This window comes from Caballeronia eucalypticola (genome assembly GCF_047608185.1).
Lineage (GTDB): Bacteria > Pseudomonadota > Gammaproteobacteria > Burkholderiales > Burkholderiaceae > Caballeronia.
Map to the genome: position 1 here is coordinate 57,006 of NZ_JBLKRU010000017.1, position 56,526 is coordinate 113,531.

At 60.7% G+C, this 56,526-nt stretch carries 54 protein-coding genes, 1 pseudogene and 1 riboswitch (1 of these 56 cut by a window edge); of the genes and pseudogenes, 31 read left to right on the top strand and 24 right to left on the bottom strand.

All coding sequences use genetic code 11. The features are described from left to right. The 3 genes from ACMX25_RS20340 to ACMX25_RS20350 all read right to left on the bottom strand — a co-directional run. A protein-coding gene (locus ACMX25_RS20340) for a DUF2000 family protein (protein WP_414951871.1) crosses the window boundary here: on the bottom strand, positions 1–139 show its 5' end (the start). The gene continues 272 nt to the left of window position 1, outside the view; the window shows 139 of its 411 coding nt (coding positions 1–139); its start codon is at positions 137–139; its stop codon lies off the left edge, out of view. 39 nt (positions 140–178) lie between these two features. Continuing rightward, positions 179–433, bottom strand: a complete 255-nt coding sequence (locus ACMX25_RS20345; RefSeq protein ID WP_414951872.1) for a hypothetical protein — start codon at positions 431–433, stop codon at positions 179–181. Between the two features lie 84 nt (positions 434–517). Continuing rightward, positions 518–970, bottom strand: coding sequence for a winged helix-turn-helix transcriptional regulator (locus ACMX25_RS20350; RefSeq protein ID WP_414951873.1), 453 nt, complete (start codon positions 968–970; stop codon positions 518–520). 124 nt (positions 971–1,094) lie between these two features. Here ACMX25_RS20350 and ACMX25_RS20355 point away from each other — a divergent pair. From ACMX25_RS20355 to ACMX25_RS20365, 3 genes and pseudogenes are all read left to right on the top strand, one after another. After that, positions 1,095–1,729 (top strand): annotated as a pseudogene (locus tag ACMX25_RS20355) (NADPH-dependent F420 reductase). A gap of 52 nt (positions 1,730–1,781) precedes the next feature. After that, positions 1,782–2,723, top strand: coding sequence for an SDR family oxidoreductase (locus ACMX25_RS20360; RefSeq protein ID WP_414951874.1), 942 nt, complete (start codon positions 1,782–1,784; stop codon positions 2,721–2,723). 165 nt (positions 2,724–2,888) lie between these two features. After that, on the top strand, positions 2,889–3,509 hold the full coding sequence (locus ACMX25_RS20365; protein WP_414951875.1) for an NADPH-dependent F420 reductase: 621 nt from the start codon (positions 2,889–2,891) through the stop codon (positions 3,507–3,509). 57 nt (positions 3,510–3,566) lie between these two features. Here the strand turns inward: ACMX25_RS20365 and ACMX25_RS20370 are convergent, their stop codons facing one another. Continuing rightward, positions 3,567–3,974 carry a winged helix-turn-helix transcriptional regulator gene (locus ACMX25_RS20370; protein WP_414951876.1) on the bottom strand — a complete coding sequence of 136 codons (408 nt, stop codon included), beginning with the start codon at positions 3,972–3,974 and terminating at the stop codon, positions 3,567–3,569. 110 nt (positions 3,975–4,084) lie between these two features. Here ACMX25_RS20370 and ACMX25_RS20375 point away from each other — a divergent pair, with 110 nt between their 5' ends. The 3 genes from ACMX25_RS20375 to ACMX25_RS20385 all read left to right on the top strand — a co-directional run bounded on the left by ACMX25_RS20375 (position 4,085) and on the right by ACMX25_RS20385 (position 5,934). Continuing rightward, on the top strand, positions 4,085–4,819 hold the full coding sequence (locus ACMX25_RS20375; RefSeq protein WP_414951877.1) for an SDR family NAD(P)-dependent oxidoreductase: 735 nt from the start codon (positions 4,085–4,087) through the stop codon (positions 4,817–4,819). Between the two features lie 70 nt (positions 4,820–4,889). Beyond that, positions 4,890–5,489: an NADPH-dependent F420 reductase gene (locus ACMX25_RS20380; protein WP_414951878.1), complete on the top strand. Its 600-nt coding sequence runs from the start codon at positions 4,890–4,892 to the stop codon at positions 5,487–5,489. Positions 5,490–5,538: 49 nt separating this feature from the next. Then, complete coding sequence (locus tag ACMX25_RS20385) at positions 5,539–5,934, top strand: nuclear transport factor 2 family protein (RefSeq protein WP_414951879.1); 396 nt, start codon at positions 5,539–5,541, stop codon at positions 5,932–5,934. 561 nt (positions 5,935–6,495) lie between these two features. Here ACMX25_RS20385 and ACMX25_RS20390 read toward each other — a convergent pair. After that, positions 6,496–6,849, bottom strand: a complete 354-nt coding sequence (locus ACMX25_RS20390) for a hypothetical protein (RefSeq protein ID WP_414951880.1) — start codon at positions 6,847–6,849, stop codon at positions 6,496–6,498. Positions 6,850–7,047: 198 nt separating this feature from the next. After that, positions 7,048–7,362, bottom strand: a complete 315-nt coding sequence (locus tag ACMX25_RS20395; RefSeq protein ID WP_414951881.1) for a hypothetical protein — start codon at positions 7,360–7,362, stop codon at positions 7,048–7,050. A gap of 597 nt (positions 7,363–7,959) precedes the next feature. Here ACMX25_RS20395 and ACMX25_RS20400 point away from each other — a divergent pair. Continuing rightward, positions 7,960–8,220 (top strand): hypothetical protein, encoded by a 261-nt coding sequence (locus ACMX25_RS20400; protein ID WP_414951882.1) that lies wholly within the window; start codon positions 7,960–7,962, stop codon positions 8,218–8,220. A gap of 294 nt (positions 8,221–8,514) precedes the next feature. Here the strand turns inward: ACMX25_RS20400 and ACMX25_RS20405 are convergent, their stop codons facing one another. Further along, positions 8,515–9,426, bottom strand: a complete 912-nt coding sequence (locus ACMX25_RS20405; RefSeq protein WP_414951883.1) for a LysR family transcriptional regulator — start codon at positions 9,424–9,426, stop codon at positions 8,515–8,517. Between the two features lie 94 nt (positions 9,427–9,520). Here ACMX25_RS20405 and ACMX25_RS20410 point away from each other — a divergent pair, with 94 nt between their 5' ends. The 3 genes from ACMX25_RS20410 to leuD are packed head-to-tail and all read left to right on the top strand — an operon-like array spanning position 9,521 to position 12,436. Further along, positions 9,521–10,399, top strand: a complete 879-nt coding sequence (locus ACMX25_RS20410; protein WP_414951969.1) for an alpha/beta fold hydrolase — start codon at positions 9,521–9,523, stop codon at positions 10,397–10,399. Between the two features lie 5 nt (positions 10,400–10,404). Beyond that, a complete protein-coding gene (gene leuC / locus ACMX25_RS20415) occupies positions 10,405–11,826 on the top strand; it encodes a 3-isopropylmalate dehydratase large subunit (protein ID WP_414951884.1) in 1,422 nt (473 codons plus the stop codon). Next, the gene (leuD, locus tag ACMX25_RS20420; RefSeq protein ID WP_414951885.1) at positions 11,819–12,436 is read left to right on the top strand and encodes a 3-isopropylmalate dehydratase small subunit; all 618 of its coding nucleotides are present in this window, start codon (positions 11,819–11,821) and stop codon (positions 12,434–12,436) included. The genes leuC and leuD overlap by 8 nt, the downstream gene beginning before the upstream one ends. A gap of 93 nt (positions 12,437–12,529) precedes the next feature. Here the strand turns inward: leuD and ACMX25_RS20425 are convergent, their stop codons facing one another. Continuing rightward, entirely contained in the window at positions 12,530–13,423 is an 894-nt protein-coding gene (locus tag ACMX25_RS20425; protein WP_414951886.1) for an MlaA family lipoprotein, read from the bottom strand. A gap of 83 nt (positions 13,424–13,506) precedes the next feature. Continuing rightward, positions 13,507–16,119 (bottom strand): hopanoid transporter HpnN, encoded by a 2,613-nt coding sequence (gene hpnN, locus ACMX25_RS20430; RefSeq protein ID WP_414951887.1) that lies wholly within the window; start codon positions 16,117–16,119, stop codon positions 13,507–13,509. 289 nt (positions 16,120–16,408) lie between these two features. On the opposite strand from hpnN, the gene ACMX25_RS20435 reads away from it, so the two are divergent. Continuing rightward, complete coding sequence (locus tag ACMX25_RS20435; protein WP_414951888.1) at positions 16,409–16,657, top strand: AbrB/MazE/SpoVT family DNA-binding domain-containing protein; 249 nt, start codon at positions 16,409–16,411, stop codon at positions 16,655–16,657. Continuing rightward, positions 16,651–16,980: a type II toxin-antitoxin system PemK/MazF family toxin gene (locus ACMX25_RS20440; protein WP_414951889.1), complete on the top strand. Its 330-nt coding sequence runs from the start codon at positions 16,651–16,653 to the stop codon at positions 16,978–16,980. The genes ACMX25_RS20435 and ACMX25_RS20440 overlap by 7 nt, the downstream gene beginning before the upstream one ends. A gap of 12 nt (positions 16,981–16,992) precedes the next feature. Here the strand turns inward: ACMX25_RS20440 and ACMX25_RS20445 are convergent, their stop codons facing one another. The 3 genes from ACMX25_RS20445 to ACMX25_RS20455 all read right to left on the bottom strand — a co-directional run bounded on the left by ACMX25_RS20445 (position 16,993) and on the right by ACMX25_RS20455 (position 21,093). Continuing rightward, the gene (locus ACMX25_RS20445; RefSeq protein ID WP_414951890.1) at positions 16,993–17,676 is read right to left on the bottom strand and encodes a Fe2+-dependent dioxygenase; all 684 of its coding nucleotides are present in this window, start codon (positions 17,674–17,676) and stop codon (positions 16,993–16,995) included. Between the two features lie 61 nt (positions 17,677–17,737). Continuing rightward, the gene (locus tag ACMX25_RS20450; RefSeq protein ID WP_414951891.1) at positions 17,738–19,978 is read right to left on the bottom strand and encodes a TonB-dependent siderophore receptor; all 2,241 of its coding nucleotides are present in this window, start codon (positions 19,976–19,978) and stop codon (positions 17,738–17,740) included. A gap of 410 nt (positions 19,979–20,388) precedes the next feature. Beyond that, positions 20,389–21,093 carry a TetR/AcrR family transcriptional regulator gene (locus ACMX25_RS20455; protein ID WP_414951892.1) on the bottom strand — a complete coding sequence of 235 codons (705 nt, stop codon included), beginning with the start codon at positions 21,091–21,093 and terminating at the stop codon, positions 20,389–20,391. A gap of 189 nt (positions 21,094–21,282) precedes the next feature. On the opposite strand from ACMX25_RS20455, the gene ACMX25_RS20460 reads away from it, so the two are divergent. From ACMX25_RS20460 to ACMX25_RS20485, 6 genes are all read left to right on the top strand, one after another. After that, on the top strand, positions 21,283–22,242 hold the full coding sequence (locus tag ACMX25_RS20460; RefSeq protein WP_414951893.1) for an SDR family oxidoreductase: 960 nt from the start codon (positions 21,283–21,285) through the stop codon (positions 22,240–22,242). Positions 22,243–22,269: 27 nt separating this feature from the next. Then, positions 22,270–23,910 (top strand): acyl-CoA synthetase, encoded by a 1,641-nt coding sequence (locus ACMX25_RS20465; RefSeq protein ID WP_414951894.1) that lies wholly within the window; start codon positions 22,270–22,272, stop codon positions 23,908–23,910. A 10-nt stretch (positions 23,911–23,920) separates the two neighbouring features. Next, entirely contained in the window at positions 23,921–24,412 is a 492-nt protein-coding gene (locus ACMX25_RS20470; protein ID WP_414951895.1) for an Lrp/AsnC family transcriptional regulator, read from the top strand. 121 nt (positions 24,413–24,533) lie between these two features. Further along, the gene (locus tag ACMX25_RS20475) at positions 24,534–25,160 is read left to right on the top strand and encodes an MlaC/ttg2D family ABC transporter substrate-binding protein (RefSeq protein WP_414951896.1); all 627 of its coding nucleotides are present in this window, start codon (positions 24,534–24,536) and stop codon (positions 25,158–25,160) included. Positions 25,161–25,357: 197 nt separating this feature from the next. Next, positions 25,358–25,594, top strand: a complete 237-nt coding sequence (locus ACMX25_RS20480; protein ID WP_414951897.1) for a type II toxin-antitoxin system Phd/YefM family antitoxin — start codon at positions 25,358–25,360, stop codon at positions 25,592–25,594. Continuing rightward, positions 25,591–25,986, top strand: a complete 396-nt coding sequence (locus ACMX25_RS20485; RefSeq protein WP_414951898.1) for a type II toxin-antitoxin system VapC family toxin — start codon at positions 25,591–25,593, stop codon at positions 25,984–25,986. Before ACMX25_RS20480 ends, ACMX25_RS20485 begins: the two co-directional genes overlap by 4 nt. Positions 25,987–26,090: 104 nt before the next feature. Here the strand turns inward: ACMX25_RS20485 and ACMX25_RS20490 are convergent, their stop codons facing one another. From ACMX25_RS20490 to ispH, 3 genes are all read right to left on the bottom strand, one after another. After that, positions 26,091–26,342, bottom strand: a complete 252-nt coding sequence (locus ACMX25_RS20490) for a hypothetical protein (protein WP_414951899.1) — start codon at positions 26,340–26,342, stop codon at positions 26,091–26,093. Positions 26,343–26,514: 172 nt separating this feature from the next. Next, positions 26,515–27,669: an adenosyl-hopene transferase HpnH gene (gene hpnH, locus ACMX25_RS20495; protein ID WP_158939759.1), complete on the bottom strand. Its 1,155-nt coding sequence runs from the start codon at positions 27,667–27,669 to the stop codon at positions 26,515–26,517. A 13-nt stretch (positions 27,670–27,682) separates the two neighbouring features. Further along, on the bottom strand, positions 27,683–28,651 hold the full coding sequence (gene ispH / locus ACMX25_RS20500) for a 4-hydroxy-3-methylbut-2-enyl diphosphate reductase (RefSeq protein WP_414951900.1): 969 nt from the start codon (positions 28,649–28,651) through the stop codon (positions 27,683–27,685). Positions 28,652–29,440: 789 nt separating this feature from the next. On the opposite strand from ispH, the gene hpnC reads away from it, so the two are divergent. Continuing rightward, positions 29,441–30,301 carry a squalene synthase HpnC gene (gene hpnC, locus ACMX25_RS20505; protein ID WP_414951970.1) on the top strand — a complete coding sequence of 287 codons (861 nt, stop codon included), beginning with the start codon at positions 29,441–29,443 and terminating at the stop codon, positions 30,299–30,301. A gap of 67 nt (positions 30,302–30,368) precedes the next feature. Next, positions 30,369–31,556, top strand: a complete 1,188-nt coding sequence (locus tag ACMX25_RS20510) for a glycosyltransferase (protein WP_414951901.1) — start codon at positions 30,369–30,371, stop codon at positions 31,554–31,556. Between the two features lie 10 nt (positions 31,557–31,566). Here the strand turns inward: ACMX25_RS20510 and ACMX25_RS20515 are convergent, their stop codons facing one another. Together ACMX25_RS20515 and hpnA are read right to left on the bottom strand one after the other, a co-directional pair. Further along, the gene (locus tag ACMX25_RS20515) at positions 31,567–32,058 is read right to left on the bottom strand and encodes a hypothetical protein (protein WP_414951902.1); all 492 of its coding nucleotides are present in this window, start codon (positions 32,056–32,058) and stop codon (positions 31,567–31,569) included. A gap of 150 nt (positions 32,059–32,208) precedes the next feature. After that, positions 32,209–33,231 carry a hopanoid-associated sugar epimerase gene (gene hpnA, locus ACMX25_RS20520; RefSeq protein WP_414951903.1) on the bottom strand — a complete coding sequence of 341 codons (1,023 nt, stop codon included), beginning with the start codon at positions 33,229–33,231 and terminating at the stop codon, positions 32,209–32,211. A 209-nt stretch (positions 33,232–33,440) separates the two neighbouring features. Here hpnA and ACMX25_RS20525 point away from each other — a divergent pair, with 209 nt between their 5' ends. The 5 genes from ACMX25_RS20525 to ACMX25_RS20545 all read left to right on the top strand — a co-directional run bounded on the left by ACMX25_RS20525 (position 33,441) and on the right by ACMX25_RS20545 (position 39,772). After that, positions 33,441–36,623, top strand: coding sequence for a hybrid sensor histidine kinase/response regulator (locus ACMX25_RS20525; protein ID WP_414951971.1), 3,183 nt, complete (start codon positions 33,441–33,443; stop codon positions 36,621–36,623). Between the two features lie 12 nt (positions 36,624–36,635). Beyond that, complete coding sequence (locus ACMX25_RS20530; protein WP_414951904.1) at positions 36,636–37,478, top strand: CheR family methyltransferase; 843 nt, start codon at positions 36,636–36,638, stop codon at positions 37,476–37,478. 2 nt (positions 37,479–37,480) lie between these two features. Then, a complete protein-coding gene (locus ACMX25_RS20535) occupies positions 37,481–38,089 on the top strand; it encodes a chemotaxis protein CheB (RefSeq protein WP_414951905.1) in 609 nt (202 codons plus the stop codon). A 32-nt stretch (positions 38,090–38,121) separates the two neighbouring features. Beyond that, entirely contained in the window at positions 38,122–39,303 is a 1,182-nt protein-coding gene (locus ACMX25_RS20540; protein ID WP_414951906.1) for a hybrid sensor histidine kinase/response regulator, read from the top strand. A 172-nt stretch (positions 39,304–39,475) separates the two neighbouring features. Continuing rightward, positions 39,476–39,772: an acylphosphatase gene (locus tag ACMX25_RS20545; protein WP_414951907.1), complete on the top strand. Its 297-nt coding sequence runs from the start codon at positions 39,476–39,478 to the stop codon at positions 39,770–39,772. Positions 39,773–40,939: 1,167 nt separating this feature from the next. On the opposite strand, the gene egtD is transcribed toward ACMX25_RS20545, so the two are convergent. After that, entirely contained in the window at positions 40,940–41,920 is a 981-nt protein-coding gene (gene egtD / locus ACMX25_RS20550; protein ID WP_414951908.1) for an L-histidine N(alpha)-methyltransferase, read from the bottom strand. A 597-nt stretch (positions 41,921–42,517) separates the two neighbouring features. Here egtD and ACMX25_RS20555 point away from each other — a divergent pair. Next, positions 42,518–44,797, top strand: a complete 2,280-nt coding sequence (locus ACMX25_RS20555) for a hybrid sensor histidine kinase/response regulator (RefSeq protein WP_414951909.1) — start codon at positions 42,518–42,520, stop codon at positions 44,795–44,797. Here the strand turns inward: ACMX25_RS20555 and ACMX25_RS20560 are convergent. Continuing rightward, entirely contained in the window at positions 44,784–46,085 is a 1,302-nt protein-coding gene (locus ACMX25_RS20560) for an ATP-binding protein (RefSeq protein WP_414951972.1), read from the bottom strand. The genes ACMX25_RS20555 and ACMX25_RS20560 overlap by 14 nt on opposite strands. Before the next feature lie 104 nt (positions 46,086–46,189). Continuing rightward, the gene (locus ACMX25_RS20565) at positions 46,190–46,975 is read right to left on the bottom strand and encodes a response regulator (protein WP_414951910.1); all 786 of its coding nucleotides are present in this window, start codon (positions 46,973–46,975) and stop codon (positions 46,190–46,192) included. Between the two features lie 247 nt (positions 46,976–47,222). On the opposite strand from ACMX25_RS20565, the gene ACMX25_RS20570 reads away from it, so the two are divergent. The 4 genes from ACMX25_RS20570 (at position 47,223) to ACMX25_RS20585 (ending at position 51,419) form a co-directional block, all read left to right on the top strand. Then, entirely contained in the window at positions 47,223–47,972 is a 750-nt protein-coding gene (locus ACMX25_RS20570; protein ID WP_414951973.1) for a response regulator, read from the top strand. Between the two features lie 140 nt (positions 47,973–48,112). Then, positions 48,113–48,457 (top strand): hypothetical protein, encoded by a 345-nt coding sequence (locus ACMX25_RS20575; RefSeq protein ID WP_414951911.1) that lies wholly within the window; start codon positions 48,113–48,115, stop codon positions 48,455–48,457. Between the two features lie 273 nt (positions 48,458–48,730). Then, a complete protein-coding gene (locus ACMX25_RS20580; protein ID WP_414951912.1) occupies positions 48,731–49,096 on the top strand; it encodes a hypothetical protein in 366 nt (121 codons plus the stop codon). Between the two features lie 157 nt (positions 49,097–49,253). Continuing rightward, on the top strand, positions 49,254–51,419 hold the full coding sequence (locus ACMX25_RS20585) for a hybrid sensor histidine kinase/response regulator (RefSeq protein WP_414951913.1): 2,166 nt from the start codon (positions 49,254–49,256) through the stop codon (positions 51,417–51,419). 20 nt (positions 51,420–51,439) lie between these two features. Here the strand turns inward: ACMX25_RS20585 and ACMX25_RS20590 are convergent, their stop codons facing one another. The 3 genes from ACMX25_RS20590 to ACMX25_RS20600 all read right to left on the bottom strand — a co-directional run bounded on the left by ACMX25_RS20590 (position 51,440) and on the right by ACMX25_RS20600 (position 54,454). Continuing rightward, positions 51,440–51,901 (bottom strand): hypothetical protein, encoded by a 462-nt coding sequence (locus ACMX25_RS20590; protein ID WP_414951914.1) that lies wholly within the window; start codon positions 51,899–51,901, stop codon positions 51,440–51,442. A 268-nt stretch (positions 51,902–52,169) separates the two neighbouring features. Then, the gene (locus ACMX25_RS20595; protein ID WP_414951915.1) at positions 52,170–52,757 is read right to left on the bottom strand and encodes a transglycosylase SLT domain-containing protein; all 588 of its coding nucleotides are present in this window, start codon (positions 52,755–52,757) and stop codon (positions 52,170–52,172) included. Between the two features lie 128 nt (positions 52,758–52,885). Then, positions 52,886–54,454 (bottom strand): sensor domain-containing diguanylate cyclase, encoded by a 1,569-nt coding sequence (locus ACMX25_RS20600; protein WP_414951916.1) that lies wholly within the window; start codon positions 54,452–54,454, stop codon positions 52,886–52,888. Between the two features lie 254 nt (positions 54,455–54,708). After that, positions 54,709–54,846: riboswitch (yybP-ykoY riboswitch) on the top strand. Between the two features lie 65 nt (positions 54,847–54,911). On the opposite strand from ACMX25_RS20600, the gene mntP reads away from it, so the two are divergent. Next, complete coding sequence (gene mntP / locus ACMX25_RS20605) at positions 54,912–55,481, top strand: manganese efflux pump MntP (protein ID WP_414951917.1); 570 nt, start codon at positions 54,912–54,914, stop codon at positions 55,479–55,481. A 28-nt stretch (positions 55,482–55,509) separates the two neighbouring features. Here mntP and ACMX25_RS20610 read toward each other — a convergent pair whose 3' ends face one another. Then, complete coding sequence (locus ACMX25_RS20610) at positions 55,510–56,451, bottom strand: LysR substrate-binding domain-containing protein (protein ID WP_414951918.1); 942 nt, start codon at positions 56,449–56,451, stop codon at positions 55,510–55,512. Positions 56,452–56,526 lie beyond the last annotated feature (75 nt).

The window sequence follows — 56,526 nt, forward strand, 5'->3', positions numbered from 1 at the left end:
CGGCGTCGATGTAGGGTTCGCCCATTGCGTCAGGGGCCGCACCCGCGATGCCGGTTGCGAGGAACGCGGTTACGTTGAGTTTCTGCCAGACGGCGAGATCGTCGAGGATGATGATGGCTACTTTGGTATCGAATTCCATGGGTGGGGGCTTTGAGCGGTGGTGACTTTGAGATGGTAATCAAAGTGATTGACGGGTGGGGAGATAGCGTGTCAGAAACGAAGGCGCTTCGAGAAACTGACGATGCAAAACCATCAGCAAGCGATTTGACAGAATGGCATTCAGCCGCAAGATGGTGGCGGCCGTTCGGAATACCTCGCGGTTGCGCTGCCACGAATGTCCGCTGACACGAAAATTGAATGAGTCTTCTCGACCCTGAACCGCCGCTGGGATTGGTGAAACATTAATGGCGGCTTCCAGTACCGTTTCGGACATCGGCCCCGCTATTCGCTGCACCACGTAGCCGATGACGTGTGCATATCGTTCGTGCGACGTAACAGGGCGCGCTTGCCGTCTTACTCATTCCTTGCTCTCAGGAAACATACATCCGCCATTGCGGACCAGCGCCTTCACCTCTTCGCTCACCTGCATCGGGTTTTGACGCAATCGAGCCGCGAACTCTTTGCTGCGCCGCACGTACGACTTCGAATCGTACTTCGCGCTCCAAAGGACTATGTTAAGCACGACGGGGATGAGATCCAGGCCCTTCTCGGTCAGCGAGTAGAAGTCCTTGCGTCTGTCTTCGGCGCTGGGCGCCTTCGAGAGAATTCCTTGCCCCTCAAGAAAGGCAAGGCGGGAAGCAAGCACATTGGTCGCGATTCCCTCTTCCGATTTCAGGAACTCGCCATACGTCTTCTTCCCAACAAAAACGATGTCGCGAATGATCAAGAGCGACCATCGGTCGCCGAAGACCTCCACGCCGTAGTTCACTGCGCAATGGGACCGAATGTCTTCTTTAGATGTCATCTTCATGTCTAGATATTAGCATCGCTTGCATGTTGCAAGTAAATTTCCATTTTTACTTGTTTTTTGCAAGCAATCTATCTAACATGGTTGTTTGGAAGTACGAGCAGCACCCAACTCACCAGGAGACTGCATGAGCACTATCAGCATCATCGGCACAGGCGGCATTGCCGCAGCGATCGGCGGCCTTGCCGCCAAGGCCGGACACACCGTCGAGGTGATGAGTCGCGACGCCGTCAAGGCGCGGGCGCTCGCAGAGCAGATCGGCGCCGGCGCGACGACAGGAACGATCGGCGCCGCCCCGGCCGGAGACATTGTCATCCTGGCGGTTCCCTACTCCGCCGTTCTTGACGTGGTGAAGCAGTACGGCGAAGAGCTGGCAGGCAAGGTTCTTGTCGACATCACCAATCCGGTCGCCTCCGACCACACGAGCTTCGTGACCCCTGGAGACAGTTCGGCGCGAAGGAGATCACCAAGGCCGCCCTTGCCGATGCGATAGTTGTCAAGGCGTTCAACACCCAGTTCTCCCACGTCCTGGCTGCCGGTCCCGCCGAGGGCCACCCATTGGACGTGTTCATCGCCGGGGACGACGCGCAGGCGAAGGCTCGCGTCTCGGCGTTCATCGAGAGCCTCGGACTACGCCCTATGGATACCGGGCCGCTGCCCATGGCGAGGACGCTGGAGCACGCCTGCCTGCTGTCGCTGGGCCTCCTCACCCACTCCGTCAAGCACGCCAACTTCTCAATCGGCGTCAGCCTTCTCGGCTGAGTGCACCGGCACCACCGCTTCCCGCATCACATTACTCATAAGGAACATTCACATGCACGTTTTCGTCACTGGCGGGACCGGCCATTCCGGTCCGTACATCATCTCCGACCTCATCGCCGCCGGCCATGAGGTCACCGCCCTGGCTCGTTCAGACAAGGCGGCGGCTGCGGTGTCCGCACTCGGTGCGAAGGCGCGTGTCGGTAGCCTCGAGGATCTTGACGGTCTTAAAGAAGCGGCCGCCGCCTCCGACGGTGTCATCCATGTCGCACACCGGCAAGACCTGATTCCGGTCGGCGGAATCAACGCCGTGGCCGATGCGGAGCTTCAGATCATGCTCGCATATGGCGAGGCGCTGGCCGGAACCGGAAAGCCGCTGGTCTCATCGGGAAGCATCGGCTCGCCCGGCTGGGAAAACCTGGGTCGGCCGGCCACCGAGGAGGATCCGCCTCTTCCCGGCGGCGATCCATACAAGAACACCTTGCGGGTTCGTAACATCGTGGAAACCACCGTAATCGGCCTCGCCGAAAAAGGCGTGCGATCTTCGGTCGTTCGGATTCCTGAAATCATGCACAGCACGACTGATAATGCCGGCTTCCTTCCGCTGCTGATCGGGCTGGCGAAGGAAAAGGGTGTCGTCGGTTACCCTGGAGACGGTGCGAACAGGTGGGCCGCCGTGCACACCCGCGACCTCGCAACCGTGTTCCGCCTGGCGCTTGAGAAGGGCGCCGCCGGCAGAAGCTGGCACGCGGTTGCAGACGAGAGCATTCCGTACCGCGAGATCGCCGAGGCCATCGGCAGTCGCCTGAAGCTGCCCGCTGTGCCCATTCCCGCGGACGTGCTGATGCTGCCGGGGTATTTCGGGTTCCTTGCGAATCTGGTCACGCTGGATACCCCGGCGTCGAATGCCATCACGCGCCAGACGCTCGGCTGGACCCCAACGCAGCCCGGCCTGTTTGCTGATATGGACAATGGCCACTACTTCCCTGCCAGCTGAGCTAAGCGGACGGCAGGGACTCCCGCATCGCGCCGAGCCCGACCAAGACACTATCCTCCCGGAGTGGTGGAGGGTGACGCAAGTGGCTCGGCGCACACGGAAAACATTATGGGCGAAAGCCTCGTACAGATTACGGGCATACCCCAACTCAGAGGGATATCTGACATGAGCACTATTAGCATCATCGGCACAGGTGGCATGGCCACGGCGGTCGCCGGCCGTATCGCCAAGGCAGGACATACCGTCGAGGTCCTGAGCCGCGACCCAGCCAAAGCGCGGGCGCTGGCCGATAAGCTCTCAGCGGGAGCGACCATGGGGACTTACGCCGCCGCGCCGGCGGGCGACGTCGTCATCCTCGCCGTGCCGTACGGCAGTGCGGCAGCAGTGGTGACCGAGTTCGGGGACGCGCTCGACGGCAAGGTGATCATCGACATCACCAACCCGGTCTCCCCCGACCTTTCCGGCCTCGTCACCCCGCACGGCAGTTCCGGCGCGCAGGAGATCGCCAAGAGTCTTCCCGCCACCGCTCACGTCGTAAAGGCGTTCAACACCGTCTTTGGCCACGTACTTGCTAAGGGTGGACGTCTCGACGCGTTTATCGCGGCCGACGATCCGGAGGCCAAGGCGCGCGTCTCGACCTTCATCGAGAGTCTCGGACTGCGTCCGTTGGATGTCGGTGGCCTGCACATGGCCTCGACGCTCGAGGCGCTCGGTCTGATGATGATCGGCCTGGCCAAAAACGGCGCCGGCACCTGGGATATCGCCTTGAACGTCGAGATCGGCTGAATCACCGACGCCGCGTCTTCATCGACAGGTCCACAACACCGCTGGGAACAATGTCTCTCACGTCGTTCTCAGCGGTTCTTGCGTATCCGGCAAAAGCAAGCGGTCGCGCTCGGCGAGCATGTTCACCATTTCTGCCATGTTCTCGGTTCCCCAGGTGCACAGCGGGACAATCTTGTCGGCGAGACTGCGGCCGAGCGGGGTCAGCGCGTAGTCCACGCGCGGCGGCACCTCCTTGTAGTCGGTCCGCGCCAGTACGTGATCGGCCTCCAGTTCCTTCAATTGCTGGATCAGCACCTTGGCGCTGACGCCATGGACGTTGCGCTTGAGCTCGCCGTAGCGCTTCGGGCCGTCGAGCAGGAAGTACAGGATCAGCGGCTTCCACTTGCCCGAGATGATGCTGAGCGTGGCGGCGAGCCCGTAGGAGTAGCGGCCACCGCAGTTTTGATTTTGAGTACAGTCAGTCATTTTTCATGGTTACCAAAAGGTGCATACTTGTCCTTAGGTTATCAGAACTGCATACTTGTCTCAAGCAAGCAGTTCCTGCTTCCGTACTACTCCAAGGAAGGATGCACGACATGACCAGACTGAATGGAAAGACCGCTGTGATCACCGGTGGCGCTACCGGCATCGGCCGCGCCGCAGCAAAGCGCTTCATCGAGGAGGGTGCCCTCGTCTTCATCTTCGGCCGCCGGCAGGAATCGCTCGACGCCGCTGTGGCCGAGCTCGGGCCCAATGCTCGCGCTGTGAAGGGCTCTGTCTCGAATGAGGCCGACCTCGACCGACTCTACGCGGCGGTGAAGGCCGAGCGCGGAACCCTCGACATCGTCTTCGCCAATGCCGGGGCGGGAAGCCAGGCTGCGCTCGGCAAGATCACCGCCGAGCACATTGACGAACACTTCGACACCAATGTGAAGGGTACGATCTTCACGGTCCAGAAGGCGCTGCCACTGATGAGCGAGGGCGGTTCGATCATCCTGACCGGATCGAGCGCCGGCACCACGGGCGCGCCGGGAATGAGCGCCTACAGCGCGAGCAAGGCGGCAGTGCGCAACCTCGCGCGGACCTGGGCGGAGGACCTGAAGGGCACCGGCATCCGCGTAAACGTGCTTTCGCCCGGGGCGACTGCGACCGAACTCGCGAAGGAAGCGCTCGGCGAGGAGGGCCAGAAGGTCTACGCCGCGATGACTCCGCTCCAGCGCATGGCCGATCCGGCAGAGATCGCGGCAGCGGCTGCCTTTCTCGCGTCGTCGGACAGCAGCTTCATGACTGCCAGCGAAGTCGCCGTCGACGGCGGCCTGGCGCAACTCTGACGCTACGTCCTAAAGCGCTCCATTCGATTATTCGGAGCGCCGTAGGGCTCGGTAAACTGAAGGAAAATCTATGAGCTACGCAATTATCGGCTTCGGCAAGATCGGCCAGGCCCTGGCCAAGGCGTTTGCCCGCAAGGGCATCGAAGTATCCGTTGCAACCACGCGCGACCCGGAAAGCTTTGCATCCGCCGCGGCCACGATCGGACCCACGATTATCCCCAAAAAACTAGCGGATGCCGTCGGGGCGGACATCGTCTTTTTGGCTGTCCGTTACGAGTCGCACCGGGATGTCGCGAAGGCGCTGCCGACCTGGCAAGGCAAGACCATCATCGATGTGACCAATGCCTACGGCGTGTCTCCTGAGGAACTGGGAGGACAGCCTTCTTCCAAGGTCGTCGCGCAGGCCTTCACTGGTGCAAGACTGGTTAGGGGCTTCAACCATTTGGGCGCTGCCGTCCTTGGCCAGGATCCGGCCGTACAGGGTGGCAGGAGAGTCGTGTTCCTGGCGAGCGACGATGACGGCGCCGCAGCGGAGATTGGTGCGCTTGCGGAAAATCTCGGTTTCTCGCCGATCAAACTTGGCGGGCTTTCGGAAGGTGGACTGCTTGTGCAGGCGCGCGGCAATAGCTGGGGTCAACTGATCTTTAAGGACTTGGTCAAGTTCGACTGAAGAATCGTAATCACAAATTTCGATGCGATCCTGCAATGGAGAGATTTCGATGAGCACGCAAGAGAATGTCCAGATTGTGAAGGATTTTTTTGCAGCAATGGGCTGCGGCGATGAGCAAGGTCTGGTGGCGATTTCTGCCGAAGACATTGAGTGGATCATTCCGGGTGAGTGGCCGCTGGCCGGCACGCACCACGGACACGCCGGGTTGGCGGGCTTGCTTCAGAAGGCCTCGGAAATGGTGGAAACGTCATACCCAGAGCCTCCCGAATTCGTAGCGCAAGGCGACCGGGTTCTAGTCGTTGGCTTCGCCACGGGCAGAGTCAAAGCCACGAACAGGACGTTCGACGACCATTGGGTCTTCGCCATTACCGTTCGAAATGGCAAAGTGACGAACATCCGGGAGTACATCGACACGCTTGCACTGGCGCGGGCCTTCGAAACTTAAGGCTGAAGCTGGCGATGAATCTAACAACATTAGTCAATCCGTTGGGTCGAACTGAGTATGTGGAAGTCGCAGGCAGGCATGTTAGTGCGGGTACTTACCTCATTGAGACGCGAACCCATCGAGCTTTACGCGCTGTATCCGACCCACCGCAGCATGTCATGAAAGGTCCGCGCTTTCATTGATGCCCTTATTGGCCACCTTGATACGGTCAAGCTAACGTCCTCGCGCGACTAGCAACTGTCGTCCGCCAGGCGAGCGCCAAGGGATCGATAGCAGCAATTGACCTGACGAACAAAATCATGGACTCAACGTCGCTTCGCTGCGTGCAGCGGACCGTCGAATGTCCGACTCCTTCGCCGGTCGACTGACCGGAACTGGCCGATGTGGGCCGATGGCGTCAGTTCAACTGAGTTCCCCGAAGCCTCCATTCGTGAAGCCTGGGGCGAATTCGCTAACGGTCGGCGACCTGCTAATCATAGGCACGAAACGGCAGGCGATTAATAGGCGCTATGGAAAGCATCGCATAAGGCCGAAGAGTTGTCGTTCGACGGTAAGTCCTTGTCAGGCATCCCCAAACGGATTCCCTTTCTTCATCGCTGGCGTTTGGTTCTTCGTCGCCTGATGGTTCTGCAACCAGAACATCGCTTTGTTCAACCCTTGCGTGTGCCAGTCCTGTCCCATTTCGCAGATGAACACTCGATCATCAGCCGCCGTCGCACGCGAAAACGACCCAGCCAATTCCTTGGCGCTGCGATCCGTGTTCAGCACCAGAAACGCGCCCATTTGATGCAGGTGCAGGAACTCGTAGTCGTCGCCTGACACTTGTGCCGCGATGTCTTTGATCTGTGCGTGCTGTTGTGTCGGAGTACCGATAAATATGCTGACCAGATACGTCACTTTCTTGTTCGGGTTCATGTTGTTCCGCCGTGCCGTAGTTGGGTGGGTCAAGAACTTTGATTGTCACACAACGGGAAGCGGCATCTCTTGAACATGCGGACCCAACATCGAGGAGCACGCCGCGAAACCTCCCCAACGACCAATTCCCAAAAACAAAAAACTGGCGAGCCACCCACTCGCCAGCCTATCCATCCCTACCAAAAAATCACCAAACCGCTACTCCTTCCCATGCCCCGCGTCCAACGGCTTATGCTGCTCCGCTCCTGACCCGGGGAAGAACGTATCCCAAACGGCTCTAACCCCTTCCGCCGCCGTCACTTCGGCTTCGATACTCTCCGCGCCGTCGACCTTACTCGGATCGCCAGAAAGGCCGCGCCAGTGAGTGAAGACGAGCATCGGTTTTTCGGTCCATCCGTCCGTACCAAACTTCGCGAATGCCGTTTCGCCGCTCGCAAGTTGTACCTCGTACCATCCGTCGCGCACTGGTGAGTAATCGCTCAACGGAAACCATGCAGTCGGATCGAGTTTCACAAGCTCCCCCCATAGATCGTTAGGACATTGCTGTCAGTGTAAGGATTGCGGGCATATCACGTGCCTGACATCGAGACCAAGGCACCTCGAAACGTCGTCACATCCGCCCAAGCAAACCTAAATGCAAGAATACGCGAAGGTAAAAAGGCGCTGCAGGATCTCCCGCCCGATGCGTGCCATCGATGCAGCGAGAACCGGAATTTCCAACAGACGCCTGGTCTCGCCAATACATATCCAACCGGCCACCGGCCAAAAAAACCGTCCATCCGTTTCAAACGCAATAACGGTAAAACCTTAATCACCCCTTCGCCATCAATAGCATCAACCGCACAACAACTGTGCATCCATGCGTTATCCCACGCTACTCATTAAATTGACATATTCTGTCTGTATAAGCATCCGTTCACCCATGCCGCATACGGCATAAATGAAGTATTTGCCACATAACAGCCGGCTAATTCCACGTATAAACCCTGAATAGGGCAAATCCGGTTGATTCTTGTTTTTTGTTTATTGATAATGCCTAAACACAATGTCGTGCCAGACCAACTGGTGCGCTGAGAGAGTAGTGAGTCGTCAACTTGGGGGGAATCAGTCATGCAATACGCTGAGATCGCTTACGAGAACGTCGTCTTGATTCCGCTGGCCGCGTATGACGATGGCTTGTATGCAGCCATGCTTATCGTGAGGGAAGTCGATGGCCTTCAGCGCGCTACTGGCGTGCTCGGACATTTCCCGTGCCCCGTCGATGCCCGCAAGTTTGCCCTTGCATATGGCATGGCGGAAATCGACGAACGTCGTCATGCGCCACAGCAGCAGCAACGACTCATGCATCACTCTTTCGATCAGGCCGCATAAATCCGGCTTTCCAAACCGAAAGACAAAGAAAAGCGTTCCGAAACAAACCGTATAGGTATCGATAAAACACGCCCGCCGAAAACGCGGGCGCGTTAATTATGGGCATTTGCTCATTAACGATACAAACATTCACATCGATTCAATTAATTAAACGCTGCATTTTTTTGCTAAGTAAATAACCGCATCGAATAAAACACTGCCCGCGATGAAAGACCGGTGAATGCCTTATGTCGGTCAGCCACGTGCTTTGTCGCGTCCCTGTATTGCGATATGCGTGCTCGGCCGCTCAATCTATCAAGCAACGCTTGTCTGGCCGGCCCCAGCGCGTAACTCATCCCCCAGGAACTCCACGAACGTCCGCAACTTCGCGGACAACTGGTGCCGCTCCAAATAGACCGCGTGGATATCCGCGTTCGGCAGCGCCCAGTCGTTCAGCAGCACCATCAGCCTCCCATCGCGCACCAGCGCCTCCGTCTCCCATTGCGAGCGCACGGCAATGCCGCGTCCATCCAGCGCCCATTGCAGCACCGCCGTCCCGTCATTGCTGCTGAGCGGCCCATCGACCTTGACGGTCTCCATCTTTTTACCGCGCGTGAAATGCCATGCGCCATACGCCGATTCGTTCTCGCGCAGCACGAGGCACGCATGCCGCGTCAGGTCGTGCGGCATAGCGGGCTGCCCGCATTTCCCTACATATTCCGGCGATGCACACACAATCCGCCGGTTCTTGAGCAGCAAACGCGCGTTGATGCGCGCATCGGGGACATCGCCGAAACGGATGCCCAGGTCGAACCCTTCCTCCTGCAAATTCACCGGCCGGTCGGACAGGTGAAGCTGGATCTTGATCGCCGGATATCGCTCGATGAAGCTGGACACCGCCGGCGCAATCCGGCTGCGCCCAAATCCAAATGACGCGTTCACGCGCAGCAACCCCGTCGGCTCCGCTCGGCTTTTTGTGACGAGTTGTTCCAATTCGGCGAGTTCATCGAGGATGCGCGAGCCGTTCGCGAGATACAACTCGCCTTCAGGCGTAAGGCTGACGCGCCGCGTGGTGCGGTTTAAGAGCCGCACGCCGAGCCGCCGTTCGAGTTGCGCGAGACGCTTGCTAATGGAAGGCGGCGTCACGCCGAGATCGCGCGCAGCCGCCGCCAGGTTGCGATGCCGCGCGACCAGCGTGAACAGGTTGAGGTCCGAAAAACCGTCCATCGATTAGTTCCTGGAAGTTAAGTCTGGATTGCCTGAATAGAAACTGTATCGGGAAATGCATCAATTAAACTTCATAAAACTGCGGGAGACAATGATGTTCGATGACTTCAAGGACGTATCGGCAACCGTCGATACTGTCAGGATCAAGGCAATACAAGGCGGCGAAGGCCCGGCGTTACTGCTGCTCCACGGCCATCCGCAAACCCACGCGATCTGGCACAAGGTCGTGCCCGAGCTGACGAAACACTTCACCGTCGTGGCGGCGGATCTGCGCGGTTACGGCGATAGCGGCAAACCAGAGGGCTTGCCCGATCACAGCAATTATTCGAAGCGCCGCATGGCGCAGGATCAGGTCGACCTGATGCGCACGCTGGGTCACGAATCGTTTGCTGTGCTCGCGCATGATCGCGGCGGGCGGGTGGCGGCGCGGATGGCGCTGGATCATCCGACGGTGGTTACGAAACTGATCACGCTCGATGTAGCGCCGACGCTCGCGATGTACGAGCAAACGTCGTTCGAATTCGCGCGCGCTTATTGGCACTGGTTTTTCCTGGTCCGTCCCGCGCCGTTCCCCGAGACGCTGATTCGCGCGGACGCTGACCTGTATTTGAAGCAGACCATCGGCGCGCGCAGTGCGGGGTTGAAGCCGTTCACGCCCGAGGCGTACGCGGAATATCTGCGCTGCCTGCAACAGCCGGAAACGGCTCATGGCATCTGCGAGGACTATCGCGCGAGTGTCGGTATCGATCTGGAACACGACCGCGACTCGTTGGCGAAGGGCCAGAAGATAACCTGCGATTTTCTGGCGCTATGGGGCGCGGAAGGCGTGATCGAAAAGTGCTTCGATCCTGTCGCCGAGTGGCGCCATTTCTCCGATAACGTCAGCGGCCACTCGCTGCCATGTGGCCACTACATTCCGGAAGAAGCGCCCGAGTTGCTGCTCGCGCGTGTGCTGCCGTTTCTTCGGGGCTGAGCATCATGTCGAACCACACTACTTTCTATAAGAAGCTCGTCGACTCGCATACGGTTACGCGTATCGACGATCAAAACGTGCTGCTCTACGTCGATCTGCATCTGATGAACGAGTACACAAGTCCGCAAGCGTTCAGCGGACTGGCTGAACGATCCAGGCCGGTGCGTCGTCCTAAGCAGCAACTCGCCGTAGTCAGTCACATCATCCCGACGCACGCCGAATCGCCGCGTGTGATTCGCGACGCCGCCTCCCTGCTGCAAGCCGAAAATCTCGCGCGCAATTGCGACAAGGCGGGCATCCGGCTGTTCGCGGCGAACGATCCGCTGCAGGGGATTGAACACATCATCGCGCCTGAATTGGGGTTGATCCGTCCCGGCATGGCCGTGCTTTGCGGCGATAGCCACACAACCACCTACGGCGCGTTGGGCGCGCTGGGGTTTGGTATCGGTACGTCGGAGGTGGAGCACGTTCTCGCGACGCAGACACTGGTGTATCGCGTGGCGCAGACCATGCGTATCACTATCAATGGCGCGTTGCCTTATGGCACGGCATCGAAGGACGTGATCATCTGGATAATCAGCCAGATTGGCGCTCAAGGGGCGCGAGGATATGCGGTGGAATTCACAGGCACGACCATCGCGTCGCTCTCGGCGGAGGCTCGCATGACCTTGTGCAACATGACCGTGGAAGCGGGCGCGCGAGCAGCGTTGATCGCGCCAGATAAAACCACGTTCGACTACGTCCGCGCGCATGCCACATCGCTGGATGAAGCCGCATGGCAAGCCGCGCTCGCCGACTGGAGCGATTTAAGATCCGACGCCGACGCCACCTTCGACGCCGAATTCACCTTCGACGCCCGCGATATCGCGCCCTTCGTCACGTGGGGTACGAGCCCCGACCAGGCGATGCGCGTCGATGCCCTCGTGCCCGATGCCACTCAACAAGCCACGCCCGAAGCTGCCGCCGCATTGCGTCGTGCGCTCGACTACATCGGCCTTGAATCGAATCAGCCGATCGCCGGAACGCCGATCAACCGCGTGTTTATCGGCTCATGCACGAATGGGCGGATTGAGGATTTGCGCATCGTCGCGTCGATTGTGCGGGGACGCAAAGTTGCAGCGGGCGTACGCGCGATGGTCGTGCCGGGCTCGGGCTCGGTGCGTCGGCAGGCTGAAGCGGAAGGCATCGCGGAGATTCTAAAAACTGCCGGCTTCGAATGGCGCGAGCCGGGCTGCTCGATGTGTCTCGCGATGAACGACGACTTTCTCGAAGCAGGCGAACGCTGTGCATCCACGACGAATCGCAACTTCGAAGGCCGGCAAGGACGCGGCGGCCGCACGCATCTGATGAGTCCCGCGATGGCCGCCGCCGCCGCGCTGACCGGCAAGATCACCGACGTCCGTTTGCTGGAGAATCACCATGACTAAGCTGACCACGATTGAAGGCAGCGCGGTGCCGTTGCCAATCGAAAACCTCGACACCGATCAGATCATGCCGAAGCAGTTCCTTCGCATCATCGATAAAGCGGGTTTGAGCAAAGGCTTGCTCTACGACCTTCGCTTCGATGAACACGGCGCGCCGCTCGCAGATTGTGTACTTAACCAGCCCGCGTATAACGGCGCACGCATCCTGATCGGCGGCGCAAATTTCGGTTGTGGATCGAGCCGGGAACATGCGGTGTGGGGACTTCAGCAATACGGTTTCGACGCCGTGATCGCGCCGAGCTTCGCCGAAATCTTCTACTCCAACGCGATGAACAATCGCTTGCTGCTCGTGCAACTTGAACGTCAAGCAGTGGACGTGTTGCTGCGCGAATCGACGAATGATCCGGCGTCGAAGATCCTTATCGACCTGGAAGTGCAGACGGTCACTTCAACCACCAGCGCTCAGGTTTTCACGTTCCCGATCGGCGCGCGACACAAGCGCATGGTGATCGAAGGCATGGACACGATCGACCTGACATTGACCGCGCTCGCCGAGATAAAAGCCTTTGAAAAGCGCCACTTCGAGCGCCATCCCTGGGCCGCCGTGATGTAGCCCGCGCGACTGCGGCCGCACTCGTCAAAAACACCGTGAATCCCACCGCTTTGGCGAAAGCTAAAACCAAAGCGGTGAGGAGCTGATGCCAGCTTACTTCCCAGCCGGTGCCGACGCCGGCTCGGCCGCACCCGGATCAGCGTAGTTCGGCAAGCCTTGCGAACTGCTGCTCCCGCCCATGCCCGGCTTCGCCGGCGCAGCCGTCGCGCTCGCGGCGCCCGGAGGCGATGCGGCAGCACCGCTTTCATCGCCATAATCCGGCAACGACGCGTTCGCCGCGCCCGTCAACAAATACTGTCGACGCTGCGTGTAGGCATCGCGGACAAACGCGTATTTATCCAGCGCCGCTTGCGACAGGATGTCGGTGGCGCCCAGCAGATCGGCCCGCGCGCTCACGAACTGCACGACGAACATCGACACACTCGCTTCCGTACTCAAATAGGTCCCCGGATTGAGCGGATAGCTCGCGATCCAGTTCGTTGAATCACGCACCGAGCTGGGCCCGAGCAGCGGCAGCACCAGATACGGTCCCGACGGCACGCCGTAATGGCCCAGCGTCAGCCCGAAGTCCTGGTTGTGCTTCGGCAGCCCCGCAGCTGAAGCCCAGTCGATCAACCCGCCAATCCCGAACGTCGAGTTGATTGCGATGCGCATCAAGTCTTCGGACGCGTCGGTGATCTTCAACTGCAGCAGGTTGTTCGCGAAGTTGCCAATGTCGCCAATATTCGAAAAGAAGCTGCTGATCGCGGTGCGAACCGGTACCGGCGTGACCTTCACGTAACCGGTTGCAATCGGGCGGGCGACGTATCTATCGGCGGCGTCGTTGAACTTGAAGATCTCGCGGTTCATCGGTTCCAGCGGATCGCCTGGTTTCCGGTCGGGGCCTGTGGCGCAACCGGACAGGGCGAAAGCAGCGGCTGTGAGCAGCACGCCGCCGGAGAGCGCTCGCAGTTTGCGGGCGGCATCGGGCGTTTTTGCCATCCTCATGGGTCAGTTTCCTTGGGGTGATGCGTTAGTTATTAGTGCGTCTAAAGGGACGATTCAAAGGGGACGGTTCAAACAAGGACGGTCTAGACGGTTTCGGCCACTTTTGGCCGCACCCGCGGTTTTCCCATTAGAACCGGCTGAAATACCACTGCGCCGATTAACGTCGTAAAAAGCGCCAGGACGAGGAGCCTGCCCATGCTCGATGTGCCCGGATGATGCGAAAACCACAAACTGCCGAACGCCGTCGCCGTGGTGGCGGCGCTGAACATCACGGCATGCGTGAGACTGGACTGCAACAGGCCGGTTTGTCCGGAACGCCACGCCATCACGAAATAGATCTTGAACGCCACGCCAATGCCCAGCATCAGGGGCAACGCAATGATGTTCGCGAAGTTCAGCGGCATGTCGAACACCACGCATAACTCGAGCGTGACGACGGCGGAGACCAGCAAAGGTATCAAAGTTCTCAAAACATCGCCGATACGACGCAAAGTCAGCCACAGCAGGACCGCGATGGCGATCAGCGACCACGCCGCCGCCTGCTCGAATGCCTTGATGATCGTATTGGCCGAATGCAACACGGAGATAGGGCCCCCGATAGCGTTCGGCTCGGCTTTCTGCACGGCATTGGCGAAGCGGGCGAGCAGTTTGTCGTCGTCGCGGCTTTTGCCGTCCAATGCTTTAGGCGATGCTTCCACGAGCGCCTGGCCGTTGGCGGCGAGCCAGCCTTCGGTCATCGATTTAGGCAGCGAAGCGAGCGTGATCGGCGAGGGTTGCAGCAGCGAGCGCATCTGGCCCAGTGCGATGCGCAGCGGGTCGGACATAGCGTGCTCGGCGCGATCGCGGGTGGCGACATCGGCGGCGGCGAGCTTTTTCAGCGTCGCCGCGAGGTGGCGCGCTTCATTTTCACCGGGGCCGGGATGTTCATCGGCGGCGAGTTCCAGTGTGTTCGACAGCCGCCTGAGCGAGGCGACGCGCACCGCGTCGTTGGCGGGCGTGGCGACGCGCTGGTCCAGCGAAGGTAAAAGCACCGTCGCCGCAGCGGCAATCAAATCGAGCTTTTGCGGCTGATCGGCAGGAATGAGCGACGACACAGTGGTGGCCCGCTCCACTTCCGGCAGTTTCTCGAGCTTTGCCGCGATCTTGTCTGCTTCCTCGAGCGAGGGCGCGAGTACCTTCACATCATTCACGGCCGCTTCGGGCGCGTCTTTCAGCGAGAGCAGCGTGGCCATGGACTCCGTTTTCGGGTCCTTCAGGTTGAGCGGATTGAAGTCGAAACGCAGATGCAACAGCAACGGCAGCGCGCAGATCACGACGACCAGCGTGGCGATCAGCACCGGCTTGCGATTGCGCGCGAGGTATTCGTCCACCGGCGCGAGCTTCGGAAAGCCCGGCGAGCCGGCTTCTCCCGGCGGCCCGAACACCTTGATCAGCGCCGGGAACAGCGTCATGTTGGTGAAATACGCGACCAGCATGCCGACGCCCGCAATCTGCCCGAGTTCGGACACACCGCGATACGCGGTCGGCAAAAACGAGAAGAAACTCGCGGCCGTCGCGGCGGCGGCGAGCGTCAGCGGCACGCCAACGTGGCGCGCCGTATTCACGAGTGCAACGTCCAGCCGGTCATCCTTGAAGCGTTCCTCGCGATACCGCACGCCGAACTGGATGCCGAAATCCACGCCGAGCCCGACGAACAGCACCATGAACGCGATCGAAATCAGGTTCAGCGCGTGGACCATGAGCAGGCCGATCGCGGCGGTGATCGCGAGTCCGACGAACAGCGTGATGAACACCGAGACAATCATCTTTCCCGAGCGCAGCGCGAGCCAGAGGATCACCAGCACGACGATAAACGTCAGGATGCCATTGAGCACGGCGCCGTCTTTCAGCGACGCAAATTCTTCGTCGGAGAGCGGCTGTTCGCCCGTGAGCCGCACGACGGCCCCATATTTCTCCGATAACTTCAGCTCATTTGCTGTCGCCCGAATTGCGTTCGATCCGCTCGCACCGGGTTCCAGCGCGTTGTAGTCCACCATCGGCTGGACGGTGACGAACGCGCGGGCGGGATGCGTCGCCGAGGGTTCGACGAGATTGCGCCACGAGAACACGGCGGGCTGATTGGCGACGACTTTATCGAGCACGTCCGCGCTCTGGCCCAGCAGCTTGGACATTTGCCCGAGCGTCACCTGGCCAAGTTGCAGCGGCAGGTTGAGGCTGGTGTTGAGCGTGCCGGCCAGGCCGGTGAGCGTGGGGTCGTGCGCCAGCGCGTTGATCAGCGGACGCGCTTTGACGAGTTGCTGGGTGGTGTCGGCGACTTTATCGGTGGAGAGATAAAGCAGGCCGTTATGTTCGAAGAAGTCGCCGCCCGAGGGTTGCGACACCGCCGTGAAGTGGGCCGTGTTCTTGGTCAGCGCGGCGGCGAGCTCGTTGGCGGCGGCATCGGCGAATTCAGGCGCTTGCGCTTCGACCACCACGAGCACCGTCGATCCGCGTTGCGGAAAGGCTTCGTCAATCGCGTGGCTGCGCGCGGCCCATTCGGGTTCTGTTTCGATCAACTGGCTGATGTCGGTACTGATCTTGAAGTGATGCACGACGTAATAGCCGCTCAGCACGGCAATCAGCAGCGATAAAACGATGATCCAGCCGGGTCGGCGAATCGATAACGTGACGAGACGGGCAATGAGAGGCGTGAGCATGAAGACGGATGCCTCGGAGGGCGTGTTCTGAAGTTTTGCTAATTAACCGGGAGGCCATGAGGCGCCGCGTGAGTATACCGGGCGCGGGGAAATACTCGCAGAAGGAGCGTGCGCGCGACGGGCGCGGGTTGGATACTGCGATCGGACAAAAACTTTTTGGTCTGGTCAGCAGTTTGCGGGCCGGGCTCTGGCGGGCAGCGCGGCGAGCGCGCGCTTAATGACAGATTGTACTAACATTGTGCAACCACTCGGCCCGTTCACGGACTAACATTGTCATTACGGTGAAGCGATGAAAACAACGATTCGCAGGATGGGTAACTCGCAAGGCGTGTTGATTCCGAAACCCATCCTGGCCCAACTTGGGCTGGAGGACGAAGTGGAAATGGAAGTGGAAAACGACGCAATTGTTTTAAGAAAGCCGCAGAAGAAAGCCCGCCAGGGTTGGTCTGACGCAAGCAAGGCCATCGCTCAAGCGGGCGACGACGAACTCGTACTCGGCGAGTTTCCAAACGCCGACGATTCGGAGCTCGCATGGTAGTGCGTGGAGAGGTCTGGCTCATTGAAATGGATGAGCTTGACCCTACCGTTGGCAGCGAGATTCAGAAAACCCGGCCTTGCGTGGTGATCTCGCCGCCTGAATTGCACGACCATCTGCGCACGGTGATCGTCGCGCCCATGACGACAAAAAGCCGGCCGGCGCCATACCGTGTATCTGTTGTCTTCAGTCAAAAGAAAGGGCTGGTCCTGCTCGACCAGATCCGCACAATCGACAAAACCCGTCTGGTCAAAAAGCTCGGCGCCGTGCCGGCGAGTACGCTCTCGGTCGCGTTGCGGACCTTGCAGGAAGTCTTCGCAGCCTAGCTTTGGCAACCCCTACGTCTCGCTCCAAAGCCTCAGCAGATTGTGATAACAGCCCACGAGCGTTCGCCTCGCGGCGTCGTCGGCGTTTTCTGCGTTGAGCCTTTGAATGGCTGTGTCCATATCGAATAGCAGGCTGCGGCGGGTGTCGTCCCGAACCAGGCTTTGTGCCCAGAAGAAACTCGATACCCGCATTCCCCGCGTCACCGGCCGCACCTGATGCAAGCTCGTCGCCGGATAAACAATCGCATGCCCCGCCGGCAGCTTCACTTCCTGCACGCCGTACGTGTCCTCGATCACCAGCTCGCCGCCGTCGTAATCCTCGGGCGGGGTGAGGAACAGCGTGATCGATACATCGGTTCGAACCCGCGTGCCATGTCCCGGCACGAGCCGGATTGCGCCATCGACATGACTGCCGAAATGCATCCCGCCTTCGTAGCGGTTGAATAGCGGCGGATACACCCGGTTGGGCAGTACCGAACTAATGAACAACGGATGCCGTTCGAGCGAAGCAATGATGGTGTCGCCGAGTTCGAACGCTATTGGCGCTTCCTGCGCGATCTGCTGGTTGCGCTTGACCGGCGCGCCCTGATAACCGGCCGTCGCGCGCCCGTCCACCCATGCGTCCGACGCATCGAGCCGCTGGCGCATGGCGGCGGCGTCTTCGGGGCTGAGGACGTTGGGTATCGAAAGGATCATGTTTTTTGGGGCCCGGCGGCCGCGCGATGTGCATCGCGCGGCTCGTGTGGCGGGCAGTCGGTCAGTAGAACCGGTAGTTTAGCGTTGCCAGGAACGTCCGGCCGTAACCCGGCACCGCACGCCCGCCATCCGATGGAATCAGCGAATCGTAATAGTGCTTGTTGGTCAGGTTCTGCACGTTGAACTGGATGTCGTAATGCTTCTGGTGGAACGCGGCCATTGCGTCCCAGCGCGTGTACGCAGGCACTTGCACGAAGTCGTTGCTCGCGGCATATCGCGCCGATGTGTACACCGGACCGCCGCCGAAAGTCCATTGCGGCGTGAGGTCATAAGTCGTCCACAACGTGATCATGTTGCGCGGCGTGTTCGCGAGCGTCTTGCCGTTGGTGTTGTCCAGCGCCTTCACCACCTGGCCGTCCATGTACGTATAACCGCCGAAGACTTGCCACTTGTTCGTGATGTGGCCAGCCAGCCCGAGTTGATAACCTCGCACGCGCACGTCGCCGTCGAGCGAGTAGCTGCCGTCGGCCTGGAGCGTGCGAGCATTGGTTTTATCGATATTGAACAGCGACTGCGTCACGGACAACCCGCCGTTCAGCAAGTCCCACTTCGTGCCCACTTCATACGAGCGGTTCGATTCCGGCGGAATGTTCTGCTGGTTGTTCGTCAGCGTCAGCGCTTCCAGCGACGGGTTGAACGACGTGCCGTACGACACGTAGTACGACTGCCAATCGGTCGGCTGGAAAATGATCCCGCCGCGCACGCTGGTGAAGTAGTTGGTCTGCGTGGCGTATGAAGGCGCGTTGAGCGTGTTCTTGATCGACGCCTCGTACCGGTCCCAGCGCAAGCCGCCCACCACCTTCCAGTACTGGCCGATCGACACCGTATCGTTGGCATAAATGCCCACGCCGTTCGCGCTCGACTCCGCCAGGTTGGTCGCCACTTCCCGCGTATTGGCGGGTCGCGTGGTGTATTGCGGATTGAGCAGCGGAACGATCGCGATGGTGTTCGACGGCAGGCCCGGCGTCGTCGCGGTGAACGACTGGTTGCTGTAGGTCTCGTGGCTCAGGTCAACGCCCGCGATCACCTCATGCTTGAGGAAGCCGGTATCGAACTTGTAGTCGATATCGGTCGTGTTGTAGACCGAGTGATCGTTGATGTTGCGGTCCTTGCCCTGCAACTTCACATAGAGCGACGACAACGGCAGCGTCGTGAAATTGCCGTTGGCGAGCGCAGTGGATGTTCCAAGCGGTCCGGTCAGCACAGCCGCCGCATTGGTCGCCGTGGCTTCGGTGCCGTAGTGGCTGAACTGCGTCTCGTTGCGCAGCGTGAGGTTATCGTTGAAACGATGCTGGATGCGCGCCGACAGCGTCTGCACGTCCTGGATCGTCCGATCGCCTTCGAAGCCGTAGAACTGGCTCTTGCTCACCGGGACCGGCGCGCCGTTCACCGGCGGAATGCCATAGTCCGGCTGGTCGCGGTTGTGCTGGATCAACGCTGACAAGGTGACTTCCGTCGGCGTTCCAATGCCGAAGCGCACGGTCGGCGCAAAGCCGTAGTCCTTGCTTTTCATCACGTCGCGCGTGGAACCGAGGTCTTGCCCGAACGCGTTGAGCCGCACGGCGGATGTGTCGGACAGCGGCTGGTTGATGTCGAACGTGGTGCGGTAGCGGTCGCTCGTGCCGACCATCGCGGATACCGATGCATGCGCTTTCAGCTCCGCTTGCTTGCTCACCTGGTTGATCACGCCGCCCGTGGAGCCGCGTCCGAAATACAGCGATGACGGGCCATACAGCACGTCGATGGATTCAAGGTCGAACGTGTCCCGATAGTACTGGCCGCGATCGCGGAAGCCATCGAGATAAATGTCGGTGCGCGCCGAAAAACCGCGCAAGTTGATGTTGTTGCCGATCTGGCCGCCTTCCGCCGCGCCAAGGGTGACGCCGGGAACGTTGCGGAGCGCATCGGAGAAAGAGGTGGCTGCCTGGGACTGAAGCACGGCTTTCGGGACCACCACGGCCGCTTGCGGGATATCGCGCAACGCGGTCGGGACCTTGGCGCCTACGGTCGACGTATCGGGCTGGAAATCGGGCGTGACGGCCTGGGCGTTGACGTGCACGGCGGGCAGTGCGGCGCCTTCAGTGGGGGAAGTGGCTTGCGGGGCTTGTGCCGACGGGTCCGCCTGGGCGGTTTGATCGGACTTGCTGACTGGCGCGGTCTGCGCGTGAGCATAAAGCGGTACGGCAACAGGAGCCGCCAGCGCGGTCATGATTGCCGCGGCAAGCGGTGTCTTCCTCAACATGTGTTTCCCCGAGTGCTTGATAGTCAAAAAAGCCGGCGCCGTTGCGCCGTGCCGTCAATTGTTTTCGCGATTCCCGCAGCGACGGGCGAGCGGTCGGCAAGCGGCACAGCCGAAGCACCTGTTTGTAGTTGCGAAGGATGTGCAGCGTTACCGGATAGTTCCTGAATACGAATCAATATCATTACATAGGTAAGAATTGTTTTCAATACGGCTTCGGGAACTATGCGGATTGCTGACGGACCAAGGCCCGGCAATTTTCACGAGGGGGTTTCATAGAAGGAAATAAAACGCGCCTCGGAGGTCGAAGCGTTGTGGGGCGGGGATGAGAGCGGGAAGCCAGAAATGGCGAGGCAACCAAAGTCTCTGGTAACGTCGCGGACAACCGTAATCATTCTACAAATTCAGATCTTTCATTCAGGCGTGTTTTCAAACGTCTTGAGCGCCGCCGCCATGTCGCGTTGTAATTGCCCCAGCGCGGCGACTTTCGGATTGGGCGGCTGCAAACCCTGCCAAAGAAGCAGGGATAACCGCTTCGACGTCTCCTCAATATCCACGGTTTTCTTGCTGATCGCGTCCCACAGCACATGTTCCATCGGCCCATAAATGCTCGAGCGCAGCAGGCTCAAGGGCAGGTCGTCGCGGATATCGCCGGCTGCCACGCCGTCCGACAGCACTTGCATCAGCGGCGCGGTATAGCGCCGCTGGAGCCGCACGATTTCATCGCCGAAGGTGTCGTCTTTCGCGCGCCCTTCCGACAGGATCAGCGCGCATAGGCCCGGCCCATCGATCATCAGCCTGTACAGATGCGTGCGGATCAGGAAGAACAGCTTCGCGCGCGTGCCCGTGATGCGCGGCAACGTGGCTTCAATCTCCGCGATGATCTCGTCATACCAGTCGCAGATCACGCGCACGCAGAGGTCGCGTTTGCCGGAGAAATACGTGAAAACCGTCGCCTCCGATACCCCCAGCCGACGCGCCATATCGATGGTCGTCGCCGACGCATATCCGCGCTCCGAGAACACTTGCCGGGCCACGAGCAGGATGTCCTTGATGCGTTGTTCGGACTTGACGCTTGACGGTGCGCGACGTGCGGGGAGGGTTTTGAGCTGACTCATGGTTGGCGATGGGTTAGCGATGAAAGCCGCTCGTCAATGAAAGTATTTTGAGTGTAGCTCAATTGAAATTGAAGGCAAAATTTAGCAGAATTACTGGCGAAATTTAAGGGTTAACCGGCTTGACGTCAGTATGAAGTTGAGTTTTACTCAAACGCATTGAGGCGCACTCATCCTGTCACGTCGAGAATCATGGAAACCAATCCGAACGATCGCCACAGTCAGCATCAATACCGTTCCGTTTTCCGTCCCGGCCTGTTCGCCGGCAAGGTTGTTTTGGTGACAGGCGGAGGCAGCGGGCTTGGCCGATGCACCGCGCACGAACTGGTCTCGCTGGGAGCGTCGGTGATCCTGATCGGACGAACCTTGGCGAAGCTCGACACCGTGCGCGCCGAGCTGGCCGAGGACTACCCTGAAAGCATCGAACGCGTGCGCTGCCACGCCTGCGATATCCGCGACGAAGCGAGCGTCAAAGAAGTTGTCGCTGCGGCAATCGCCGATTTCAACCGGCTCGACGGCCTCTTCAATTGCGCGGGCGGCCAGTTTCCCGCGCCGCTCGACAGGATTTCGCTGAACGGCTGGGACGCGGTTGTGCGCAATAACCTGCACGGCACCTTCCTGATGTCGCGCGAATGCTTCACGCAATGGATGCGCGATCACGGCGGCGCGATCGTGAACATGCTCGCGGACATCTGGGGCGGCATGCCCGGCATGGGCCATTCAGGCGCCGCGCGCGCCGGCGTCTGGAACTTCACGGAAACGGCCGCGTGCGAATGGGGTTACGCCGGCGTGCGGGTGAATGCCGTTGCGCCGGGATGGATTGCATCGGCGGGCATGGATAGCTACGACGAACGCTATCGCGCGTTGTTGCGGGAGCTCAAGCACAAGGTGCCGTTGCAGCGCTTCGGGACCGAATCCGAACTGGCCGCGGCGGCGGTATTTTTGTTGTCCGAGGCGTCGGCGTTTATCAACGGAACGGTGATTCGCGTCGATGGCGGCGTGCCGAACGCACGGCATTCTTGGCCATTGGCGGCCGCTGGGCGTACGCTGGAATTCAACGGATTTTCTCGATATCAGCCGCCTGCGGGATTGCAGGAATTGACCACTGCGAGTGGTTCAAACGATTCCGATGATCAAGCCGCTATCGAATGAGACTTAACCAAAAACCAGGGAGAAGTGATGCTTCCCGCAGCCGACTCATATGAAACCCTCGCCGGGGCCTTCTCGTGGAAAGTGCCCGCGCGCTACAACGTCGGCGTGGACGTCTGCGATAAATGGGCCGACGGGTCCGGCCGCCTCGCGCTGATCTACGAGACGCGCGAAGGGTCGGAAACGCGTTTTACCTTCGATGACCTCAAGGCGCTTTCCAACCAGTTCGCCAACGCGCTCGCTGGCGCGGGACTCAAGCGCGGCGACCGTGTGGGAATCTTCCTGCCGCAATCGCCGGAGACGGCCATCGCGCATCTGGCCATCTACAAGGCGGGTTATATCGCGGTGCCGCTGTTTGCGCTTTTTGGCGTCGATGCCATCCAGTACCGGCTCGCCGATAGCGGCGCAGCCGCGCTGATCACCGACCACGCGGGATTCGAGAAGCTTGAGCAGGTTCGCGGGACGTTGCCCGACCTGAAAGCGGCCTATTGCGTCGATACAAACCCGCGCGAAAACGCCCATTCCTTTTGGGATTCGCTACGCGCGGAACCCGACGTCTTCACCCCGGCCGATACCTCCTGTGACGACCCCGCCGCGATCATCTACACGTCCGGCACGACGGGAAAGCCCAAAGGCGCGCTGCTTGCTCATCGCGCGTTGCTGGGGCATTTACCGGGCGTGGAGATGTCGCAGGGACTTTTTCCGGCGCACGCCCGGCTGATGTGGACACCCGCCGACTGGGCGTGGATTGGTGGCCTGTTCGACGTCTTGCTGCCCGCGTGGCATCACGGCGTCACGGTGCTCGCGCGTCGATTTGAAAAATTCGATGGCCCCGCCGCGTTCGACCTGATGGCGCGCCACGGCGTCACGCACACGTTCCTGCCACCGACCGCGCTCAAGATGATGCGCTCGGTGGTGCGTCCCGAGCAGTGGCGGTTGTCCTTGCGCGCGGTGGCGAGCGGCGGGGAATCGCTTGGCGAGGAGTTGATCGCGTGGGGCCGGTCGGCGCTTGGCGTGACGATCAACGAGTTCTACGGGCAGACCGAGTGCAACGTGGTCGTGTCGTCGTGTTCTGCGTTGTTCGAGCCGCGGCCCGGGGCAATTGGACGTAGCGTGCCGGGACATCGCGTAACAATCGTCGACGATGAAGGCACCGAACTGCCGCCCGACACGCCGGGCAATATCGCGATTGCCGCGCCCGACCCGGTCATGTTCCTGCGCTACTGGAACAACCAAGCCGCCACGCGCGAGAAATTTCGCGGCCAGTTCCTGCTGACCGGCGACCTCGGTTTATGCGACGCCGATGGTTTCATCCGCTTCGTCGGCCGCAACGACGACGTGATTACGAGCGCGGGTTATCGGATCGGTCCTGCGCCTATTGAAGATTGTTTGCTGCGCCATCCCGCCGTGAGCATGGCGGCGGTGATCGGTGCACCAGATGCTGCACGCACGGAAATCGTGATGGCGTTCGTTGTGCTGAATGCAGGTTTCGTGGGAGATGAAGCGCTGGTGCGCGAGCTTCAGCAGCGTGTCAGGACCCGGCTGGCCGCGCATGAATATCCGCGCGAAGTCAGGTTTGTCGATGCGTTGCCCATGACGCCGACCGGCAAGGTCATGCGCAAGGAATTGCGGGCGGGGTTGCCGGGTCTGAACGATTCGGCCAAGCCATGAGGACCCGCCGATGACCTCGGAGACGGCCTTGCCCAAACGCAGGCCTCCTGCCGCCGCCCTCGATGCAACCGACCGCAAGCTGCTGGCCTTGCTCGCCGAAGACGCCACGCGGACTTACGCTGAGCTTGGCCGGCTGCTGCATTTGTCTGCGCCTGCCGTGCACGAACGGGCCAAGCGCCTGAAGCAAGATGGCGTCGTCAAGGCCACGGTGGCAGCGCTGGATGGCGCAAGCGTGGGCCGGCCGCTGCTGGCGTTTGTTCACGTCGATACCTCCAGTTGGGCCGTCACGCGTCAACTGCTGCAACTGGCGGAGTTTCCGGACGTCGAAGAGATCCATACCGTGACCGGCGAAAGCGCGATGCTGCTGAAAGTCAGAACCCGCGACACGCAGACGCTCGAACATCTGCTGGAGCGCATTCATTCAATCGAGGGATTCACTGGCACGCGAAGTTACATTGCGTTGACGACGTATCTGGAGCGCGGGCCGAGTCCGCAGGCGTAAGGGCGGAGGAAGAGCGTTGACTGAACTGTCACGGCAGACGCAGGTCGATATACTTACTGCGTTTTCCGCTAACTCGGCGCCTCAGGCTGAACGCCGCCCGCCATTACTCGATAACGGTCGTATGAAACGCTATTTTCCTGTCCGTATGGTTTTGTTCGCCCTGGCATGCTCAGCGGCGTTGTTCTCCAGCACGTCGTTTGCGCAGACGAGCCCTGATGCTGTCGTCAAGAGCGCCGTGGAAGGCACGGTCAGCGCGATGAAGGCGGACCCCGTCGCGCGTGGCGGCGACATGGCCAAGATCACGCAATTGGTGCAGACGCGTTTCGTGCCGGCGACCGACTTTCAGCGCACCACGCGGATTGCCGTCGGCAAGGCGTGGAACACGGCGACGCCCGACCAGCAGAAGGCGCTCTACGATCAGTTCCAGACGCTGCTGGTGCGCACCTACACATCGTCGCTGTCGCAATTACGCGATGAAGACGTCAAGTTCAAATTCGATCCCCCCACGCTCGATGCAGGCGGCAAAGATGCTGTCGTGCAGTCGCATGTGTACTCGACCGGTGGCGATAACCCGGTGCGTTATCGGCTGGAGAAGACGCCGGACGGCTGGAAGATCTACGACATCGACATGATGGGCGCGTGGCTGATCCAGGTGTACCAGACGCAATTCGCGGGTCAGTTGTCGAAGGGCGGCGTGGATGGTTTGATCAAGTTCCTGACGGCGCACAACGCGCGGACGGCGGAGTGAGGAAGGGTAGGGCTACGAACGGGATTCGCGCATGAAGCGCGGGTGAGTGGCTTAGAACATTCCTTGAGCAAAACAAAAGGGCGCATCTGGCACCAAGCCAGATGCGCCCTTTTTTGCAGTAATTGTCAGTGCATTGCCATATACAAAACATCTCACTCTAGCTAAAATGACCATAGACATATGACTAGGGGCACAATATGCCAAATCGGCAGGTATCAAAATCCGAGTTCAAGGCGAAGGCGCTTGAATTCTTCAGGTTGGTGGAGTCGTCGGGGGAAAGCCTGATCGTCACTGACCATGGCAGACCCACACTAGAATTGCGCCCGTATCGCGCCGATGCACCGGATCCGCTAGATCTTTTGCGCGGCTCGCTGTTGCGTTATGACAATCCGATGGACCCGGTTGGGGAAGGCGATTGGGAGGCCGCGCAGTGATTGTTCTGGATACGCATACGCTGATCTGGTGGGCAACTAGCGATGCCGCGCTGAGCAAAAAAGCGAAGAATGCTATCGAACGTGAACGAGCCGGTGGCGAAATCGTTATTTCCGCGATTTCGGCTTGGGAAATCGCCATGCTCGTTGAGCGTGAAACGGTAGCGTTCTCAATGGATGTCGAAGACTGGCTCGCTGCCGTGGCTCAAATCCCTGGTGTGAGGTTTGCCCCTGTCGACGTCGATATTTCGGTCAAATCCGTGCAGCTTCCAGGTGAGTTCCACAAAGACCCGGCAGACCGGCTGATCGTAGCGACGGCGCGGAAGTTTGCCGCGCCGCTTGTGACCAAGGACCTTAAGATTAGGGCCTATGCCCACGTCAAGACGATCTGGTAACGCAGGACGTGAACGGGGTGACGTCCGTGCCTTCGGCTCCAACCCCAAGCACCCCCGAAACTTTATGCGCAGCAAGTTCCGCCCTGACGGCCTTCACTCCCGCCTCAGCATTCCGACACAAGCACCATTGCTTTCGACGAAACGCTCTTCGCCGACTTCAGCGCTTTTTCCCGCACCGTGGTCAGGTTTTCGGTTTCACTAGAATACTTAAACGATGCCGGCAACAGCCGATAATCCGCTGCCACTTGCGCGGCCTTCGTCTCGCTGAATCCTGTCTTGAACAGTATCTTCGCCAAGAGAGAGTAGTCGTCCAGATCGGCTTTGCCGAGATTGATCATTACGCTGAAATCAGCCATTGCTTCCTGCTTGGTTGCCTTGAAAACCCGTGATGCTACACGGGCGCGCCACATACGCATCTTGAAATACAAAACGGGTGGATAACGCCGCTCGTCGCGACCTTATCCACCCGTTCGTTTCGCAGTATGCAGTGAGCTTGAATAACACGCTGCCAAGCTCACGTGCGCAAACTCAAGCTGCGATCGTCGTTTGCTTGCCGCCCTTGTTGTTCTTCGCGCGGCCGATTTCTTCCAGCTTGATCTCAACGTGCTTCGAGAACACGAATTCAGCCGGGCGTTGATTATCGACCGGCAAGTCCTTCGCATAGGCGCCTTCAGTACGCGGACCGCGCAAGGCAACAAGTGCTGCCTTCAGCGGATGCGCAACCGTATCCATCACGGCGGTGGCTTCGAAGCCGCAATGCACCATACAGTCGGCGCATTTCTCGTACTTGCCCGTGCCGTACTTGTCCCACTCGGTGGTTTCCATCAATTCCTTGAAGGTCTTCACATACCCTTCACCGAGCAGATAACACGGACGCTGCCAGCCGAACACGGTACGCGCCGGGTTGCCCCAAGGCGTGCATTCGTAGGTCTGATTGCCGGCCAGGAAGTCGAGGAACATGCTCGACTGGCTGAACGACCAGCGCTTGCCGTTATCGCCGCGCTTGAAGATGTCGCGGAACAACGACTTCGTTTTTTCGCGATTCAGGAAGTGCTGCTGATCCGGCGCACGTTCATACGCATAACCCGGCGACACCGTGATGCCGTCCACGCCCATGGGGCCGAGCGTGTCGAAGAAGTTCGCTACACGTTCCGGATCGGCGTCGTTGAACAGCGTGCAGTTGATGTTCACGCGGAAACCACGGCGCTTCGCTTCCTTGATCGCTGCAACGGCCTTCTCATACACGCCGTCTTGCGAGACCGAATGGTCATGCGCTTGCTTGTCGCCGTCGAGGTGAACCGACCAGACGAAGTACGGATTCGGCTCGTAGTCGTCCATCTTCTTTTCCATCAGCAGCGCGTTCGTGCAGAGATAAACGAACTTCTTGCGCGCGATGATGCCCTTCACGATCTGGGGCATTTCCTTATGCAGCAGCGGCTCGCCACCGGCAATGGAGACCACCGGTGCACCGCATTCGTCGACAGCCGCGAGGCAGTCTGCCATCGAGATGCGCTGGTTCAGGATGGGGTCCGGGTAATCGATCTTGCCGCAGCCGTTACACGCCAGATTGCAGCGGAACAGCGGCTCGAGCATCAACGCGAGCGGATAGCGCTTGTTGCGCATGAAATGCTGACGCGCGATGTAAGCGCCAACCCGGACCTTTTGCAGCATTGGAATAGACAATTGCGTGTGCTCCTTAATCTTCGCGAAGGGCGCCAGCGGATGCTGTTGCCGCAGCAAGCGGCTTCGTCAGCTTCGCGGGGAGTTTGAATTCAACCTTTTCTTCGCGGCCGGACATTGTCGTGACTTCAACAGGGCCCAGCGCGCGCAGTGCACTGATAACGTGTTTAACCATTTCTTCCGGCGCGGACGCACCGGCCGTAATCCCGACGGTCTGCGCGTTCGCAAACCAGTCGGCTTTCAATTCCGAGCCATCTGCCACGAGGTAGCTCGGCACGCCGGTTTCGGCGCCGATCTCGCACAGACGATTCGAGTTGGAACTGTTGGTCGCCCCGACCACCAGCAAAACATCGACTTGCTTGCTCAACTCGCGCACCGCCGCCTGGCGATTTTGCGTGGCATAACAGATGTCACGCGTATCCGGGCCAACGATATCTGTAAACCGGCGATGCAGTGCGTCGATGATGTCGCGCGTATCGTCCACCGACAACGTGGTTTGCGTGACATACGCGACGGGGGCATCGACGGGCAGCACGAGCGTTGCCACTTCCGCTTCGCTTTGCACGAGCACCACGGTGCCGGGAATCTGCCCGATGGTCCCTTCCACCTCGGGGTGCCCCGCATGGCCGATCAGGATCAGCGTGCGGCCCTGCGCGACATATTGCCGGCCCTGGACGTGGACCTTCGTCACGAGCGGACAGGTGGCGTCGAGCACATCCAGGCCGCGCGCTTCCGCGTCGGCTTCAACCGTTTGCGCTACGCCGTGCGCGCTGAAAATAGCAACGGCGCCGTGCGGCACTTCGTCGAGTTCTTCGACAAAACGCGCGCCCTTGCTACGCAGATTGTCGACAACGTGCCGGTTGTGAACAATCTCATGGCGCACGTAGACGGGCGCGCCATGTCGTTCAAGAGCGCGATCGACAATTTCGATCGCGCGGACCACGCCCGCACAAAAGCCGCGGGGTTGAGCAAGGATAATACGCATATTCGGGCGAACTCCGACTGGCGCGGGTTTCGAATGGAACCGGCTATAAGCTTCGATCAAATCCGGTCGATTTGTTGTAAGCGAAATTAAAGCTTCTCGGAAAAGCTTTGGGAAACAACTGGCTGGAAAGAAGCCATTCGTTTCAACTTTAAGGCCGAAGTTGACCGCGTATTCTAACTCGTCCAGTTTTTGGATGCTTGTAAGAGGCTATTAGAGGGTGTTTACGTTTCTACCGGCAGGGTTGAATTACTGCGGAGACGCGGAAGCCGGTAAACTAGCGCTTTGCCGCGTTTGAGGCCGCGTTTGCGCTAAACAGTTTTGAAGCGGCCATGGCGGCGTGATCCGGCCTTTCAGGCGACTGCGGCACGCGCGGACAATAGTCGTCCAGCGCTGCAAGGCACTATGAAAAGCCCGTGCCGGGCAGTATCGGCGGGGATCAGCGGCTGTGGGGACACTAGGCCGGGCTGCCGATCCAAACCGATGCTGACGGGCGTTTGAGCCTCACCTGCGCGGAGGCGGACGCCGCTTAAGCCGGACGAACGAGTCGCCTCGGCGGCTGCATCAAGCGCCGGAAGCACCGGATTTGCCTGGATTCGCGCCTGGTCCTTCAACAGGTTTCGGGCAGCGCACGACAAGAATTTATCCCGTGTCGAGTCGTTGCGCCTAACCAACATTCACGTCGTCCGAAAACGGAATGTTGTTATGTGTCAGCGATCCGGCATGAACGGCCTGCGTGCGTCGATGTCCATTTTGGCATCCGCGCGCCGTGTCGAATACCTGGACCGCCTTATGGAAGTCGATCACTACGAAAATTTCCCGGTAGCCAGCATATTGCTGCCGAAACGGCTGCGTGCGCCGGTCGGCGTGATTTATCACGTCGCGCGCACGGCAGACGACATCGCCGACGAAGGCGTCTTCGATCCGGCCGAACGCCACGCCCGCCTTGCCGATTTCCGCGCGGGCCTCGATGCGGTCGCCGCCGGTTCACCGGCGGCGGTTCACCCCATGCTGTTCGAGAAACTGGCCGGCACCGTCGCGCAATATGGGTTGCCGCTCGGCCCCTTCTACGATCTCGTCTCGGCGTTCGATCAGGACATCGACACCACGCGTTACGCCGATTGGCCTGCGCTGATGGACTATTGCCGGCGCTCGGCGAATCCGGTCGGGCGGCTGATGCTGCATCTCTTCGACGCCAGCACGCCCGAGAATCTCGCCGATTCCGACGCGATCTGCACCGCGCTGCAGCTCATCAACTTCTGGCAGGACGTGGGTATCGACTGGAAGAAGAGCCGCATTTACATGCCGTTATGCGATCTCGAGCGTTTCGGCGTGACCGAACGGCATATCGACGAGCAAATCTGCGACGACGCCTGGCGCGCGCTGATGCGGCATGAGGTTGACCACGCCCGCGCGATGATCGTTGGCGGTGCGCCGCTGGCCGTGCGTATGCCCGGGCGGTTCGGGCTGGAGCTATGCAGCGTCGTGCATGGCGGTCTGCGTATCCTTGAAAAAATTGAACAGGCGGACTACGACGTGTTCCGCAAGCGTCCGGTGCTGAAAGGCCCGGACTGGGCGGTCATCGGCGTGCGTTCCCTCGCGATGCGGCTGCGCGGCCGGGTGGGTGTGCAGTTGCGCTCGGTTGAAGGCTGATCTGACGCGGCCATGGCACCCTCCTGATGTTGAATCTGCTTAATCATCGACCTGTTTCGAATAAACGATGCTCCTGATTGCCTGGTTGTCCCTTCTCATCTGGCTTGTCCTGCTGTTTGGCCGCGGCGGTTTCTGGCGCGCGCAGCCCCTCGAACGGCTCAGTGAAAGTACCGTTCACGCCGTCGGCCAAGCCGAGATTGCACGGCGCGGCGCGTGGCCGGCGCTCGTCGCGGTCGTGCCGGCGCGCAATGAAGCCGATGTGATCGGCCGCGCGGTGACATCGCTGCTGGCGCAGGATTACGCGGGTTCGTTCCACCTGATTGTCGTCGATGACCACAGCACCGACGGCACCGCCGACGCCGCTCAAGCCGCCGCGCGCGACGGCGGTTTCGAAGACCGCCTGACGGTGCTGGCGGCCGCGCCGTTGCCGCCCGGCTGGTCCGGCAAGGTGTGGGCGCAGTCGCAAGGCATTGCGGCTATCGACGGGCTGGGTTTCCCCGCCGATTACCTGCTCCTTACCGACGCCGACATCCGTCATCCGGCGGACGCTGCCTCACAACTCGTCGCACGCTCGATTCTTGAAGATCGCGACTTGGTCTCGCTGATGGTGCGGCTGCGCAGCGATTCCTCATGGGAAAGGGCGTTAATTCCCGCGTTCGTGTTTTTCTTCGCGAAGCTGTATCCGTTCGCGTGGGTGAACGACGTAAGCAAACGCATGGCCGCGGCCGCGGGCGGTTGCATGATGGTGCGGCGCGCGGCGCTGGTTGAAGCGGGCGGGATGGAATCGATTCGTGGCGAACTGATCGACGATTGCAGCCTCGCTTCGCGTATCAAGTTTCGTAACGGCGTGAATGCGGCGCGGCCGATCCGGCTTGATCTTGCCGCCGACAGCGAATCGCTGCGGCCTTATGACGACTGGCGCGAGATCTGGAACATGATCGCGCGCACGGCGTTCACGCAGTTGCGTTATTCGGCGGTGCTGCTCGTTGGGACCGTGCTGGCAATGTGCGTGATCTATCTCGCACCGCCGGTGGTTGCGTTGACGCTGGGCGCAAAAGGCTGGCCGGCATGGCTCGCCTGGATTGCGATGTGCTGCGCCTATGCGCCCATGTTGCGCTACTACCGCCGTTCCATAGTCTGGGCGCCAATATTGCCGCTGATCGCGCTGTTTTATGTGAGCGCGACCGTTGGCTCGGCCATACGGTTCTGGCGCGGCAAAGGCGGGCAGTGGAAGGCGCGCGTCCAGGCGCCTTGAGCGGTTCCGCTCACCGCTTCGTCAGCAGCGCGTACATCTCGATGATGGTGTCGGGCGAGAAAGAGAACGGCACCCAGCCGTGTCCGGTATGGCGCAACACCAGCAAACGGTCGCCGTTCGCATAACGTTGCGTGGCCATCACCGGGTTTTTCGTCGCGACAAAACGCCAGCCTTGCGGGAGGCCGCTCGGCTGTTCGACGTCCATCGACGCGCGCGCGTTCGATAATTCCTCGATCAACTCCGATACCCCTTCGGGGCTCAACGGCACCGTCACCCCGCCAATCGTCATTGCGATCAGGTTCTTGTCGGGGCGCGAGACGTTCAGCGTGGGCTTTTCTTCAGCCACGGTCGGTTGTTCTTCAGCCGCCGGTTCAACAGCGGCGTCACTCACAGAAGAAGCAGAAGCAGTGGAAGTGCCAGGAGAAGCGGGAATAGAAGCGGCGGCGAGAATCAGCTCATCGAGGCTTGATTCCAGCGCGCCGAGCTGGTCGGTTAAGTTCATGCGTTGTTTGCCTTGCTAGCCTTACATCGAACCTGTGATTTTAACTGCTGCGTACCGCGCAACGTCTCCACACGTTGTAACAAAATGCGTGGATGACGATAAAAATGCCATCAAAACAACAGGCGATGCGTACCTTGCTTCATCGTCGCTTCATCGATTCAGGTAGCCGTTCGCGCGAAACCAGTCCAGCGCGTGACTCAGGCCTTCACCGTATGGCCGCGCCTTGTACCCCAGCTCCCGCTCCGCTTTCGCCGACGTGAAGTACATCTTGTTCTTCGACATCCTCAAGCCATCGACGGTAACGAACGGTTCCTTGCCGCTGAACTTCGCGTAAAGCTCCGCGCCGATTGCAAGCGGATACAGCGGGCCGCGCGGCAACTTGATGGTCGGCGGCTTGCGTCCGGCAAGTCCCGCGATGTCCGCCAGCATCTGCTGCAGCGACAAATTCTCGCCGCCGAGAATATAGCGTTCGCCGATCACGCCGCGCGCAAGCGCCAGCAAATGGCCGTTCGCCACATCGTCGACATGAACGAGGTTCAGGCCGGTATCGACGAAAGCGGGGATCTTGCCCGTCGCCGCTTCCACGATGATCCGCCCGGTCGGCGTCGGCTTGACGTCGCGCGGACCGATCGGCGTGGACGGGTTCACGATCACCGCCGGCAAGCCGTCATTCGCGACCATCCGCTCGACCGCGCGCTCCGCCAGCACCTTGCTGCGTTTGTACGCGCCAATGGTCTGCTGGGCCTGCGCAGGCCTGGTTTCATCGACGATATCGCCCGCCGGACTCACCTTCAGCGTCGCGACGCTGCTCGTGTACACGATCCTCTCGACGCCCTCGGCCAGCGCCGCGCGCATGGTAGCCTCGGTGCCTTGCAGGTTCGCGCGCTCGATTTCGCCCGGATCGCGGGCCCAGATGCGGTAGTCGGCGGCGACGTGCAACACGTAGCGCACGTCCTTCATCGCGGCCCGCATGGAGGTTTCATCGCGCATGTCGCCGATCACGACTTCAGCGTCGAGTCCTTCGAGGTTCTGCCGGGAACTGGTCTTGCGTATGACTACGCGAACATCAAAACCCTGGCTCCGCGCGATCCGCGCCACCGCCGATCCGACGAATCCGGATGCACCGGTGACAAGCACGCGTCCACGGGCGAACCCACTTAACGGGTCAGTCATTTTTGCCTCTTTTTGTCTTGCAAAGGTAACAGTTGCGCGTCGTCCGAATCGTCGCTATTCCCCGCCAACCCATATGTGACAAGGGCTTGCGGCTCGTGCTATGGTCCGGTGCTGCTTAGGTTCACCGTCACCGAAATTTAAAGAAAAGTCTTCAGCCAATGTTCATAGACAGTCGAAATCGATCCGTGTGGCTGTACTTCGCGATCGCGATGTTGCTCCTGATCGTATTTGCGGTCGACTGGCTCACGCCGCTGCGCGTGGCCATCTGGGTGTTCTACATGCTGCCGGTCGCGCTTTGCATGTGGGTCGACCGGCCCAACGTGCCGTTCATCACGGCCGGCCTGGCCTCCGTGCTGACGTTCACGGGTTATATCCTTTCGAACGCCGACGCGCTCACCGGCCCGGTCGTGTTGCAACTCAACCGCGTGATCGGCGTAATCGTGATGTTCGTGCTCGCCGCCGTGGGGCATCTCTATATCAAAACGCGGCTGAACCTGCAACGCAGCGCGTGGCTCAAGCAGGGCGAAGTCCAGATCGGCCTGCAGATGCGCGGCGATCTCGTCCCTGCTGCCGTTGGTGACGGCATTCTTCGCTCGCTCGTGCCGTACGTCGGGGCGCATGTCGCCGTGTTGTACAGCCGTGAAGGCAATGCGCTCGAGCGTATTGCAGCGTGGGCGCTGCCTGCCGGAAGCGACGTGCCACAGCGTATCGAGCGGGGTCAGGGATTGCTCGGGCAAGTGCTCGACGAGAAGCGGGCGATCGAGGTAAAGGGCGCGGGATCGGACTTCCTGAGGGTGGGCTCGGCGCTGGCATCGGCGCCTGCGAGCCACTGCGTGGTCGCGCCCATGATGGCCGATGGCGACGTGACAGGCGTGCTGGAAGTCGGTTTTATCGGCGATGAAAACGCGGTGGACGATACCCGCGAACTGCTCGAAAACGCCGCTGAAGCGATGGGCATGGCGCTGCGTTCGGCGCAGTATCGTTCGCGGATGGTGGAGTTGCTGGAGGAAACGCAGCGCCAGAGCGAGGAATTGCAGGTTCAGCAGGAAGAGTTGCGGGTATCGAATGAAGAGCTCGAGGAGCGCGGCCGTGCGTTGATGGAAACGCAGGCGCGGCTCGAAACGCAGCAGGCGGAGCTCGAGCAGACGAACGTGCATCTCGAGGAATACACGCAGCATCTCGAACGGCAGAAAACGGAACTGGTGCGCGCGCAAAAGGAACTGGAATCGAACGCGCTGGCGCTGGAGCGCGCGAGTCAGTACAAGTCGGAATTCCTGGCGAACATGTCGCACGAGTTGCGCACGCCGCTGAACAGCTCGCTGATCCTCGCGAAGCTTTTGCAGGACAACAAACACGGCAATCTCTCCGACGAACAGGTGCGTTACGCCGCGACTATTCATTCGTCGAACAGCGATTTGCTGTCGCTCATCAACGACATCCTGGATTTGTCGAAGGTCGAAGCGGGGCAGATGGACGTGCAGTTCGCGCCGGTTGCTATCGACGGGATGTTGCAGTCGTTGCGGCAATCGTTCGCACCAGTCGCAGACTCGAAGCGCGTGAAGTTCGTGACGGAACGCGCGGAAGGCGTGCCGGAATATTTCGTCACGGACAACCAGCGGCTTCAGCAAGTCCTGCGCAACTTGTTGTCGAATGCGTTCAAGTTCACCGAGCACGGTCAGGTGACCGTTTCGGCGCACAAGGCGGACAACGAGGAAAATGCGCTGCGCTTCGATGTACGCGATACGGGCATCGGCATTGCGCGCGACAAGCAAGACCTCATTTTCCAGGCCTTCCAGCAAGCCGATGGCACGACCAGCCGCAAGTACGGCGGCAGCGGATTGGGTCTGTCGATATCGCGGGAATTCTCGCGGCTGCTGGGCGGTTCAGTGAGCGTATCGAGCGAGCCGGGCAAGGGCAGCGTGTTTTCAGTTACGCTGCCGCTAGCTGTTCGTGAAGGCACGGTCACGGCTAAGCTCGATGTGATCGGGCATATGAGCGAGCCGGAGACTGCCGCGGCGAACGATGCACCGGCGGATTTGCCCATGGCCGCTGCCGCGAACGAAAGCGCCGCGCTCGTGCAGAACCACGCGCCCGCGCACCTTGTGTCAATGGCATCGGCTGCGCCTACTCCCGAGCCTTCGTCCTGGCGCGCGCCGAACGCGAACTTCCCGGCGCCGCAGCCCATTCCCGATGACCGCGCCAACCGCAAGCGCCCGGATCGCGTGATCCTGGCCATTGAAGACGACTTGCGTTTTGCGCACATCCTGCACGACCTTGCACATGAACTTGAATTCGACTTCGTGCACGCGACCACCGCGACACAAGGCGTCGAACTCGCCCGCACTTTGCAGCCCAACGGCATCCTGCTCGACGTCGGCTTGCCCGACCAGTCGGGCCTGACCGTGCTCGAATGGCTCAAGCACGATCCGCTGACGCGCCATATCCCGATTCACATCTGTTCATCGACGGATCATGCCGATGTCGCGCTGCATCTCGGCGCGATTGGTTACACGCTCAAACCGAGCGCACGCGATACGCTGGCGAGCGCGATCCGCAAGCTCGAAGCGCGTTCAGCACAAGGCACGCGGCGCGTGCTCGTGGTCGAGGACGACCCCGCGTTGCGCCAGAGCATCCACGCGCTGCTGAAAAGCGCGACGGTCGAGATCGTGGAAGCCGGCACGATTGCAGAAGCACTCGAGCAGATGAACCACGTGAACTTCGACTGCATCGTGATGGACCTGGCCTTGCCGGATGGTTCGGGTTACGACTTGCTGGAACGGGTATCGACGGTGCAGGAGCATGCGTCGCCGCCGGTGATCGTGTATACGGGGCGTGTGTTGTCGCCGGATGAGGAGCAGCGGCTGCGTCGTTATTCCAAGTCGATCATCATCAAGGGCGCGAAATCACCGGAACGTCTGGTGGATGAAGTGACGTTGTTCCTGCACAGCGTGGAGAGCGCGTTGCCGCCCGAGCAGCAGCGCATGTTGCGCGCGGCCCGCCAGCGCGACGACGTGTTCGAAGGCCGCACGATCCTGCTGGCCGAAGACGATGTCCGCAATATCTTCGCGCTGTCGCATGTGATCGAACCGCTGGGGGCGAAGCTTGAAATCGCGCGCAATGGCCGCGAGGCGCTCGATTCGCTTGCGCGACATCCGGACATCGATCTCGTCTTGATGGACATCATGATGCCGGAAATGGACGGGCTCACCGCCATGACCGAGATCCGCAAGAACCCCGAACATGCGCGGCTGCCGATCATCGCGCTGACCGCGAAAGCGATGGCGAGCGATCGCCAGAAGTGCCTGGAAGCGGGCGCGGATGACTATATTTCAAAGCCAATCGATGTCGACAAGCTGGTGTCGCTGTGTCGAGTCTGGTTACGCCAACGATAGCCAGGATTCGCCATGCCACATCGAACCCTGAAGGACACGGAAGAGGCGGTCTTCGACATCGAGTTGAAGCTGCTGCTCGAAGCCGTCTATATGAAGTATCAGCACGACTTCCGTCACTACTCGGTGAGTTCGCTGCGCCGGCGCCTGACGCAGGCGCTGCACGACCTGGGCTTTTCGACGCTGTCGCAATTGCAGGAGCGCATTCTCCGGGACGCCACCTTGTTCTCGCGTTTGTTCCAGTACCTGACGGTGCAGGTCAGCGAGATGTTCCGCGACCCGCCGTACTTCCGCGCGATTCGCGAACAGGTCGTGCCGATCCTGCAGACGTATCCATCCATCAAGGTGTGGGTGGCAGGGTGCAGTAGCGGCGAGGAATTGTGGTCGCTCGCCATTCTGTTCGCTGAAGAGAACATTGCGGAACGTACGGTTTTGTACGCCACCGATATCAACGCCGACGCCTTGCGCCAGGCCGAGAATGGCATTTACCCGCTGGATCGGCTGGCCAGTTTCAGCCAGAATTATCTGGCGGCGGGAGGCAAACGCTCGCTCTCCGACTACTACCACGCAGCGTATGGCGCCGCGAAATTTTCGCAGACGCTCAAGTCGCGCGTGGTGTTCGCCGATCACAGTCTCGCCACCGACAGCGTGTTTCTCGAAGCGCATCTCGTGTCTTGCCGCAACGTGCTGATCTATTTCGACCGAGCGTTGCAGGACCGCGCGCTGGGACTGTTCAGCGATTCACTGGTCCGGCGCGGATTTCTCGGGCTGGGCAGCAAGGAGAGCCTGCGGTTCTCAAAACACGCAGGCAGTTTTGCTGATTTCGATGCGCGCGAGCGTTTGTATCAAAAGGTCTAACGATGACACCGTCGACCGATTACCTTGATGCAATCGATGCCGTCGTGATTGGGGCATCGGCCGGCGGCGTCGAGGCGTTGAACCATCTCCTGCCTGCGCTGCCGGCCAATTTCCGCCCAGCCGTGCTGGTGGTCGTGCATGTCAGGAGTGATCCGCCCAGCTTGCTGCCCGCGCTGTTTGCCGCGCGTTGCAAGCTGCCGGTCGTCGAGCCTGACGACAAGAACGAGATCGCCGGGGGCACGATCTATGTGGCGCCGCCGGGGTATCACATGCTGGTCGAGCCCGACTGCACGATCTCCCTTTCCGTCGATCCGCCCGTGCGGTTTTCGAGGCCGTCGGTGGATGTGTTGTTTGAATCGGCGGCGCTCTGTTTCGCCAATACGCTGCTTGGCGTCGTGTTGTCCGGTGCCAACGACGACGGCGCGCGCGGACTGGTCGCGATCTCGCGGGCAGGCGGGCGCTGCTGGGTGCAGGAACCGCAAACCGCGGTGGCTAGCGCCATGCCGCTTGGCGCCATCGCGCGCGGCGGCGTGCACGACATTCTTACACTCGACGTCATGACCGCGCGTTTGGGCGCCATGGTGGCGGGCACGCGCCGCCAACGCGGTTGACTTGGAGCCGACACGCTAATGGAACTCCGCTAATGGAACACATCAGGCAACCTGCCAGGCAGCCGCTCAGGCCGCCCATTTACGTCCTGATCGTCGATGATGTGCAGAACAACATCACTGCGCTGGAAGCTTCGCTCGCGCGGCCGGACATTTCGGTGCTCGCGGCCAGCTCGGGTCCGGCGGCGCTCGAGCTTTTGCTCAAGCACGAAGTCGCGCTCGCCATTCTCGATGTCAACATGCCCGGCATGGATGGCTTCGAATTGGCCGAACTCATGCGCGGCAGTCCGCGTACGGCGCATGTGCCGATCATCTTCCTGACGGCGACCGCGCAGGACACCGGGCGCACGTTTCGCGGATACGAAGCGGGCGCGGTGGACTTCCTGTACAAGCCGTACGACTCGCGGATCCTGAATTCGAAGGTGGATGTATTCATCCAGATCGAGAAGCAGAAGCAGCAGCTCGCCACGCAACTGGCGACGGTGCAGCAACTCCTCGATGCCAACGAAATGCTCATGGCGGTGCTCGGCCACGATCTGCGTACGCCTTTGTCGGCGGTGATTGCATCGGCGGAATATCTTGCGCGGTTCGTGCCGGATGAAAACGTCGCGAATATCGGCACGCGTATCAAGAGCAGTGGCATGCGGATGGTGCGCATGGTCGACCAGCTGCTCAATCTGGCGCGGCTGCGTGGCGGGCGCGTGACGCTGCAGCCTCGGGCCGTGGAGTTGATGACGCTGGCGAAGAATATCGTTGAAGAATACGAAGCGCGGGTGGGTAAGGGACGCATCTTCATTTTCCGCGATGGCGACACGCTGCTGCAGGGCGATGGCGATCTGTTGTCGCAAGTGTTTTCGAATTTGATCGGCAACGCGTTGACGCACGGACGCGAAGGGTCGGCTATTCAGGTGCGCCTGAACGGCGATGCTCCCGACGACGTCCTGATCAGTGTGCAAAACGCAGGCGAGATTCCCGTCGATGTATTGCCGACCATTTTCGCGCCGTATCGGTCGGGGCGGCCGCAGCAGGAAACGGGCGGGCTTGGACTGGGGCTTTACATCACGCGCGAGATTGCGCAGATGCACGGAGGCCGAGTGGAAGTACGCTCCGACGCAGAGAGCGGCACGGTATTCGAAGTGACGTTACCGCGCGAAGCGGTCGCGCGGCGGGGGAGTAGCGACATATCCGAAGGTGCTCAGCCGTTTCGTTTGGGGTGAAGGCGTAGCGGCGCTTTGGTCGCGGCTTCGTGCTGGATGATCTCGATAATCCCATGCGCACTGCCGGTTTTGCCGGTCTTGTCTAAAATGCGGCCTGATGGCGTTTGCCGGGGCGTGCTTTTGGCACTCATCTGGCGGCGTGGCGAATCGGCACTAATCGGGAGAAGCAAGCATGCCAAGTCCAGACCTGGATGTTCGAATAGAAACGTATTACGTGCACCTGAAGGGCTTGGTGCAAGGAGTGGGATTCCGCCATGCGACCGTGCGCCGGGCGCATGCGCTAGGTGTGCGCGGCTGGGTGGCCAATCTGGAGGACGGAACGGTTGAAGCCATGATCCAGGGACCGGCGAATCAAGTCGACCTGATGCTTGAATGGCTGCGCCGAGGGCCGCCGCATGCGCGCGTCACGGATCTCGTCAGCGAAGAGCGGTATATCGAGAAGCGGTTCGAACGGTTTGAGCAGCATTGAAGGGGTTGTTGTGAGTGGAACCTGAACGAGTTTCGGCTCTGTATTTCCTAAGTTGAACGCCTTTGAGCCAGTACAAAATACTATTTCGCCAGCTGTCGGAAAATCTCGAATCTTGACCTCAGGGTGTGACGGCGCCAGGCTACGAAAGCTGGTTGCAAGAACCTTCGGGGGGCCTTCCCGGAACGTACGGGTCTACTCAATTGGGCACAGAATCATCCGGGATTCTGAGGCAGTGGTAGCGCAGTGTAAAAAGTCGCGCTAGTCCCCGACTACCTTCGTGCTAAGGGGGTGTTCCGCCTGCCGTTTTCCAGCTATCAAAGGGTCCCAATCTCGGGGCCCTTTGCATTTGTATCTCTAAAGGCCGTTACGACCGAATAGTAGAATTCGCGAGTACTCCGGTCGACCATGGGCTCCAACACTACACTTCCGTTTCCGCCTTTGACCACAATGGGTTTGTGTTTCCCCGCGTGCTGGCGAACTCACAATGGATCTTGGCGCGACGAGTCAATACCCGTGCGACAAACGCTGATACAGCTGTCACGTTGCCCGGAGAGAGCGCTTTTGTGGACAGCTTGATCTCCTTCCAGTGTCCCTCCAGGATATCCGCGATGGTGACTCCAGTGCTCGCCCAGCAGCAGATATACCGGTCTGTTTTCGAAGGTGTGGCCGGGCGCAATCGTTTTGGGTAGTCCGCAAAAAATAGAGCCGCCGCGTGAATGTTCGATTGTCCATAGCGCGTTTGGCATGCCTGGACGGGGCCACCAAGATGACAACACAATGGACTGGCGTAGCAGTGGACGTGACCGTACCAACGCGTAAAGATTAGGTATGAAAATTGGTCTTGCGAAGTGGCGTTCATCGTCCATTGATTGTTCTTCAAAGACGTGAACGAAGTTTTCGGTCTTATCGGTGAAGCCGGGAAAGTTGGTTTATCAGATTAACATATCAGTAAGGCATGCTGAGCATTGATCTGAAGAATTTCACGCGACTCGATTTTTGACATTTCTTCGCGTCGCCGGCCAGTCCTACGCGCGGCTTGCGCCATCCATCGTGTGGCGTCGTGGCAGTTGCCAGAATCAAAAACGGCAGCGCATCAAGGCTTCAAACAAGCCTCAATGCGCTGCCTTCAATTCCGGCCGCACATCCATTGCGAGATAACGAATCTCGTTACTTTGCCACCAGCAAACTCTCGGCAAATCCCCATTCGTCGTCCAGCCACTGCCTCGTAAATTCGAACCCTGCATCCGCGGCTAACGGCCCGACCTCCCCGGCGAGATATTTATGGCTGCTCTCTGTCCAGATCGTCTCGCCCTGAAGGAATTCCACGGTCAATTCCGCCGCGCGAATCGTTGCCTTCACCGGGCGCTTCGCACGCAAGTGCATTTCCACACTGCGAGCGTCGGGATTGAAGCGCGCCACGTGCTCGAACGCGTCCAGCGGAATGTCCGCGTCCAGTTCGCGGTTGATCCGTGCAAGCAAATTGAGGTTAAACGCGGCCGTCACGCCAATCGGATCGTCGTACGCCGGAATCAGCACTTCCAGCGGCTTGAGCAAATCCATTCCGAGCAGCAACGAATCGCCCGGTTTGAGCATGCCGCGAATCGATTTTAAAAATCGCGTAGCCGCCAGCCGCGCAAAATTTCCAATCGTGCTGCCGAGAAACAGGACGAGCAACACTTCTCCGTCCTTCCGGTTGGCACTGACTTCCGCCAGCCCCGCCAGATAATCGCGCTCGTAGCCCACAATCGAAATCCGTTCAATATCGCCCAACTCCCGCCGGCACAATTGCAATGCAGTTGGCGAAATTTCGATCGGACAGTATTCGGTCGGCCGCTTCTTGCACAGCGCCTCCAGGATTCGCCGCGTCTTACGGCCGCTGCCGCTGCCGAGCTCGGCAACAGTCACATTGCGCGGCAACGCGGCCACGATATCGGCGGCATGCGCATTCAATACGCGCTCTTCTGCACGCGTTACGCCGTATTCCGGCAACGCGGTGATGACTTCGAACAAGGCGGAGCCGACTTCGTCATACAAATACATCGATGGCAATTCTTTTTGCGGCGCGTGCGTGAGGCCGTCGTGTACGGCTGCGGCAAACGGGGAGGAAAAGCGCGGCGACTGAACGGCCTGCGTCGTGGCTTGAGGCATGAGGCGTCTCCATGTTGCCGTGGCGCAGTGCGCCCGGCGGGTTATCCATGACGGAGAATTACGCGCGTCGAAAAAGACCTGACGAAAATGGTCGATCGGCGATCCGGCGTGACGGCCGTGACAGGCGCCGCGCAACCGGGGAGCGAAGTATCCGGGTGAGCAAGAAGCGCGCACGGCGCCGCCATTTCATGATTCAAGGTCGCGCATTGTCACGATAGTCGTGATGTCTGTGCGTCCCGAACCCCATCAATTCATGCCCTGTCCGGACAGCAAATTTCGCGTGGTGATCGACTGTACCGGTGTCTTCGCGATCACGCTCAAGCCATCCGGGAAAAGGTCATTTTCGCAATAAATACGCGATAACCACGCAATAACTACCCGTCGCCGGGTTGCTTTTTACACGCGTCGTGTGAACGCCATGGGGCAGTGGTTGCATGAAGCAAGTGCTGCATAAGCCTCAGCTATGCCCGCAGTCCTATGTGGCCTTGTTTCCCTGCACTGGCGCGGTGCTTGCTTTCTATTCCCGATCACGTTGCAGCGCATCGCTAGAAAATCGCCTCGCGCTGCCCTCGCCGTTCTCTCTCCAGTGCCCGATTCATGACCGACTCCGCTAGTCCCGATCCCGTGATCGCACGTCTCGACGACACGGGTGCGTACAGCGTCCCGGCGCCGGTCCAGCAGCCAGACCCCTTGATGCCCGCCGACAAGCCGTTCGGTTTTCATGGCGCCATTCCGGCCGCGCCCGAGCCCGCTTCCGAGCCCGGTTCTGAGCCGGAAAGCGCGCCAGCAACGGATCACCAGCCCGACAACACGCCGCCCCTTTCGCTCGATTCCGGCGGGTTTTTCCTGAGTGTGCTGAACGGCAGCACGGACTGCATCAAGATCCTGCGGCTCGACGGAACCCTCGAATTCATGAACGCCAACGGCATCTGCCTGATGGAAATCGATGACTTCGCGCCGCTCAAGGGCAAGTCGTGGGCATCTCTGTGGCCGGAGGAATCGCGGCATCTGCTGATCGGAGCAATGGACGGCGCCCGGCAAGGCCGGCATTCGCGTTTCGAAGCGCCTTGCCCGACAGCGAAAGGTACGCCGAAATACTGGGACATCTCGGTGTCGCCGGTGACCGGACCCGGCGGAGTGGAGTGGTTTGTCTCCATCTCCCGCGATATCACCGAGCGCGTGCTCGGCGTGCGTTCACTCGACGCCGCGCTGCAAGAGCAAAAGCGCTTGAGCGAAGCATTGGAAAAGCATCGGGAGACATTGGAGGAACGCATTGAAGAGGCGTCCAGGGCATTAGGGGCGATCGAAGCGGAACAGCGCGAAACGGCTGCTGCGCTGGCGCAATCGCAGAAAATGGAAGCCGTCGGCAAGCTGACCGGCGGCGTAGCCCACGATTTCAACAATGTGCTGCAGGTGATTGGCGGAAACCTGCAACTCGCCGTGCAGGAATCGAATGGCAACGAAGCCCTGACGCGGCGCCTCACCAGCGCGCATGAAGCGGTCGAGCGCGGCGCGAAGCTCGCATCGCAATTACTGGCATTCGCGCGCCGGCAACCGCTTGAACCCGTGGCGCTCGATATTTCGCGTTTGCTGCGCAGTTCCGACGACATGCTGCGCCGCGTGCTCGGCGAAACCATCGAACTGGAAACGGTGGTGTCGGGCGGCCTTTGGAACACGCTTGCCGACCCGAATCATTTGCAGAACGTGATCGTGAATCTGGCGATCAACGCCCGCGATGCGATGGACGGCGCGGGGCGCCTGACCATCGAAGCGGGCAACGCGATGCTCGATGACGAATACACGCGCTATCACGAGGACCTGGCGAGCGGCCAGTACGTGATGGTTGCCGTCTCCGATACGGGTTGCGGCATGACGCCGGAAACCCTTGCGCGCGTCTTCGAGCCGTTCTATACGACCAAGCCTGAAGGCCGCGGCACTGGCCTGGGCTTGAGCATGGCGTACGGCTTCATGAAACAAACCGGCGGCCACATCAAGCTCTATAGCGAGCCGGGCCACGGTACGACGGTCAAGCTGTATCTGCCGCGATCGATGGAAGATGAGGCCGTGCGCGTGGAAGCCGCGAACGATCCGGTGACGGGCGGCACGGAAACAATCCTGGTGGTCGAGGACGATCCGAACGTTCGCGCGACCGCCGTGGACATGCTGACCCAGCTGGGTTACCAGGTGCTGAAAGCCGTGGATGCCCAGAGCGCGCTGAGTGTGCTGGAGAGCGGCGTGCACGTCGATTTGCTGTTCAGCGACGTCGTGATGCCGGGACCCATGCGCAGCGTCGAACTGGCCCGGCGCGCGAAGGAAATGCTACCGGCGCTCGAAGTGTTGTTTACATCGGGATATACCGAAAACGCGATCGTGCATGGCGGCCGGCTCGATCCGGGCGTGGCGCTGATCAGCAAGCCGTATCGGCGCGATGCGCTGGCGCGCAAGGTGCGCTGGATGTTCCGCACGCGGGTGTATGAAGCGCCCGATATGCCGGACGCGCCCGACGTGCAGCCCGAGTCTCAACCGCTGCGCGTGCTGATCGTAGAGGACGACGCCAACACTCGCGAAGCAACGCGCGAGCTCCTGGAATTGCTCGACGCCAACGTGGTGTCGGTGGACAGCGCGCAGGCCGCACTCGACGTGATCGCGCAGCAATTGTTCGATGTCCTGCTCACCGACGTCCGCATGCCCGGCATGTCGGGCCTCGACCTGGCGCGCGCGATGAAGCGCGTGCAGCCGCGCGTGCGTGTGGTGCTGGCGTCGGGTTACGGGACGAGTCTTGCGGCCGAGCTTGGCGACGAGTTAAGCGGCGCGACCTTGCTGCCGAAGCCATTCAACTTCGATGAACTCGAACAGGCGGTGTTCAGGAAGCCATGACGGCTTCGGGCACGCGGGCAGTCTGCAAAGCCGGGCCGCAACCCGCACGGATGGGTTCGGCCATTGGAATGACAATCCGCACGATGAGGCCGCCGTCTGACGCGTTGCCGATATCGCAGCGGCCGCCGAGTTCCTGCGCGAGGCGTCCTACGATGGCGAGTCCCAGCCCGCAATGACCATCGCCCGCTCGCGCCGGGTCCAGGCGGACAAACGGCTTGCGGGCATCGTCCAGACGCTCGGGCGGAATGCCATTGCCGTAGTCGCGGACCGTGATGAACCACTCGCCGTTGCGCTTGCCCGTGGTGATATCGACGGGCGGAGCGCCGTGTTCCAGCGCGTTGTCGACCAGATTGGTCACCAGTCGATCCAGCAAGGTACGCGGCAACTGGAACGCATTACCCGCGGCCAGGTCGAGGCGGAACAGCGGGGTGTCTCCTGCTTCGTCCTGCGCAAACTGCTCTGCAAGAAAATCGTCGACGTTGATCGCCGGCCCGCTCGTCGGCACGTTGGCCGCGAACTCCAGGAACTGCTGCACGATGCGCGTCAACGAGTCGATATCGCCAATGAAATGCGCGCGCTCAGCGTCGTCCTGGACCAGCACACTCGCCCGCAATTTCAGGCGCGTGAGCGGCGCTTTCAGGTCGTGCGCGATGCCGGCCAGCATCACGGCTTTCTCGTCGTCGGCGTCGTTGATTCGCCGCATCATCTGGTTGAACGCGCGGATCAGGTCGCGCAGCTCACGCGGTCCGCGCTCGTCAACCGGGACCGGCCGCTCGCCCGCGCCGAACTGACGCGCGCCTTGCGCCACGCGCGACAACGGCCGCTGCAATTGCCACGCCGCGACCAGTGAAAGGATCACGGCGGCCAGCAACATTCCCACCGATTCAATCATGATGGGCGGTGCAGGCGGCAGGTCGACCGGCGTCACAATCCAGTTCGGACTGTTCGGATAACGGACCCAGAGACGCTGCGCGTGCTTGGGACCATCGACGGCGAGCCGGGTGCCCGGCGGCAACACGTTCCTTAATTCACGCAGCAAATGCACGACGGGACCGTTGTCAGGCTCGCGCAACGTGATGCCTTCCGGCAGGTTCGATGACAACACCAATTGCACGCTCAACGCGGGCGCGAGCCGCACGCCCTCGCGCGCGTCGTCATTGGCTGCGGCAAGTACCAGCATCAAGCCGCGCGCATAACCTTCGGCATCGTGATGCGGCCGCTGCACGGTGATCACCGCGAACCAGCAAGCCTGCACGGCAAACAGCACGACCAGCGAAATAAGCGCCATGCGCCCGAACAGCGTGTTGAACGGATTGCCGCGACCTGACCGGCCGCTATTCCAGACGCGTGGGTTGCTGCGCGAATCGTGATCCCGCGCCGTGCCGAAAAGTTTCATACCGTTGATGCGCGATCAGGCGCGGAGGGTGCCGGCATGGGAGGCGCCGATTGCTCCGCCGAGTTCATATTGCGCGCACCGTCGGGATCGGGAATGAAGACATAACCCTGGCCGCGCACCGTCTGCACATGACGCGGGCTGGCCGGATCTTCCTCAATAATCCGGCGCAAGCGCCAGATGGGCACGTCGAGGCTGCGATCGCTGAACGTGCTGTCGTCGCGATGCACGAGATCGTGGATAAGAACGCGCGACAACACTTTGTACGGATGCCGCACCAGCACTTTGAGCAACGCGAATTCGCTGTCGCGCAGCGGAATGCGCTCGTTGTCGCTCACCAGCGCACGCGTCACGAAGTCCAACTCGAAGCGGCCGAAGCGTTCGCTCGCGCGGGCTTCCGGCCGCGCCGTCGATGCGGGCGCGCGCCGCCGCAACACGGTGTCGATGCGGGCAAGCAGTTCGCGCGGATCGAAGGGTTTGGCGAGGTAATCGTCGGCGCCGAGTTCCAGCCCTTCCACCTTGTCCGTCACGCTGTCGCGTGCGGTCACGAAGATCACGGGGATGTCGTCACCGGCGGCACGCACCTGGCGAAGCGCAGCGATGCCGTCCAGGTTCGGCATCATGATGTCGAGCACCACGATGGACGGACGTGCATATTCCAGCCGCCCGCGCAGGTCGGTGCCGTCATGCAGGACGGAAACGTCGAGTCCGCGCGCTTTCAGGAAGCGGCTCAGGAGGTCGCACACCGCGAGGTCGTCGTCGACGATCAATACAGAGGTAGTCATGGTGAAATTTTAGCTGGCATAGGAAAACTACGGTTTTTCATCGGCTCAAAGATCGTTACCGATTCTTACCCGAAACTGCCGCAAAAATGACCGGCGGCACCGGCTTGAAAAGCCCGTGCGCGTTGGCCCGGGCGGCCAAGCGCTTTGATCAGGAGATTTGAGCGATCGCTTGCCGTGCAATTCGATGAAAGAAGCGGAAAGGAATCGGTATCGCGAAAAGGCGCTTTGGCGTCTTAGAATGAATCGCATGACCCATCATGTCCTTCTCGTCGACGACGACCCCGTAGTGCGCGACCTCGTTCGCGAATACCTGCAAGGCAACGGCCTGGCAGTCTCGGTGCTGCACGACGGTACAGGCCTTAAACGACGTCTTGACGTCGAGCGGCCGTCAATTGTGGTGCTCGACGTGATGATGCCCGAGCAGGATGGCATCAGTGCATTGCGCGAACTGCGGGCGGCCGGCGACGACATCCCGGTGATCTTCCTGACAGCGCGTTCCGATGTTATCGATCGCGTGATCGGCCTTGAGCTGGGCGCCGACGATTACCTCGCCAAACCTTTCGATCCACGTGAATTGCTTGCGCGCATCCGCACGGTGCTGAGACGTCGCGACGCGGCGTCGCCCGGCGCGCCGGAGGACCGGCCGCCTTATCGATTCGGCCCCTACGAAGTCGATTTCGCCGCGCGCGAGCTCCGTCACAACGGCGAGCGTGTGCCATTACGTTCCGGCGAATTCGCGACGCTGAAGATCTTCGTGAAGAACGAAATGGTCGTACTCACGCGCGCTCAGTTGAACGAGAAGCTGCGTGGTCAGGCCGGAACGTACAGGGACCGTAGCCTGGATGTGTCGATATGGCGGCTGAGGCGCTTGCTGGAGGCCGATCCATCGGACCCGCGTTATGTCCAGACGGTCTGGGGACAGGGTTATATCTTCGTGCCGCACGGCGAGACCGGCGCGGTGGAACGGGCTATCCGCCGGGCATCGACTGAAGCGTGATGAACGCGGGCGCACGGGTACCAAACAGCACCCGAAGATGTATCCGCTGAAATGATCCGTTACCAACTGCATCAGTTATTTCTTCTGTACCCGCATAAGATCGGTTCCATAGTCCCGACCACGGGATCTGGAGAACTCAAATGAAACGCGTAGCTGCAGTGTTGGTGTTGGCCGGAAGTCTTGCCATGTCGGGTCAGGCGTCCGCACACGGGGGTGGCGGGGACGGTGGCGCGGTTGTCGGCGCATTGCTGGGCGGCGCGGTGATTGGCGCATTGGTCGGGTCCGCCGTGGCTCAGCCGACGTACGCACAACCTGTCTATGCCCAGCCGGTGTATCAACCGGTCTACGCGCAACCTGTTTATGCACAGCCGGTCTACGCCCAGCCGGGCCCGCCCCCGGGATACTGCTACGACAGCTATCGCCGCGCTTATGTACCGTGCGGTCCGCAACCGCAGGCAGGTTATTACCAGCAACAAGGCTGGTAAGACCGAACTACCTCGAATCGAAAACCGGGCTGGCAAGCCCGGTTTTTTGTTTTGTGCGTTTCGGATCAGACTATGTGTTGCGCAAAAGCTGGTCAAAAAGCTGGCTCAAGGTCACAAGTACTGCTGCCGTCCAAACCTTGAAATGCCCGCCAGGCAAGCGTTACCGGCCATCGAATAGCCGCTTGTGCGGCATGCCCCTTGCACTAGCTTAAGAGCGAGCGTTGCGACAAAAGTCCTGCGCAACGCACTCAACGGTATTTCAAGGAGGCTGCAATGAAAAACGTAACCAAGAAGCTTTTGGTGTCTGCGCTCGTGCTGGGTCTGTCGGGCGGCGTGGGCAGTGTTTACGCGCAGGCCGGCGGCGGGGGAGGCGGAGCGGGTGGTGGCGCAGGCGGCGGATCGGGAGGTGGTTCAGCGGGTGGAGGTTCGGCCGGCGGCGCGGGGGTGGGCGGCGGCGGTGGGAATGCTGGCAGCTCCAACGGAGCGGGAATGAGCAATGCGCCCGGAGGCAACGCGGTCGGTGGCGGGATGGGCACAGGCACAGGCGCCACGCCTAACATGAAGAGCAATGGTTCCAGCGCAAATAGCAACTCGACCACATCGCCAAATGGGAGTGGGACAATGTCGAAGCCGCAGTAACGGGGTTGGATGTCTCGCTTGTTCTCAGGTTTAGCGCTCACGGGTTCTGCTAGTTGTTAGTCTGTTAGCTGTTGCTTGCTAACTGCTGGCAGAACTGCCCGCCCGCAAAACCGACCAACCCCGGCGCGAGCGAGCGCAACCTTGGAGCTTTGACGCTTTGCACTCTTCGGATTCCGCCGGACTCGACTTGCCATTGCCGCTGCGCAATTTCGCCGCGACCCGGCGAATGCTGCTGGTCGTGCTGGCGGCATCGATCCTCTTTCCGATCGTGTTTTTGCTCGGCTACGGTTATTACGATTATCAGCGCCGCATGACCGAATCGAATGACATCGCCGACCGCGTCGCGCGTGTCGCCGATGAACAAGCGGTCAAGGTACTCGATCTCAACCGCGAAATCTCCACGCGTATTGTGGAAATGCTCGCCGACAGCAACGACGCCCAGATCACCGCGAACCAGAAAGCCATCCATGACCGCCTGAGCGTGATCGGCGACTCGTTTGATCAGGTGGCAGGCATCACCATCTTTGGCGTGAAAGGCGAGATGCTCGCCAGCAACCGCTATTTCCCCGTGCCGTCCGTGTCAATCGCGAATCGCGACGACTTTACTTCGGCTCGCTCCATCCGCCCGGACCCGTATTTTTCACTGCCGCTCCTTGGCAGCATCCAGCAAGAAAATGTGTTTACCACCAGCGTCGGCCGTAGCCTGAACGACGGCCACTTTGCGGGCGTCGTGTCGATCGCGCTCAAACGCGATTATTTCGCGGGTTTCTATCGCGATCTGTCGAATGGTGAACCGGGCATGAGCGTCGGCTTGTTCCGGCGCGACGGCGGCATTCTCGTGCGCGAGCCGCCGAGCCGTCCCGGCATCACCCACGCTCGCGACACGGCGTTCACCAGCGCCATGCGCAACAACGAACTATTCGGCCGCATCCGGATTCGCTCAAGCGTTGATGGTGTGGAACGCGTGGTGGCGTTTCGCCGTGCGGGGGATTACCCGCTCTATGTGACAAGCGCGATTCCGACCGATGCGATTTTCGCGGAGTGGCGCAAGCACTACTCGCTGATCGCCGTGATCACGGCGGCGCCGTGCGTCGCGGTCTGGCTGCTCGTGTTGTTTTCGTTGCACCAGTTGCGGGCGCAACAGGCCGCATGGGAGCGATGGCAGGCGGAGGTTGCCATGCGGCTTTCGGCTGAAGCATCCAGCCGGCAATTGCGGCGCATGGGCGCGCTCGGCAATCTGGTGGCGAACGTCGCGCACGATTTCAACAACTTGCTGATGGTGGTATCGGCGAATATGGAGCTCGCGCGGCGCAAGAATTTCAACGGGCTGGAACGGGAAGTCCTGGCCGTGGAGCGCGCGACCGCCGGTGCTGAAGCGCTCGCCAGACGCTTGCTCAGTGTCGCGCGCAAGCAGCCGCTCAAGCAGGAGCCGATCGACCTCGCTGTCTGGCTGCCCGCGGCGACCGGGCTGATCGAAACGGCGGCCGGCGAGAAGGTCCAGGTGAAGGTGCAGGTGTCGCCGGACATGTGGCAGGTTCGTGCGGACGCTACCGAACTTGAGTTCGCGATCATCAATATTGCCGTGAATGCCCGCGATGCAATGCCGCGCGGCGGCCGTTTCGTGATCCGCAGCCAGAACGTTCGCGTGACGGCCGACAATGTTTTACCCGACGGCGAGTACGCGCTGCTTGCTTTCACCGACAGTGGCGAGGGCATGACGGAGTTGACCGCGCGGCGCGCATTCGAACCCCTGTTCACGACCAAGCTGAGCGGCTCAGGAACGGGTTTGGGGTTGGCGCAAGTGCTGGCGGCAAGTGAGCAGGCGGGCGGCACGGCGCGCCTTGACAGCGTGCCGGGCCGTGGCACGACCGTGCGGCTTTATCTGCCCCGATACCACGTTCCGTCCACCGGGACTGCGCCGGAAGTCGCGGCTCTCACGCCAGATTCACCGGACAATGCTGCGCCGGCGCCGGTACATCCCGGTTCGATCTTGCTGGTAGAAGACAACGAGGAAGTGGCGGCGGGCGTGGCGGCGGTGCTCGCTACGTTTGGCTGCGACGTACGCCACGAGCTCACCGCCGATAAAGCCTTCGACCTGCTCAGCGAAGGCAGTCGCTTTGACCTGGTGTTGTCGGATATACAAATGCCCGGCCGGCTTAACGGCATCGACCTGGCTGAGAAAGTACGTGGCGCCTGGCCCACGCAGCGGATCGCGCTGATGACCGGTTATGCCGATGAATTCGAGCGCGCGCGCCACACCGGGGTAACGATTCTCGCGAAACCATTCAATATCGACGAGTTGCGGGAACTGGTGCTGCGTTGACTCGTTAGCTCGTCAATCTATCAACTCATCGATGCTCTGTTCAGCGCGAAAAAATCGCTGAGAACCTCAGAGATGCGCCACATGGGACAGGGACGGCGGCAATGGCCGTCGTAACCTGCTTCCTGCAACACCGCAACCGGATCTTCCGGCAGGAAATTGCTGAACGCGAGCAGCAGCGTGCCGGCGTGGCTCGGGTTATCGCTGAGTTTGCGCACGAAACCGGCGTGCTCGCCGGTCGCGAGGCGCGTATCGATCATCAATGCCTGCGGATGCCAGTCTTCAATCAGGAGCGTGAGCGCTTCCACATCCTTTACGTGCTGCGCCGCCAGCCCTTTCAACCCAAGCAGCAGCACAAACGACTCGCCGATCATGGGGTCGCGATGCGCAATCACGACCCGCTGCTCAGGCATGCGGGTGGGCAGGCGCTTGGGATGCCATAAAGCGAACTGATCGTGATCCGCTTCGAAGGGGCGTCGTGTCACGAATTCCTCGAAAATGAGGCGATCGGTTAGCCAACCGGGGACGCTTCGGGGAATCGAAAGCGGGCGGTCTGGAAGGCAACCGTATTAGGGCTTAGCCGCGGGAGCGCGACTTTACTAATCTTTGCTTGTTTAGTGCCCGATGAAAATCAGGCGTGTCCTGTATGAGGGGAGCAAAAAGCGGTCCGCGCGACGCGTGGAGGCGCGCCGAGCGAACAAGCAAGTATTAAGAAGGTATTCAGGTGCGAGGACTGCGCGCGAAAGCTGCCAATCAGTCGCCGGCTGTTTGCGCGCCGGCGTCGGTGTCAGCAGCAGTGCCGGAGCCGAATTCCGGGGCGAATGCCTTGGCTCGCAGGCTGATCTTCTCCGCGTAGGCTTTCGAGCCGCCGTAGCTCTTTAGTGCCGCGCCCACGTCGCCGCGAGCGGACTGGACATAACCGTGCAGGATCGCCGATCCGGCTTCGATATTCGCCTTCGCTTCGGTCAGGTCGATATTACGCACAAGTTGTTTGTGCGCGGCCGGCACGACCTGCATCAGCCCGGTTGCGCCATTGGAGCCGCGGGCTTTTTCCTTGAAACGGGATTCAACGGAGATGATGGCGAGGAGGAGAGCGGGAGGAAGCGAGTATTTCGATGCTGCCGACATGACAGCGGATGAAATCTGCTCCGCTTTCGCCCGTGCGACGCCGAACTTTTCGGAGATCAGCCGGGAGACCTGGTGCGTGGCTTCGACGCTGGCGTCACTGGCCGCGGCATCTTGCTGGGCGGCCTCTGGAGCGCGCTCCTGGGCCACCGCGCCTTGCATCGGTCCTAGCGTTGCGCCTAGCGTCAGCGCAGCAAGCAAGAGGAGTCTGCTCATGGGAAGTGGCCTTGGGAGGGAAGGTCGCATTATACAGACGAGAAAAATCCTTGCAAATCATGTGTTTGCTTCGGCTGTAGAGCAAGTCTGCGCGCGTTTGCCCGAAATTTGCGGACCCGCCGGCGTGCTTAGGAACTCTCTATCGGGGCGGCCGCGTGGGCGAGCGGCCGGACGCAGTCGCGCCCTGCGGCCTTCGCTTTGTAGAGCTGCTGGTCGGCGGTGCCGAGCAACCCGTACACGCCGGCGAGACCCGGCGGCGACGCCGTCGCGCAGCCTATGCTCACGGTCACCACCCCAAGCGCGCTCGCCCGATGAGGAATTGCGCAGGCCAGCACATGCTGCCGGATCGTTTCGGCAATATGCTGCGCGCCTTCCAGGGGTGTATCGGACAGCAGCACGACGAATTCTTCGCCGCCGTAGCGCGCGGGGATATCGCCCGGACGGCGCACGGTCGTGGCAATGCTGTGCGCCACCGTGGCGAGCGCGTGGTCGCCGAGCGCGTGGCCGTAGGTGTCGTTGTAGGCCTTGAAATAATCCACGTCGATGAACAACACCGACAACGGTGTACCCGCCCGGCGGCCGCGGCGCCATTCGTCGTCCATGCGTTCGTCGAAGGCGCGCCGGTTCGGCAGGCCGGTGAGCGCGTCGGTGCCGGCCAGCCGGACGAGTTCCTCCTGCGCGCGGGCGCGTTCGCGCAGCGACAGCGCAAGCAGCCACGACACCGCGACGAAACTCAAGCCCGACAGCAATGTTAGCGCCCCGACGATCCGGCTGCGTTCGCGCCACGGCGCCAGTACTTCGTCCTCAGCAGGGGCCACGGCGGCGATGAACGGTGTTCCCGGCACATGCGAAAACGTGTAAAGGCGGCGCACGCCATCGACGGGAGAGGTCGCCGCGTACGACCCCGACGCGGCGTTCGTCATGCGCGAAAAAGTGGGCGAAACGGCGACGTTGCGCCCGATCACGTCGTGGCGAAAAGGCTTGCGGGCGATCATTGTGCCGTCCTGATGGACGATGAAGATCGATCCTTGGGCGCCTACGTTGAGCTTGTCCAGCAACGAGTCGAAATACGCGACGTTCAACGCAAGCAGCGCGATGCCGGCGAACGAGCCGTCGAGTGCGTTGATCCGCCGGCTCATGCCGATGGTCGGCGTCCCGCGCAAACGCGACGCAAACGGATGCGAGAAAAACAGGCCGGTCGAGGGGCTGCGCTGCTGCGCGTAGAAATATTCGCGGTCGGCGAACGAGCCCGGCGAGAGAGGGATGTCCTTGCTTACTGCCGTGACCTTGCCGTGCGCGTCGAGCACGTAGGCGCCAGTGATGTAGGCAGCGGAGGTCGCCCGGTCGAAGAGGATCTGCCGGCGCAAGGCGGGCGGAAGTCCCATCATGGCCGGATTTTCCGCGCCTTCGACCATTGCGTTGAGCGACAGATTGTAGATTTCGACATTGCGGGCGAGGTCGCTGCTGATTATGGCGACGAGATTCGCCGATGTATCGTGGGCGTGGTCGAGCACGCCCTGGCGCCCCTGATACAACGTAACGAGCGACACGCTCGCCATCAATACCGCGGCCACGGTGCCGGCTACGCCCGCAAGCAACGGATGGTGCGACAGCGTGCTCGCCATGCCGACCGCAGTCCAGCGCGACCGGATGCGACGCTTCCTCAGAACCGTGGCGGGCGGCGCGTCAGCTTTCATCGCGGACGGCCGTCATGCACGAGCAGCACGGGGCGCCGTGCTGCGCTGGGCACGCACGGTCAGACGACGGCATGGAGTTCGGGTTCGGCATCGTGCGGCAGATTGGATCGGGAGGTTAGTCACGTCTGACGGGCTGGCCGCATTGTATCGGCTCGAACTTTCGTTCTTGCTTTCGTTTTCGTTTCACGCAGTCAGGAAGAGTCCCTTCGCGCCGCCGGGGAAAGATTACGATTTCATTTCAATCGTGATAGTCTCCGTCCGTCTTTGGGGAGTAGCCGGCTTCCATTTACTGGAAGCGCTCATGTCAACACGCTTGGTTCGATCGAACCGTGGCATGAGCAACCGTTCAGCTTTTGGTTGGCAAGACCATCGATGCATCGGAGAGACCGGTCGGGCTCACCGCTGCATCGCATGTTCTCGCCCGACCTGAATGCCTTAACGACAACTCCACCTCTCCATGAATATCGCTTCTACTCTCCTGCTCGCCTTCGCCATGTCGACGGACGCCTTCGCCGCTGCAGTCGGCAAGGGCGCCACGCTACATCGTCCGCGGATGCGCGAAGCGCTTCGCACCGGCCTGATCTTTGGCGTGATTGAAGCCATCACGCCGCTGGTCGGCTGGGCGCTCGGCAAGGCCGCTGCGCCGTATGTGGCCTCGTGGGATCACTGGATTGCGTTTGGCTTGCTGCTCGTGCTCGGCGTACGCATGATCAGCGCGGGTCTGCGCACGCCCACGCCGGAAGTCGAGAAGCCCGATAGCCACAGTTTCTGGCTGCTGGCGATCACCGGATTCGCGACGAGTATCGACGCAATGGCAGTGGGTGCGGGACTCGCTTTCATCGATGTGAATATTCTCTCGACGGCTGCGACCATCGGACTCGCGACGCTGATCATGGTGACCTTGGGCGTGATGGTCGGACGTTTTCTCGGCAAGGCTGTTGGGCAGCGAGCGGAAATTGCGGGCGGGGTGGTTCTGGTTGTTATCGGCTCGGTGATCCTGGCCGAGCATCTTGGCTACATGAGTTGAGCGCGCTTCTATTTGTGTCAGCGAGCGCTTACCCGGCGCCAAGCATCCGGTCGTTGAGCGCTTGCTGTTCGCGGCTTTGCGTGAGAATCCATCGATGAAAAGCGCGGCAGTGCGGCTGGTCGAAACTGCTCGCTTGCCACGTCAGGAAATAAGGCGAGGGCAGCGCAACGCCGACCGGAAACGGCAACACGAGGCGGCCCGCGCTGAGGCCATCAACGATCATCGATGTCTGCGCCAGCACGAACCCATGGCCTTCAATGGCAGCTTGTATCGCAAGTCCCGACAACGAGAACACCAGGCGATTGCTGCGCACGTCCTCGGGACACTCAATGCCGTGCGTTGCAAACCATTCGCTCCACGATGGCGGCGAGGAGAACTTGGGAAACCAGTCTATCGATAGCAACGGATAAGCGAGGATCTGGTCCAGCTTGACGAGCGGTTTGGTGGTACCAAGCAACCGCGGGCTGCACACAGGCACGACACTGTCACGAAAGAGTTCGACCGTCGTGCCCGCATGATTCATCCGCTCGCCGTAGGTAATGCGGAAGTCAATCTCGGGGCCATCGGGCGACGGCTCCGAATGCGTGCCGTCCAGATATACATCCAGTTCCGGATGCGTGTTTTGCCACTCGTAGATGCGCGGTGCCAGCCACTTCGACAACAGCGAGGGCAACGCGCTCACGCTGAGGCTGCGCCTGTTCCTGACACGTTCAATCTCGGCGCCGGCCACGCGCAGGCTTTCGAACGCCGCTGCGCAGGTCTCGTGATAACGCACGCCTGCGGCTGTCAGGCGAAGGCGCTTGCCTTCTTTTGCCAGCAGCCGCATGCCCAATGAATCTTCCAAAAGCTTGATTTGCTGGCTGACCGCGCCCGGCGAAACGCCAAGCCGGCGCGCTGTCTCGACCACTCCCCCGCAACGGCCCAGGGTATCGAATACCTGCAACGCACGCAGTGGCGGAAGTGTGTCCATGGTGAGCGGCTGGGCCTAAGTCGTTTTAGAAATTCTAAACGATGCCAAAGCTTTAGCCCTCTGTTCTTTTCAATT

Bases quoted from the DNA above. Each gene is read 5' to 3' on its own strand.
- ACMX25_RS20450 (WP_414951891.1), bottom strand. From the start codon at position 19,978: ATGTTGAGGAAGACACCGCTTGCCGCGGCAATCATGACCGCGCTGGCG.
- ACMX25_RS20530 (WP_414951904.1), top strand. From the start codon at position 36,636: ATGCCACATCGAACCCTGAAGGACACGGAAGAGGCGGTCTTCGACATC.
- ACMX25_RS20570 (WP_414951973.1), top strand. From the start codon at position 47,223: ATGACCCATCATGTCCTTCTCGTCGACGACGACCCCGTAGTGCGCGAC.
- ACMX25_RS20470 (WP_414951895.1), top strand. From the start codon at position 23,921: ATGACCTCGGAGACGGCCTTGCCCAAACGCAGGCCTCCTGCCGCCGCC.
- ACMX25_RS20435 (WP_414951888.1), top strand. From the start codon at position 16,409: ATGAAAACAACGATTCGCAGGATGGGTAACTCGCAAGGCGTGTTGATT.
- ACMX25_RS20375 (WP_414951877.1), top strand. From the start codon at position 4,085: ATGACCAGACTGAATGGAAAGACCGCTGTGATCACCGGTGGCGCTACC.
- ACMX25_RS20545 (WP_414951907.1), top strand. From the start codon at position 39,476: ATGCCAAGTCCAGACCTGGATGTTCGAATAGAAACGTATTACGTGCAC.
- ACMX25_RS20425 (WP_414951886.1), bottom strand. From the start codon at position 13,423: ATGAGGATGGCAAAAACGCCCGATGCCGCCCGCAAACTGCGAGCGCTC.
- ACMX25_RS20595 (WP_414951915.1), bottom strand. From the start codon at position 52,757: ATGAGCAGACTCCTCTTGCTTGCTGCGCTGACGCTAGGCGCAACGCTA.
- ACMX25_RS20405 (WP_414951883.1), bottom strand. From the start codon at position 9,426: ATGGACGGTTTTTCGGACCTCAACCTGTTCACGCTGGTCGCGCGGCAT.
- ACMX25_RS20370 (WP_414951876.1), bottom strand. From the start codon at position 3,974: ATGACTGACTGTACTCAAAATCAAAACTGCGGTGGCCGCTACTCCTAC.
- ACMX25_RS20365 (WP_414951875.1), top strand. From the start codon at position 2,889: ATGAGCACTATTAGCATCATCGGCACAGGTGGCATGGCCACGGCGGTC.
- ACMX25_RS20535 (WP_414951905.1), top strand. From the start codon at position 37,481: ATGACACCGTCGACCGATTACCTTGATGCAATCGATGCCGTCGTGATT.
- ACMX25_RS20385 (WP_414951879.1), top strand. From the start codon at position 5,539: ATGAGCACGCAAGAGAATGTCCAGATTGTGAAGGATTTTTTTGCAGCA.
- ACMX25_RS20560 (WP_414951972.1), bottom strand. From the start codon at position 46,085: ATGGCGCTTATTTCGCTGGTCGTGCTGTTTGCCGTGCAGGCTTGCTGG.
- egtD (WP_414951908.1), bottom strand. From the start codon at position 41,920: ATGCCTCAAGCCACGACGCAGGCCGTTCAGTCGCCGCGCTTTTCCTCC.
- ACMX25_RS20540 (WP_414951906.1), top strand. From the start codon at position 38,122: ATGGAACACATCAGGCAACCTGCCAGGCAGCCGCTCAGGCCGCCCATT.
- ispH (WP_414951900.1), bottom strand. From the start codon at position 28,651: ATGCGTATTATCCTTGCTCAACCCCGCGGCTTTTGTGCGGGCGTGGTC.
- ACMX25_RS20480 (WP_414951897.1), top strand. From the start codon at position 25,358: ATGCCAAATCGGCAGGTATCAAAATCCGAGTTCAAGGCGAAGGCGCTT.
- ACMX25_RS20400 (WP_414951882.1), top strand. From the start codon at position 7,960: ATGCAATACGCTGAGATCGCTTACGAGAACGTCGTCTTGATTCCGCTG.
- ACMX25_RS20575 (WP_414951911.1), top strand. From the start codon at position 48,113: ATGAAACGCGTAGCTGCAGTGTTGGTGTTGGCCGGAAGTCTTGCCATG.
- ACMX25_RS20565 (WP_414951910.1), bottom strand. From the start codon at position 46,975: ATGACTACCTCTGTATTGATCGTCGACGACGACCTCGCGGTGTGCGAC.
- ACMX25_RS20555 (WP_414951909.1), top strand. From the start codon at position 42,518: ATGACCGACTCCGCTAGTCCCGATCCCGTGATCGCACGTCTCGACGAC.
- hpnC (WP_414951970.1), top strand. From the start codon at position 29,441: ATGGAAGTCGATCACTACGAAAATTTCCCGGTAGCCAGCATATTGCTG.
- ACMX25_RS20410 (WP_414951969.1), top strand. From the start codon at position 9,521: ATGTTCGATGACTTCAAGGACGTATCGGCAACCGTCGATACTGTCAGG.
- ACMX25_RS20600 (WP_414951916.1), bottom strand. From the start codon at position 54,454: ATGAAAGCTGACGCGCCGCCCGCCACGGTTCTGAGGAAGCGTCGCATC.
- ACMX25_RS20390 (WP_414951880.1), bottom strand. From the start codon at position 6,849: ATGAACCCGAACAAGAAAGTGACGTATCTGGTCAGCATATTTATCGGT.
- leuD (WP_414951885.1), top strand. From the start codon at position 11,819: ATGACTAAGCTGACCACGATTGAAGGCAGCGCGGTGCCGTTGCCAATC.
- hpnN (WP_414951887.1), bottom strand. From the start codon at position 16,119: ATGCTCACGCCTCTCATTGCCCGTCTCGTCACGTTATCGATTCGCCGA.
- ACMX25_RS20580 (WP_414951912.1), top strand. From the start codon at position 48,731: ATGAAAAACGTAACCAAGAAGCTTTTGGTGTCTGCGCTCGTGCTGGGT.
- ACMX25_RS20525 (WP_414951971.1), top strand. From the start codon at position 33,441: ATGTTGCTCCTGATCGTATTTGCGGTCGACTGGCTCACGCCGCTGCGC.
- leuC (WP_414951884.1), top strand. From the start codon at position 10,405: ATGTCGAACCACACTACTTTCTATAAGAAGCTCGTCGACTCGCATACG.
- ACMX25_RS20490 (WP_414951899.1), bottom strand. From the start codon at position 26,342: ATGGCTGATTTCAGCGTAATGATCAATCTCGGCAAAGCCGATCTGGAC.
- ACMX25_RS20455 (WP_414951892.1), bottom strand. From the start codon at position 21,093: ATGAGTCAGCTCAAAACCCTCCCCGCACGTCGCGCACCGTCAAGCGTC.
- mntP (WP_414951917.1), top strand. From the start codon at position 54,912: ATGAATATCGCTTCTACTCTCCTGCTCGCCTTCGCCATGTCGACGGAC.
- ACMX25_RS20440 (WP_414951889.1), top strand. From the start codon at position 16,651: ATGGTAGTGCGTGGAGAGGTCTGGCTCATTGAAATGGATGAGCTTGAC.
- ACMX25_RS20360 (WP_414951874.1), top strand. From the start codon at position 1,782: ATGCACGTTTTCGTCACTGGCGGGACCGGCCATTCCGGTCCGTACATC.
- ACMX25_RS20345 (WP_414951872.1), bottom strand. From the start codon at position 433: ATGTCCGAAACGGTACTGGAAGCCGCCATTAATGTTTCACCAATCCCA.
- ACMX25_RS20445 (WP_414951890.1), bottom strand. From the start codon at position 17,676: ATGATCCTTTCGATACCCAACGTCCTCAGCCCCGAAGACGCCGCCGCC.
- ACMX25_RS20510 (WP_414951901.1), top strand. From the start codon at position 30,369: ATGCTCCTGATTGCCTGGTTGTCCCTTCTCATCTGGCTTGTCCTGCTG.
- ACMX25_RS20465 (WP_414951894.1), top strand. From the start codon at position 22,270: ATGCTTCCCGCAGCCGACTCATATGAAACCCTCGCCGGGGCCTTCTCG.
- ACMX25_RS20610 (WP_414951918.1), bottom strand. From the start codon at position 56,451: ATGGACACACTTCCGCCACTGCGTGCGTTGCAGGTATTCGATACCCTG.
- ACMX25_RS20460 (WP_414951893.1), top strand. From the start codon at position 21,283: ATGGAAACCAATCCGAACGATCGCCACAGTCAGCATCAATACCGTTCC.
- ACMX25_RS20380 (WP_414951878.1), top strand. From the start codon at position 4,890: ATGAGCTACGCAATTATCGGCTTCGGCAAGATCGGCCAGGCCCTGGCC.
- ACMX25_RS20515 (WP_414951902.1), bottom strand. From the start codon at position 32,058: ATGAACTTAACCGACCAGCTCGGCGCGCTGGAATCAAGCCTCGATGAG.
- ACMX25_RS20475 (WP_414951896.1), top strand. From the start codon at position 24,534: ATGAAACGCTATTTTCCTGTCCGTATGGTTTTGTTCGCCCTGGCATGC.
- ACMX25_RS20350 (WP_414951873.1), bottom strand. From the start codon at position 970: ATGAAGATGACATCTAAAGAAGACATTCGGTCCCATTGCGCAGTGAAC.
- hpnA (WP_414951903.1), bottom strand. From the start codon at position 33,231: ATGACTGACCCGTTAAGTGGGTTCGCCCGTGGACGCGTGCTTGTCACC.